The sequence below is a fragment of the Citrobacter sp. R4 genome, from assembly GCF_026719175.1.
Classification (GTDB): Bacteria; Pseudomonadota; Gammaproteobacteria; order Enterobacterales; family Enterobacteriaceae; genus Citrobacter_A; species Citrobacter_A sedlakii.
The window spans coordinates 115,344-173,014 of sequence record NZ_JAPPSU010000009.1; the positions used below are offsets into that span (position 1 = coordinate 115,344).

50 protein-coding genes and 1 pseudogene (2 of these 51 cut by a window edge) are annotated in these 57,671 nt (G+C 54.4%); 28 read left to right on the forward strand and 23 right to left on the reverse strand.

Annotated elements, in window-relative coordinates; genetic code table 11:
- From basR to melR, 6 genes are all read right to left on the reverse strand, one after another.
- On the reverse strand, nucleotides 1-566 hold the 5' portion of the coding sequence (gene basR, locus OOJ60_RS17885) for a two-component system response regulator BasR (RefSeq protein WP_042291047.1). The gene continues 109 nt to the left of window position 1, outside the view; 566 of the gene's 675 nt are visible here — the first part of the coding sequence; it begins with the start codon at nucleotides 564-566; the stop codon falls past the left edge of the window.
- Nucleotides 563-2,206, reverse strand: a complete 1,644-nt coding sequence (gene eptA / locus OOJ60_RS17890; RefSeq protein ID WP_181822165.1) for a phosphoethanolamine transferase EptA — start codon at nucleotides 2,204-2,206, stop codon at nucleotides 563-565. The genes basR and eptA overlap by 4 nt, the downstream gene beginning before the upstream one ends.
- A gap of 120 nt (nucleotides 2,207-2,326) precedes the next feature.
- Nucleotides 2,327-3,664 (reverse strand): arginine/agmatine antiporter, encoded by a 1,338-nt coding sequence (gene adiC / locus OOJ60_RS17895; protein WP_042291043.1) that lies wholly within the window; start codon nucleotides 3,662-3,664, stop codon nucleotides 2,327-2,329.
- A gap of 129 nt (nucleotides 3,665-3,793) precedes the next feature.
- Complete coding sequence (locus OOJ60_RS17900; RefSeq protein WP_042291041.1) at nucleotides 3,794-4,555, reverse strand: AraC family transcriptional regulator; 762 nt, start codon at nucleotides 4,553-4,555, stop codon at nucleotides 3,794-3,796.
- 332 nt (nucleotides 4,556-4,887) lie between these two features.
- Nucleotides 4,888-7,155 (reverse strand): arginine decarboxylase, encoded by a 2,268-nt coding sequence (gene adiA, locus OOJ60_RS17905; protein WP_205612987.1) that lies wholly within the window; start codon nucleotides 7,153-7,155, stop codon nucleotides 4,888-4,890.
- A 217-nt stretch (nucleotides 7,156-7,372) separates the two neighbouring features.
- Complete coding sequence (melR, locus tag OOJ60_RS17910) at nucleotides 7,373-8,305, reverse strand: transcriptional regulator MelR (protein WP_042291035.1); 933 nt, start codon at nucleotides 8,303-8,305, stop codon at nucleotides 7,373-7,375.
- A 269-nt stretch (nucleotides 8,306-8,574) separates the two neighbouring features.
- On the opposite strand from melR, the gene melA reads away from it, so the two are divergent.
- The 3 genes from melA (at nucleotide 8,575) to OOJ60_RS17925 (ending at nucleotide 11,708) form a co-directional block, all read left to right on the forward strand.
- Nucleotides 8,575-9,930 carry an alpha-galactosidase gene (gene melA, locus OOJ60_RS17915; protein WP_205612956.1) on the forward strand — a complete coding sequence of 452 codons (1,356 nt, stop codon included), beginning with the start codon at nucleotides 8,575-8,577 and terminating at the stop codon, nucleotides 9,928-9,930.
- Nucleotides 9,931-10,020: 90 nt separating this feature from the next.
- On the forward strand, nucleotides 10,021-11,451 hold the full coding sequence (gene melB / locus OOJ60_RS17920) for a melibiose:sodium transporter MelB (RefSeq protein ID WP_060570374.1): 1,431 nt from the start codon (nucleotides 10,021-10,023) through the stop codon (nucleotides 11,449-11,451).
- A 2-nt stretch (nucleotides 11,452-11,453) separates the two neighbouring features.
- The gene (locus OOJ60_RS17925) at nucleotides 11,454-11,708 is read left to right on the forward strand and encodes a SemiSWEET transporter (RefSeq protein ID WP_205612957.1); all 255 of its coding nucleotides are present in this window, start codon (nucleotides 11,454-11,456) and stop codon (nucleotides 11,706-11,708) included.
- 145 nt (nucleotides 11,709-11,853) lie between these two features.
- Here the strand turns inward: OOJ60_RS17925 and fumA are convergent, their stop codons facing one another.
- The 5 genes from fumA to OOJ60_RS17950 form a co-directional block, all read right to left on the reverse strand.
- A complete protein-coding gene (gene fumA / locus OOJ60_RS17930; RefSeq protein ID WP_042291025.1) occupies nucleotides 11,854-13,500 on the reverse strand; it encodes a class I fumarate hydratase FumA in 1,647 nt (548 codons plus the stop codon).
- Nucleotides 13,501-13,575: 75 nt separating this feature from the next.
- Nucleotides 13,576-14,916 carry an anaerobic C4-dicarboxylate transporter gene (gene dcuB, locus OOJ60_RS17935; RefSeq protein ID WP_205612958.1) on the reverse strand — a complete coding sequence of 447 codons (1,341 nt, stop codon included), beginning with the start codon at nucleotides 14,914-14,916 and terminating at the stop codon, nucleotides 13,576-13,578.
- 633 nt (nucleotides 14,917-15,549) lie between these two features.
- Nucleotides 15,550-16,269, reverse strand: coding sequence for a two-component system response regulator DcuR (dcuR, locus tag OOJ60_RS17940; RefSeq protein ID WP_042291022.1), 720 nt, complete (start codon nucleotides 16,267-16,269; stop codon nucleotides 15,550-15,552).
- Nucleotides 16,266-17,897, reverse strand: a complete 1,632-nt coding sequence (locus OOJ60_RS17945) for a sensor histidine kinase (RefSeq protein WP_042291020.1) — start codon at nucleotides 17,895-17,897, stop codon at nucleotides 16,266-16,268. The genes dcuR and OOJ60_RS17945 overlap by 4 nt, the downstream gene beginning before the upstream one ends.
- A gap of 120 nt (nucleotides 17,898-18,017) precedes the next feature.
- A complete protein-coding gene (locus OOJ60_RS17950) occupies nucleotides 18,018-18,977 on the reverse strand; it encodes a nickel/cobalt transporter (RefSeq protein ID WP_205612959.1) in 960 nt (319 codons plus the stop codon).
- Nucleotides 18,978-19,189: 212 nt separating this feature from the next.
- Between OOJ60_RS17950 and OOJ60_RS17955 the strand changes: the two genes are divergently transcribed.
- From OOJ60_RS17955 to OOJ60_RS18070, 24 genes are all read left to right on the forward strand, one after another.
- Complete coding sequence (locus tag OOJ60_RS17955; RefSeq protein WP_205612960.1) at nucleotides 19,190-21,622, forward strand: DMSO/selenate family reductase complex A subunit; 2,433 nt, start codon at nucleotides 19,190-19,192, stop codon at nucleotides 21,620-21,622.
- 13 nt (nucleotides 21,623-21,635) lie between these two features.
- A complete protein-coding gene (locus OOJ60_RS17960; protein ID WP_042291014.1) occupies nucleotides 21,636-22,262 on the forward strand; it encodes a DMSO/selenate family reductase complex B subunit in 627 nt (208 codons plus the stop codon).
- Entirely contained in the window at nucleotides 22,255-23,025 is a 771-nt protein-coding gene (locus OOJ60_RS17965) for a dimethyl sulfoxide reductase anchor subunit family protein (protein ID WP_205612961.1), read from the forward strand. The genes OOJ60_RS17960 and OOJ60_RS17965 overlap by 8 nt, the downstream gene beginning before the upstream one ends.
- A 90-nt stretch (nucleotides 23,026-23,115) precedes the next feature.
- Entirely contained in the window at nucleotides 23,116-23,712 is a 597-nt protein-coding gene (locus OOJ60_RS17970) for a TorD/DmsD family molecular chaperone (RefSeq protein WP_042291009.1), read from the forward strand.
- A gap of 29 nt (nucleotides 23,713-23,741) precedes the next feature.
- The gene (napF, locus tag OOJ60_RS17975; RefSeq protein WP_233470904.1) at nucleotides 23,742-24,245 is read left to right on the forward strand and encodes a ferredoxin-type protein NapF; all 504 of its coding nucleotides are present in this window, start codon (nucleotides 23,742-23,744) and stop codon (nucleotides 24,243-24,245) included.
- Between the two features lie 456 nt (nucleotides 24,246-24,701).
- Nucleotides 24,702-25,235, forward strand: a complete 534-nt coding sequence (locus tag OOJ60_RS17980) for a fimbrial protein (RefSeq protein ID WP_042291004.1) — start codon at nucleotides 24,702-24,704, stop codon at nucleotides 25,233-25,235.
- A gap of 72 nt (nucleotides 25,236-25,307) precedes the next feature.
- Nucleotides 25,308-25,856, forward strand: a complete 549-nt coding sequence (locus OOJ60_RS17985; protein WP_199957593.1) for a fimbrial protein — start codon at nucleotides 25,308-25,310, stop codon at nucleotides 25,854-25,856.
- Between the two features lie 63 nt (nucleotides 25,857-25,919).
- Nucleotides 25,920-28,394, forward strand: coding sequence for a fimbria/pilus outer membrane usher protein (locus OOJ60_RS17990; protein WP_181822156.1), 2,475 nt, complete (start codon nucleotides 25,920-25,922; stop codon nucleotides 28,392-28,394).
- A 43-nt stretch (nucleotides 28,395-28,437) separates the two neighbouring features.
- On the forward strand, nucleotides 28,438-29,181 hold the full coding sequence (locus tag OOJ60_RS17995; RefSeq protein ID WP_042291001.1) for a fimbrial biogenesis chaperone: 744 nt from the start codon (nucleotides 28,438-28,440) through the stop codon (nucleotides 29,179-29,181).
- 18 nt (nucleotides 29,182-29,199) lie between these two features.
- Nucleotides 29,200-29,823 carry a fimbrial protein gene (locus tag OOJ60_RS18000; RefSeq protein ID WP_052406306.1) on the forward strand — a complete coding sequence of 208 codons (624 nt, stop codon included), beginning with the start codon at nucleotides 29,200-29,202 and terminating at the stop codon, nucleotides 29,821-29,823.
- Nucleotides 29,823-30,884 (forward strand): fimbrial protein, encoded by a 1,062-nt coding sequence (locus OOJ60_RS18005; RefSeq protein ID WP_060570365.1) that lies wholly within the window; start codon nucleotides 29,823-29,825, stop codon nucleotides 30,882-30,884. Before OOJ60_RS18000 ends, OOJ60_RS18005 begins: the two co-directional genes overlap by 1 nt.
- Before the next feature lie 9 nt (nucleotides 30,885-30,893).
- Nucleotides 30,894-31,442 (forward strand): fimbrial protein, encoded by a 549-nt coding sequence (locus OOJ60_RS18010; protein WP_205612963.1) that lies wholly within the window; start codon nucleotides 30,894-30,896, stop codon nucleotides 31,440-31,442.
- A 22-nt stretch (nucleotides 31,443-31,464) separates the two neighbouring features.
- Nucleotides 31,465-32,124 carry a transcriptional regulator gene (locus tag OOJ60_RS18015; RefSeq protein WP_060570363.1) on the forward strand — a complete coding sequence of 220 codons (660 nt, stop codon included), beginning with the start codon at nucleotides 31,465-31,467 and terminating at the stop codon, nucleotides 32,122-32,124.
- Between the two features lie 88 nt (nucleotides 32,125-32,212).
- Nucleotides 32,213-32,413, forward strand: a complete 201-nt coding sequence (locus OOJ60_RS18020; protein WP_060570362.1) for a DUF4762 family protein — start codon at nucleotides 32,213-32,215, stop codon at nucleotides 32,411-32,413.
- A 60-nt stretch (nucleotides 32,414-32,473) separates the two neighbouring features.
- Nucleotides 32,474-33,145: a DsbA family protein gene (locus OOJ60_RS18025; RefSeq protein ID WP_205612964.1), complete on the forward strand. Its 672-nt coding sequence runs from the start codon at nucleotides 32,474-32,476 to the stop codon at nucleotides 33,143-33,145.
- Nucleotides 33,146-33,150: 5 nt separating this feature from the next.
- Nucleotides 33,151-34,101 (forward strand): hypothetical protein, encoded by a 951-nt coding sequence (locus OOJ60_RS18030; RefSeq protein WP_060570360.1) that lies wholly within the window; start codon nucleotides 33,151-33,153, stop codon nucleotides 34,099-34,101.
- A gap of 8 nt (nucleotides 34,102-34,109) precedes the next feature.
- Nucleotides 34,110-36,218 carry a peptidase domain-containing ABC transporter gene (locus OOJ60_RS18035; RefSeq protein WP_205612965.1) on the forward strand — a complete coding sequence of 703 codons (2,109 nt, stop codon included), beginning with the start codon at nucleotides 34,110-34,112 and terminating at the stop codon, nucleotides 36,216-36,218.
- Nucleotides 36,215-37,366 (forward strand): efflux RND transporter periplasmic adaptor subunit, encoded by a 1,152-nt coding sequence (locus OOJ60_RS18040; RefSeq protein WP_060570358.1) that lies wholly within the window; start codon nucleotides 36,215-36,217, stop codon nucleotides 37,364-37,366. Before OOJ60_RS18035 ends, OOJ60_RS18040 begins: the two co-directional genes overlap by 4 nt.
- A 3-nt stretch (nucleotides 37,367-37,369) precedes the next feature.
- Entirely contained in the window at nucleotides 37,370-39,301 is a 1,932-nt protein-coding gene (locus OOJ60_RS18045) for a MacB family efflux pump subunit (protein WP_042290981.1), read from the forward strand.
- 2 nt (nucleotides 39,302-39,303) lie between these two features.
- Complete coding sequence (locus OOJ60_RS18050) at nucleotides 39,304-40,728, forward strand: TolC family protein (protein WP_320338994.1); 1,425 nt, start codon at nucleotides 39,304-39,306, stop codon at nucleotides 40,726-40,728.
- Nucleotides 40,715-41,968 (forward strand): beta-ketoacyl-[acyl-carrier-protein] synthase family protein, encoded by a 1,254-nt coding sequence (locus tag OOJ60_RS18055; protein WP_042290979.1) that lies wholly within the window; start codon nucleotides 40,715-40,717, stop codon nucleotides 41,966-41,968. The genes OOJ60_RS18050 and OOJ60_RS18055 overlap by 14 nt, the downstream gene beginning before the upstream one ends.
- Entirely contained in the window at nucleotides 41,965-42,753 is a 789-nt protein-coding gene (locus OOJ60_RS18060; protein ID WP_205612967.1) for a protein dehydratase, read from the forward strand. The genes OOJ60_RS18055 and OOJ60_RS18060 overlap by 4 nt, the downstream gene beginning before the upstream one ends.
- A gap of 1 nt (nucleotide 42,754) precedes the next feature.
- Nucleotides 42,755-43,006: an acyl carrier protein gene (locus tag OOJ60_RS18065; RefSeq protein WP_042290976.1), complete on the forward strand. Its 252-nt coding sequence runs from the start codon at nucleotides 42,755-42,757 to the stop codon at nucleotides 43,004-43,006.
- A 1-nt stretch (nucleotide 43,007) separates the two neighbouring features.
- Entirely contained in the window at nucleotides 43,008-43,745 is a 738-nt protein-coding gene (locus OOJ60_RS18070) for an SDR family oxidoreductase (RefSeq protein ID WP_042290974.1), read from the forward strand.
- 36 nt (nucleotides 43,746-43,781) lie between these two features.
- Here OOJ60_RS18070 and OOJ60_RS18075 read toward each other — a convergent pair whose 3' ends face one another.
- Genes OOJ60_RS18075 through OOJ60_RS18085 form a run of 3 tightly spaced genes read right to left on the reverse strand, consistent with a single transcriptional unit; the run spans nucleotide 43,782 to nucleotide 46,194 of the window.
- A complete protein-coding gene (locus tag OOJ60_RS18075; RefSeq protein WP_205612968.1) occupies nucleotides 43,782-44,954 on the reverse strand; it encodes an HD domain-containing protein in 1,173 nt (390 codons plus the stop codon).
- 51 nt (nucleotides 44,955-45,005) lie between these two features.
- Nucleotides 45,006-45,473 (reverse strand): FidL-like protein, encoded by a 468-nt coding sequence (locus OOJ60_RS18080; RefSeq protein WP_042290972.1) that lies wholly within the window; start codon nucleotides 45,471-45,473, stop codon nucleotides 45,006-45,008.
- Complete coding sequence (locus OOJ60_RS18085) at nucleotides 45,466-46,194, reverse strand: winged helix-turn-helix domain-containing protein (protein WP_205612969.1); 729 nt, start codon at nucleotides 46,192-46,194, stop codon at nucleotides 45,466-45,468. Before OOJ60_RS18085 ends, OOJ60_RS18080 begins: the two co-directional genes overlap by 8 nt.
- Nucleotides 46,195-46,365: 171 nt before the next feature.
- Here OOJ60_RS18085 and OOJ60_RS18090 point away from each other — a divergent pair, with 171 nt between their 5' ends.
- Nucleotides 46,366-46,758, forward strand: coding sequence for a FaeA/PapI family transcriptional regulator (locus OOJ60_RS18090; RefSeq protein WP_042290968.1), 393 nt, complete (start codon nucleotides 46,366-46,368; stop codon nucleotides 46,756-46,758).
- Between the two features lie 811 nt (nucleotides 46,759-47,569).
- On the opposite strand, the gene OOJ60_RS18095 is transcribed toward OOJ60_RS18090, so the two are convergent.
- The 9 genes and pseudogenes from OOJ60_RS18095 to tssH form a co-directional block, all read right to left on the reverse strand.
- The gene (locus OOJ60_RS18095) at nucleotides 47,570-47,941 is read right to left on the reverse strand and encodes a hypothetical protein (protein WP_205612970.1); all 372 of its coding nucleotides are present in this window, start codon (nucleotides 47,939-47,941) and stop codon (nucleotides 47,570-47,572) included.
- Nucleotides 47,942-47,949: 8 nt separating this feature from the next.
- Nucleotides 47,950-48,390, reverse strand: a complete 441-nt coding sequence (locus tag OOJ60_RS18100; protein ID WP_199957584.1) for a hypothetical protein — start codon at nucleotides 48,388-48,390, stop codon at nucleotides 47,950-47,952.
- Between the two features lie 19 nt (nucleotides 48,391-48,409).
- Nucleotides 48,410-49,282, reverse strand: a complete 873-nt coding sequence (locus OOJ60_RS18105) for a LysM peptidoglycan-binding domain-containing protein (protein WP_199957583.1) — start codon at nucleotides 49,280-49,282, stop codon at nucleotides 48,410-48,412.
- 32 nt (nucleotides 49,283-49,314) lie between these two features.
- Nucleotides 49,315-49,794, reverse strand: coding sequence for an Hcp family type VI secretion system effector (locus OOJ60_RS18110; RefSeq protein WP_205612971.1), 480 nt, complete (start codon nucleotides 49,792-49,794; stop codon nucleotides 49,315-49,317).
- A 22-nt stretch (nucleotides 49,795-49,816) separates the two neighbouring features.
- The gene (locus OOJ60_RS18115) at nucleotides 49,817-51,175 is read right to left on the reverse strand and encodes a VasL domain-containing protein (protein WP_205612972.1); all 1,359 of its coding nucleotides are present in this window, start codon (nucleotides 51,173-51,175) and stop codon (nucleotides 49,817-49,819) included.
- A gap of 10 nt (nucleotides 51,176-51,185) precedes the next feature.
- Nucleotides 51,186-54,647: a type VI secretion system membrane subunit TssM gene (gene tssM / locus OOJ60_RS18120; protein WP_205612988.1), complete on the reverse strand. Its 3,462-nt coding sequence runs from the start codon at nucleotides 54,645-54,647 to the stop codon at nucleotides 51,186-51,188.
- Between the two features lie 80 nt (nucleotides 54,648-54,727).
- Nucleotides 54,728-56,143, reverse strand: a complete 1,416-nt coding sequence (gene tssA, locus OOJ60_RS18125; protein ID WP_205612973.1) for a type VI secretion system protein TssA — start codon at nucleotides 56,141-56,143, stop codon at nucleotides 54,728-54,730.
- Between the two features lie 2 nt (nucleotides 56,144-56,145).
- Complete coding sequence (gene vasI, locus OOJ60_RS18130) at nucleotides 56,146-56,874, reverse strand: type VI secretion system-associated protein VasI (protein ID WP_205612974.1); 729 nt, start codon at nucleotides 56,872-56,874, stop codon at nucleotides 56,146-56,148.
- Nucleotides 56,871-57,671 (reverse strand): annotated as a pseudogene (tssH, locus tag OOJ60_RS18135) (type VI secretion system ATPase TssH) (it continues 1,956 nt past the right edge of the window). Before tssH ends, vasI begins: the two are co-directional and overlap by 4 nt.

The window sequence follows — 57,671 nt, forward strand, 5'->3', positions numbered from 1 at the left end:
GTGTTGGTCGAAGGCTCGTTGTCCCAGTTATAAATGTCGTTATAAAGAATTTCCCGGTGCACCGGGCTGCCGGCTTTCAGCATTAGCCTGGAAAGCAGGGCGTACTCTTTTGGCGTCAGCACCAGCTCCTCGCCGGCTTTCCAGACCTGGCGACGCCCCATATTGAGAGTCAGACCGCCGACCACCAGTTCGCTTTCGCCCTGGTTATTGTGGCGGCGTAGCAGCGCGCGGATGCGGGCATGAAGTTCTTCCAGCGCAAAGGGTTTCACCAGATAGTCGTCGGCGCCCACGTCCAGCCCGGCGATCTTGTCGCTGAGCGTATCGCGGGCGGTCAGGATCAACACGGGCAGGGTGTATTTTTTCTGCCGGATACGCGCCAGAAAATGCAGGCCGTCCTCGTCCGGCAGGCCGAGATCCAGCACCAACAGGCTGTAATGACCACTTTCCAGACACTGCTCCGCCGCGCGTGCGGTGGAGACGCCGTCGCAGGCGTATCCCTCGGTTTGCGCCGCCAGGATCAACCCCTGTAAGAGCAGCGTATCGTCTTCCACAATCAGTATTTTCATTCAGCGGTTCTCCTGCAGGTCCGCAGAATGTCATCCGCGGGCCGGTATTGCGTTGTCTGCACGCCGGTCAGTCCCAGCATGGTCGAAAAAAGGTTGTCCTGCGAGTAATCCTGTTCCCGCGCCTGTTTTTGCAGGCAATCATTGTCTACGCCGTAGCGTTGCTGATAATCCGGCGACAGCCACAGCAGCATCGGCACATGCTTTTGCGTTTCTGGCGCAATGGCGTAAGGCAGACCGTGCAAATACACGCCATCTTCCCCCAGCGATTCGCCGTGGTCGGAAAGATACACCAGGCTGGTGGTAAATTTATCCTGATGCGACTTCAGGATATTAATCGTTTTATCAACAATATAGTCGACATACAGAACGGTATTATCGTAGGTATTGATGAGCTGCTGCTGTGAGCAGGTTTGAATTTCATTGGTGTCGCAGGTTGGGGTAAATTTCCTGAACTGCGGCGGGTAGCGGTGGTAATACGTCGGGCCGTGACTGCCAATGGTATGCAACACAATGACCCCATCGCCTTGTAACTGGTTGATGTACGACTCCAGGCCGTTAAACAGCACGTCGTCATAACATTCGCCGTCAATGCACTGGCCTTTCAGGTTGAGGGTAGTGACATTCTGATGCGGTACGCGGTCGCAGGCGCCTTTGCAGCCGCCGTCATTATCGTTCCACAGCACGCTGATACCCGCGCGTTGAATGATATCCAGCAACCCTTCCTGATGGTGCGCCAGCTCTGCGTCATAGTGCTTGCGCGGCATCCCGGAGAACATACACGGCACGGAGACCGCGGTAGAAGTCCCGCATGAAGTGGTGCGCGGGAAGTAGACCACGTTATCTTTTGTCAGCAGCGGATTGGTTTCACGCGGATAGCCGCCCAGCGAAAAGTTTGCCGCCCGCGAGGTTTCCCCGACGATCAAAATGGTCAGGTTTTTACGTTCGCCGTCCACGCTCTGCGGAGTGCGATGGGCATCTTCGCCAATGCGCACCAGCGGCAGGTTAGCCAGCCGTTCGTGCGCGTACCAGGACCAGGAGGCCACCAGACTGTTCGAGGGACTGAGCGCTTTCACCAACTGCTTATTGTTGCGAAACAGCGAGGCGTAATCTTTATAAAAAAAGCTGGCGACCAGGACGATCAGCAGGACGGAGATCATAATGCTGATCCCACGCGCCAGTACGCTGCGCAAACGCGGCGTAGAGGGGCTGATTCTGATCCCGCAGGCGATCAGGGCCGCTACAATGCCGCTCAGACCGAGGGTAAGCACCATCTGCGGCGTCATCAGGGCGAATGTTTCGGCGGGCGTGGTATCCATCATGTTGGCGATCATCGAACGGTCGATGATGATGCCGTAGGTGAGGATGAAATATTGCGCCGCCGCGCCCATCAAAATAAACAGGCAGGCCAGCGGGCGGTTCAGCCAGAGAAACGAGGCCAGCGTCAGGACGATGTTGATCACGCTGAACGCCACCACCGGCATCGACAGAAAGACCAGCACGTTACGCGCGGAGTCCAGCGGTAGAGCCTGTATGACCTGCTTATAAAAGGCGAGATTCAGGCAAACGGAAAGATAAAACGAAACCAGCAGCAGCCAGGTGAGCAGGCTGATAGACGGTCTTTTGAATATGCGCTTTAACATGGGGTGAGGTCCATCAACGAAGTGGCGCCAATCTTCGCAGAGTAAAATTAAGCCAACCTTAAGAAATTAAGGTTGGCTGTTTTGAAAAGCCGCGCCCTTGGGCGTTTCCCGGCAGGCGAACTAATTTTTGCTCACTGGCGCATCCAGCGGATACGGGTTTTTATGGATGCGGTTGTAGTTCAGGGCATACAGTGCAGTAATGATCATTAAGGTGACAAACGACCACATCACCTCTTTCGCGCCGGAGCCAACCACCGCCCAGATGCAGTAAACAAATGCCACGAAGGTGACGAGCAGGTAGATTGGCCGCGCTTTGCCGAAGTGTCCGTGACCGAGCAGCAGCAGTGCGGCGCAGGTATACAGATACGGCACCAGGGTAAAGATCACCGAGACAGAGGACACCAGACCAAACTCTTTGGCGGCGTTTGGCGACATGCTACTGAACTGAAACAGGGTCATTAAGATCCCGACGATGATCAGCCCGGCGACCGGGGTACCGGCTTTGTTGACGCGGGCGAAAATGGGCGGGAACAGGCCGTCGTCGGCGGCGGCTTTCGCCGTCTGACCGGCCAGCAGCGTCCAGCCGCCGAGCGAACCTAAACAGCCCGCCGCGGCGCAGAAGGAAACGATCGCGCCTGCGGTATTCCCCAGCGCCATGCGGGCGGCATCGCCAAACGGCGAGGCGGAAACGCGCAGCGCGGCGTTCGGGATCATCCCCATGATCGCGGTGGTTGAGAGCACGTAGCAGACGGCGGCTATCAGCACTCCGCCAATGGTGGCGATCGGCACGTTGCGTTGCGGGTTTTTAACTACCCCCGCCGCTACCGAGGCGCTTTCTACCCCAATAAACGACCACAGCGTGACGTTCAGGGTACTTTGAATCGCGCCAAAGGTGTTCATGCCGCTAACGTTCCACGCCGCCATATAGGTTTCACCGCGAAACCAGAACCAGCCGAACACGGCGATGCCAACAATCGGCACCAGCGCCAGCACGGTGGCGACGGCCTGTACGCGGGTGATCATTTTCGGCCCGACGATATTCAGCAGAACGAAAATCCACAGCACCGCCACGCAGGTCAGGGTGAGCACCAACGGATCTTTCAGGATCGGGAAGAAGTAGCTGAGATAACCAACGCCAATGACTACCATGGCGATATTGCCGATCCAGCAGGCCAGCCAGTACAGCACGTTGGTCTGATACCCGAGGAAAGGGCCGAAGCAGCGTCGTGCGTAAGCGTAAGAGCCGCCAGGACTGGGGTCTAATGCCGACATTTTGGCGTAAACCATCGACAGCGCCAGCGCGCCGATAATGGTCACTAACCATCCGTAGATGGCAATCCCGCCGGTGGCGGCGAGGTTAGCTGGCAGCAGGAAAACCCCTGATCCCATAATATTCCCCGACACCATAAGGGTGACGGGGATTAAGCCCACTTTGTGGGCATCAGCATCTGAAGACATTATTCAACTCCTGAAAAGGACTGTGAAATCAGGTCGTATAATACGCCCGGAGTGCGCCGCTGAATGATGTCGGAACAGGCTTATCGCTAATGCTGATATTATCGTGGCTTATTACAAAACAGGAATGCATCAGGGCGCAGGGCGATTCTTAAACTGGCTGACATAATGCAACGGCGTCATGCCGTAATACTCTTTAAATACCGAGATAAAATAGGATGTGCTGTTATATCCGCACAGTTCAGAAACCTGAGAGATATTTTTACCGTCCATTAATAATTGATTAACGGCATAGCGCATACGGCAGGTAGTGATGATTTGGCTGTAGCTGGTATTTTCGTTTTTTAATTTTTTCTTTAGCAGGCTGGGGCTCAGGCATAAACAGCTGGCAACCTGGCTGAGGTTCCACGCTTTATGTATATCACTTTCAATAATATGGTAAACGCTGTCGCTGATTCGGTCACGCAGCATAAACATTAACAGCGACATAAACTTTTTGCTGTCGAGAAAGCGCGACAGTACGGTGAACAGCAGGGAGCGGGTGCGCTCGTTTTCGCCGGGACTGTTGGTATGCTGGACGCTGTGTTCCGCCGCGACCCGAAAAACGTCTGGCGTTACGCATAATGCGGTTAACACTGGCGATGAGCTTCGTTGCCAGAGGGGGACGTGAGATAAATCTTTATTCAAAAAACGCAGGTATTCTTTAATGATATCGCGACTTATATGCGCGACAAGTGCATTATTAAGCGATGAGATATCAATGATGTTATTTTCGCAGGCGATAAGCGCCATATGATGTGCTTTTAAATTTATCGCCTCTTTGCCATTTACCCTCAGCCAAACATCTTTTTCTGTTAACACCACGATGCAGGGTTCTGTGCTGCAAAGTCTCATACCCCAACTCCTGAAATATGAACATAAAATACCCGATCCCGCCAATGGAGAGAGATAACGGAAGCCGTAAAATTTGTATGATGAATCCAATCCTGCATTAAAATAATCTTTTTATTTTCTATTTCAAGCGTCAGCAGATGATTCTTATGTACAGAATTTTTTACGAGGGTGGAAACCGGAATGAGAGATAAAAAAAGCGCGGGGGGACCCGCGCAAAAAGGTATGACAATGCTCATGTTGCAACAATACTCAGGAAAAGGCTGTCACATCCTCTGGCCAAAATCTGGCTGCGTCACGCTGGCCGGGCCATGACGCAGTCGTCGGAACTGACGTCAGGCTTTCACGCACATGACGTGATACACGCCGTCAATAATTTCCGTCCCCTCCGTTTCATGTTCAAAGCCCGGGAAGTGACGATCCCACGACTGTAGCGCGCGCAGATACCCCACCTGCGGACTGTTGTCATCGCCAAAGTTTTCCCCGGAAAGCAGCATGGGAATGCCTGGCGGGTAAGGGATAACCGAGTTAGCGGCAATACGCCCCGGTAAATTCTCAATTGCCACCCTTTCGACTGCATCATTAACAATGGCGTTATAGGCGTCACGCGGCGTCATTTCTGCAACAGGCAGGCTGGAATAGGCCGCGTTCAGGCGCGCACCAGGGTTATTCTCTTTCAGCCAGGCGAACATCCGATCGCCCAGATCGTGCAGCCCGATATTCGCATAAGCGTCAGGATGCGCTTCCACCTGTTCCGGCATTACCTGCGCCAGCGGTGTGTTGGCGTCATAATGCTGTTTAAACGAGCACAGCGTGTTGATTAGCGTGCCCCATTTCCCGCGGGTGATCCCCATCGAGAACAGAAACATAATCTGGAAGTCGGTGGTGCGGGTCGGCACGATGCCGTGACGTCCCAGCCATGCGGTAACCAGCGCGGCAGGCACCCCGGTCTCTTCCAGTTCGCCATCGTCACCCATACCCGGTGCGAGAATACTGACTTTGATCGGGTCGAGCATGCTCCAGTTATCCGGTAAATCCGTAAATCCATGCCAGCTTTCACCCGGACGCATTATCCAGCAGTTCTGGTCGGTGGCCAGTAAAGACGCCGGCGCGTCAGCAAAATCATACGTTTCCCCGCTTTGCGGATCGGTAACCTGCTCTTTATTCCACGGTTTGAAGAACCAGTCGCCGTCGGCACGGTACTCTTTGTACAGGCGTGCCATCGCCTGACGGAAATCTATCGCTTCATCGATCACTTCCTGCGTCAGCGACAGGCCGCTGTTGCCATCCATCATTGAAACCGCCACGTCGTTGGATGCGCAAATAGCGTATAGCGGCGAGGTGGTGGCATGCATCATGTACGCCTGGTTAAAGCGGGAGAAATTTACCGCGCCGCGCCCTTCACGCACATGTATATACGACGCCTGCGAAAGCGCGTTCAGCAGTTTGTGAGTGGAGTGGGTGGCGAAAACGGTAGGACCGCGGTGATCGCCCGGCTCGCCGCGCATGGCGAAATGATCGGCGTAAATTGGGTTAAAGCGGGCATAGCCGTACCAGGCTTCGTCGAAATGGATGCGGTCGGTGGTTTGCGCCAGCAGATCCTGCGCCGCTTTCGCGTTATAGCAAACGCCGTCATAGGTACAGTTGGTCACTACGCTGTAGGTGGGCTGTCGCCCGGTTTTTTCGCGGGTCAGCGGACTGGCGTCGATTTTTTTCCGCAACGTTTCCGGCTGCATCTCCTGCGGATAAATTGGCCCGATAATGCCATAGCGGTTGCGGCTTGGCACCATATAAACCGGTTTCGCCCCGGTCAGGATCAGCCCCTGTTCGATGGATTTATGGCAGTTACGGTCAATCACCACCACATCATTGTCGGTCATACAGGCCTGCATGATTGTGCGATTGGAGCCGGACGTCCCGACCACCACTGACCATGACCGGTCTGCGCCAAAGACGCGGGCGGCATATTTTTCGCTTTCGCCAAATGCGCCAGTGTGGTCGAGCAGCGAACCGAGCGTGGTACGCTCAATGCCCATATCGCTGCGGAACAGGTTTTCGCCGTAGAAGTCATGATAGAAACGACCGGCAGGCGTTTTGGTAAAGCCCACGCCGCCCTGGTGGCCCGGGGCGGCCCACGAGTATTCATGAATGTCGCTGTACTTCATCAGCGCGCTGAACAGCGGCGGCAACAGTTGCTGACGATAGCGGGTCATCGCCGCCACGGCGCGCCCGGCAATAAAGTCGGCGGTATCTTCAAGGATCCAGGCGAACTCATCGACAAGCTCCAGCAGGTCGCGGTCCAGCGATGCGGTGGCTTTCTCTCTGTCGCCCAACAGAAAGACGGGCACATTTTGCTGGCGCTCATGAAGCTTACCGATCAGTTGCCTGACGTTGAGATGTTCATCCGCGTGTTCCATCTGATAGCTGAACATCAGGCAATCAATGGCTTCGTTGGCAGAAAGGATGGCGTAGCCGTCGTCGAAAGACGTGGACTTAATGACGGTAACATTTTGCCGACTTAAGGCGTCAGCCAGACGTTCCACGGCGCTGCCCACCCAGGTGTCCTGATGCAGAAATTCACTTTCAACAATTAATACTTTCATCATCTTTACCCGGTAGTGAAGGAATGTGTGACGCGGGCAAGTATTGTCCCGGCAAAACAGAGAGTAAAGAGGGCGTCAAGGGCAGGGGTGTTACGATAAATAAATTATTAATCAATGGGTTATGTGGGAAATATCCTGTTTATTGGCGCGTTTTTATCGACAGGTCGATTATTTTTGGGGCTGATAGTGATATTACCGGGCGGTCTTTTGCGCCCCCTCACCCGGTTGCTGTCTGGCGGCGCTGTTGGCTCAGTTTGCGATACTGCTGCGGCGACATGCCGACGTATTTATTGAAGGTGCTGTAAAAACGGCTGCTTGAGCGGAACCCGGCGGTCAGCGCGACGTCAAGGATCGTTTTGTCGGTGTCACTTAATAACGCGCGCACGTGATTGATGCGCATCGCCGTAATATATTGCTTCAGGGTGAGTTGCATGACGCGCTGGAATATCCCCATCGCGTAATTAGCGTTGAGCTTCACGTGATCCGCCACGTCGTTGATGGTCAACGCCTGATCGTAGTTATCGGCAATAAAGCTGAGCATCTGGCTGACGTAAAACTGCGCATGGCGCGAGACGCTATTTTCATGCGTGCGCGAGGTTTTATTAAGCAGGACGGGCTGCCAGCCGGAAAGGCAGAAGCGCTTTAGCATCAGACCGATTTCATCGATCGCCAACTGGCGAATCTGTTCATTAGGGCTGTTGGCCTCCTGTTGCCAACGCACCACTTCAAATGTGCTGAGCTGCTGGCTGACCAGCGATTTCACCACCATTCCGTGGGTGACGTGGTTGATCAGTTCGCGGTCCAGCGGCCAGGAAAGAAACAGGTGCATGGGTAAACTAAAAATCGCCATCTGTTTGCATTCACCGGGACGGGTAAGCTGATGGGGCGTACAGGCCCAGAACAGGGTAATGTGGCCTTGTTCAATTCGCACCACTTCGTTGTTAATTAAATACTCCACGTCGCCGTCGAACGGCACGTTGACTTCCACCTGACCGTGCCAGTGACTGGCTGCCATAGCGTGAGGCCGCCGTAGCTCAATGTCCATTCGCTGGTATTCAGAATAGAGCGACAGCGGGCTACGGGTTTGCTTTTCATCGCCATTGCACATATGCGGATCGGGCGGAAGAAACGCTATCGGTTGGGTACTCATACTTTCTCCCTTTCCTGAATCATCAGAATCATGCCTGCGGCTGCGCAAAGATACCGCGAACAGGCGCACAAGTCGGTCCGCTAACAACAATAATAGTCGGCGAAACAGGCCGGATACTCTGCTTTACTGGCTATTTACTCCCAAAAGCTCAGATCTGATGCCCGGCGGCGGGCGATCTGAGTTTTCGGGAATGCTCATTGGAGAAGACGGAGGTTTTCCCGCGGATCGCATGCCACGATGAGTGCAGTACAACACCGATCTGGAGAGTCATGATGTCTGCACCAAAAATTACCTTTATCGGCGCCGGTTCGACGATTTTCGTGAAAAATATCCTCGGCGACGTCTTTCATCGCCAGGCACTGAAGTCGGCCCATATCGCGCTGATGGATATCGATCCGACACGGCTTGATGAGTCCCACATTGTGGTGCGCAAGCTGATGAATTCCGCGGGCGCAACCGGAAAAATCACCTGCCATACCGATCAGAAAACGGCGCTTCAGGATGCCGACTTTGTGGTGGTGGCGTTCCAGATTGGCGGTTATGAACCCTGTACCGTCACCGATTTTGAAGTCTGTAAACGCCACGGGCTGGAGCAGACGATCGCGGATACACTCGGCCCCGGCGGCATCATGCGGGCGCTGCGTACCATTCCGCATCTCTGGCGGATTTGTGAGGATATGACCGAGGTATGCCCGGACGCTACCATGCTGAACTACGTTAACCCGATGGCGATGAATACCTGGGCGATGTACGCTCGCTATCCGCACATTAAGCAGGTGGGGCTGTGTCATTCGGTGCAGGGTACGGCGGAAGAGCTGGCGCGCGATCTGGATATCGACCCGGCCTCGCTGCGCTATCGCTGCGCGGGTATTAACCATATGGCGTTTTACCTGGAACTGGAGCGAAAGACCGCCGAGGGGCGCTACGTCAATCTTTATCCGGAATTGCTGGCGGCGTATGACGCCGGACAGGCGCCGAAGCCAAACATTCACGGTAATACGCGCTGTCAGAACATCGTGCGCTACGAAATGTTCAAAAAGTTGGGCTACTTCGTAACGGAATCCTCGGAGCATTTTGCCGAGTATACCCCGTGGTTTATCAAGCCAGGCCGTGAAGATCTGATCGCGCGGTACAGCGTGCCGCTGGATGAATACCCGAAACGCTGCGTCGAGCAGTTGGCGAACTGGCATAAAGAGCTGGAGGAGTACAAAACGGCGGATCGCATTGAGATTAAGCCGTCGCGTGAATATGCCAGCACAATCATGAACGCCCTGTGGACCGGCGAACCGAGCGTGATTTACGGCAACGTACGCAATGACGGGCTTATCGACAATCTGCCGCAGGGGTGTTGTGTTGAAGTGGCCTGTCTGGTCGATGCCAACGGTATCCAGCCGACGAAGGCCGGAATGCTCCCGTCGCATCTGGCGGCGATGATGCAGACCAATATCAACGTTCAGACACTGCTTACTGAAGCGATACTGACGGAAAACCGCGATCGCGTTTACCACGCGGCGATGATGGATCCGCATACCGCCGCCGTGTTGGGCATTGAGGAAATCTATGCGCTGGTGGATGACCTGATCGCCGCACACGGCGACTGGTTACCGGCCTGGCTACATCGTTAATGTTCATGACGCCGGGGAAGCCCCCGGCATTTAATCTCTGACGTTTCCCATTACAGAAGGCGGGCGCTGGCAACAGCGACCCGGTACCCTATGAGCATATCAATGACAACAAAACTCAGTTATGGATTCGGGGCGTTTGGTAAGGATTTCGCGATTGGCATAGTCTACATGTACCTCATGTATTACTACACCGATGTGGTCGGACTGTCGGTAGGGCTTATCGGTACGCTGTTTTTGGTCGCCCGAATCTGGGATGCGGTCAACGACCCGATTATGGGGTGGATCGTCAACGCCACCCGTACGCGCTGGGGGAAGTTTAAGCCGTGGATCCTCATTGGCACGCTGGCGAACTCGCTGGTGCTGTTTCTGGTTTTTAGCGCTCACCTGTTCGAAGGCACAACGCAGATAGTGTTTGTTTGCGTGACCTACATCCTGTGGGGCATGACCTATACCATTATGGATATTCCCTTCTGGTCGCTGGTGCCAACCATCACTCTGGACAAGCGCGAACGCGAACAACTGGTGCCATTCCCTCGTTTTTTCGCCAGCCTCGCCGGATTTGTCACCGCCGGGGTGACGCTGCCGTTTGTCAATTATGTGGGGGGCGCCGATCGTGGATTTGGCTTTCAAATGTTCACGCTGGTGCTGATTGTGTTTTTTATTGCTTCAACGATCGTTACGTTGCGCAACGTACACGAGGTTTATTCTTCCGACAGCTCGGCGAACGCCGACGGCAGCCGTCTGACCTTAAAAGCCATCGTCGCGCTGATTTATAAAAACGATCAGCTCTCCTGCCTGCTGGGGATGGCGCTGGCTTATAACGTGGCCTCCAACATCATCAACGGTTTTGCGATTTACTACTTCACTTATGTGATTGGCGATGCCGATCTGTTTCCGTATTACATGTCCTATGCCGGAGCCGCCAACCTGTTGACGTTGGTCTTTTTCCCGCGACTGGTGAAACTGCTGTCACGGCGAATTTTGTGGGCAAGCGCTTCCGTTTTACCGGTGCTGAGCTGCGCGGCGCTGCTGGTAATGGCGCTGGCGGGATACCATAATGCCGCGCTGATTGTATTCGCTGGGGTATTGATGAATATCGGCACCGCGCTTTTTTGGGTGCTCCAGGTCATCATGGTGGCGGATACCGTGGACTACGGCGAGTACAAGCTGCACGTTCGCTGCGAAAGCATTGCCTATTCGGTACAGACCATGGTGGTAAAAGGCGGCTCCGCGTTCGCGGCGTTCTTTATCGCTATTGTGTTAGGGCTGATTGGCTACGCGCCAAACGTCGCGCAGTCTGCCGAAACGCTACAAGGAATGCAGTTTATTATGATCGCGCTGCCAACCCTGTTTTTCGTCCTGACGCTGATTCTCTACTTCCGTTTTTATCATCTGAACGGCGATATGCTGCGCAAGATCCAGATCCATCTGCTGGATAAATATCGGCGGACGCCGACCACCGTTGAGCAGCCCGAGCTACCGGCAATTCCGGTTAGCGTGACAGGCGAAGCGAAGGCGTAATCATGGAATGGATTTCGTGGGTGGGTTATCTGGCGGCAAGCCTGACGACGCTCTCTTTTTTACCCCAGTCGATAAAAGTGATCGCTACCCGCAACACGCAGGGCATTTCTGGCGTAATGTACGTGATGTTTGTCTGTGGGTTAGTGATGTGGCTGATTTACGGATTGTTAATAGACGACATGGCCGTCAGCATGGCGAATCTCCTGACGCTGGTATTCGCGCTGCCGATTCTGGTAATGACGTTTCGCCGGGAATAATGGGGAGTTCTGCACGTAACGTTGTCGGATGCGTTGTCGCAGCCGGCATGGGAAAGTGAAAGCCGGATGACGCTGCGCTTATCCAGCCTGGGGAGGGGAGTCCAGGAGGGATAAGACGCAGCCGCCATCCGGCGTGGTGCTGTGATTACTTCGCGCAGTTAGCGCACTGTTTGCTGACGATCTGCTGGAAGAAATCGTTGCCTTTGTCATCTACCAGGATAAACGCCGGGAAGTCTTCCACGTCGATCTTCCAGATTGCTTCCATACCCAGTTCCGGATATTCAACGCACTCCAGATGTTTGATGCTCTGCTGCGCCAGCACTGCCGCCGGGCCGCCGATGCTGCCCAGATAGAAGCCGCCGTGTTTATGGCACGCGTCCGTCACCTGCTGGCTGCGGTTGCCTTTCGCCAGCATGATCATGCTACCGCCGTGTGACTGCAGCAGATCGACATAGGAGTCCATACGGCCTGCGGTGGTTGGGCCTAATGAACCGGACGGGTAGCCCGTTGGGGTTTTCGCCGGACCCGCGTAGTAGATCGGATGATCTTTAATGTATTGCGGCAGCCCTTCGCCAGACTCAATGCGCTCTTTCAGCTTCGCGTGGGCAATGTCGCGTCCCACGATAATCGTGCCGGTCAGCGACAGGCGTGTGGAGACCGGGTACTGCGAAAGCTGGGCGAGGATCTCTTTCATTGGGCGGTTAAGGTCAACTTTCACCACGTCGCCTTCACCCGCCTGGCGCAGGGCATCGGGAATGTACTGGCCCGGATTGTGCTCCAGTTTTTCAATCCAGATCCCTTCGCGGTTGATTTTCGCTTTGATGTTACGGTCAGCGGAACAGGAGACGCCCATTCCCACCGGGCAGGAAGCGCCGTGACGCGGCAGGCGGATCACGCGAATGTCATGCGCGAAATACTTCCCGCCAAACTGCGCGCCGAGGCCGAGTTTTTGCGCTTCTTCCAGCAATTCCTGCTCCAGCTGCGTGTCGCGGAACGCCTGGCCGTGCTCATTGCCTTCGGTCGGCAGACCGTCGTAATAATGCGTGCTGGCGAGCTTCACGGTTTTCAGCGTGCTCTCAGCGGAGGTACCGCCAATGACGAAAGCGATATGGTACGGCGGGCAGGCCGCAGTGCCGAGCGTGCGCATTTTCTCAACAAGGAAGTTTTTCAGCTTGCCCGGAGTGAGTAGCGCTTTGGTTTCCTGGTAAAGATAGGTCTTGTTGGCCGAACCGCCGCCTTTAGCCACGCAAAGGAATTTGTACTCGTCGCCGTCGACGGTATACAGGTCGATCTGCGCAGGCAGGTTGGTGCCGGTGTTCACCTCTTTGTACATATCCAGCGCCGCGTTCTGGGAATAGCGCAGGTTGTCTTCGATGTAGGTGTTGTAAACGCCTTTGGAAAGCGCTGCTTCATCACCGCCGCCGGTCCAGACGCGCTGGCCTTTTTTACCGACGATAATCGCGGTGCCGGTGTCCTGGCAGGTCGGCAGAACGCCTTTAGCGGCGATTTCGGAGTTTCTCAGGAATTGCAGCGCCACGTATTTATCGTTTTCGCTGGCGTCGGGGTCGTGAAGAATGGAGGCGACTTGTTGCTGGTGTTCAGGGCGGAGCAGGAAAGAGGCGTCGTGGAAGGCTTGTTGCGCCAGCAGCGTCAGGGCTTGCGGTTCCACCTTCAGGATAGATTCTCCTTCAAATTCGCTCACGCTGACGTAGTCGGAAGTGAGCAGATAGTACTCTGTTTTGTCTTCCCCCATCGGGAAAGGCGCCTGATAAAAGAATTCTTTGTTTGACATGTGCTTCCAGCCTGTTGATTTTTCTGAATATTATTAATCCCGTGCCGCCCGAAAAGGAGCGGCACGGGGGAACCTTTACAGGAATCCGTACATGGCGGCGAAGATCCAGCCAAACACGCAGGAAACGCTGACGCCAATCAAACCTGGCAAAATAAAGCTGTGGTTAATGACGAAGCGACCAATGCGCGTCGTACCGGAACGGTCGAACTGAATCGCCGCCAGATCGCTTGGATAGGTCGGCAGAATGTAGTAACCGTAGCACGCCGGCGCAGACGCTACGATATACGCCGGGTCAACGCCGATAGCCAGCGCCAGAGGAACGATAGCCGCCAGCGCCGCCGCCTGCGAGTTAACAAACTTGGAAACCAGCAGCAGGACAATGGCGTAGGCCCACGGATACTCTTTCACCATTTCACCGAGCACGCTTTCGATTTCGGTCATGTGCGCGCCGAACATGGTTTCCGCCATCCACGCGATCCCGTACACCGCCACAATGGCGATCATACCCGAGCGGAAGACTTCGTTTTTAGAGATTGAAGCGGGATTGGTTTTCGTCAGGATAATAATCAGCGCGCCGGTCAGCAGCATGAACATCTGAATGACCAGCACCATTGACAGCGGTTTTCCGTTAAACACCGGACGCAGCTCAGAGAAGGCGCCCAACAGCGCGACGACAGCAATAGCCGCCAGGAAAATCCACATCGCCAGCCAGTTGCTTTTCGGCAGTTTTTTGTCCAGCAGCGTGGCAGTGTCGCCATACACGTAATGATGGTTTTCGGGTACGGAGATGAACTTCTGGAAATCTTCGTCTTTGTCCAGATCTTTACCGCGGAACCAACTGAAAATCCCGATCGCCAGAATGCCCAGCAGGGTGGACGGAATGGTGATGGAGAGCAGGTCGAGGAACTCCAGGTGCTTACCGTTAAAGGTGAAGTTACCCAACATAGCGACCAGCGAAACCACCGCTACGGATACCGGGCTGGCGATGATACCCATCTGCGCGCCGATGGAGCTGGCGGCCATAGGGCGTTCCGGGCGGATGTTATTCTTGATCGCCACGTCGTAGATGATCGGCAAAATGGTGTACACCACGTGACCGGTACCGCAAAGAATGGTCAGCGTACAGGTCACAAACGGCGCGACAATAGAGACATATTTTGGGTTGCGGCGCAGCAGCTTTTCAGCAATCTGCAACATGACGTCCAGGCCGCCGGAAGCCTGTAGCGTTGCCGAGGCGGCGACCACGGCGATGATAACCAGCATGACATCGACAGGCGGTTTACCCGGCTGGAGATGGAAAACGAACACCAGAATGACCAGGCCAATACCGCCTAACAAACCCAGCGCGATACCGCCCTTTCTGGCACCATAAAACAAACATATTAATATTATTAGAAGTTGTATACTAAATAGCATTTATTTACCCTCGCGATAAAACTCATCAATTTTGATAAATCGATCACAGCCATGTTCTGTTTTTTGTGAATTGGGCGCAGAGCCTGGCGAATATGCGTTGCGTCTGAAACGTGATTAATTTCTAAACATTCGATAAGCATTCGTCATGTTTATGCGGACGATGCGAATCGGCTTTTATGATACTCAGGAAGCAGCGCTTCCCGGCGATGGGCAGGTTTGAAAAGGAGAGCAGAGGCAAGGCGTGTGCTTCTTGTTGTATCGTTATGAAATTTATGAACATCTACTCTGCTCACGAAATGCGCTTATCCTTAAGCTGCAGCATCGATTCCATTGCCACTGTTTATCTTTTTTTATTCGTCCGGTTATATTTCCAGACTACTCCTTTGTGGTTAAAAATACACACTCCACTGGTGAGTTAATACTTTATTAACTTTTGTTAGCGTTTTTGAAATTAAAAACAATGTGACCTCTGGCAATAATTTCGGCTCGAAAGAAATACGGCCAGTAAATTCATTTTGATCTGGCACAATGTATTCCCTTTCTTCTTTTTTACTTTTACGTTCCCGATTTTTCATTATTGCAATAATTGTTACCAATAGATAACGTAATAATGGCCGACGGTGAATTTATCTTCTACTGGCAATATTGCTTAAGTAAAGAATAATGTTCTGCCTGAATACGGTAACGGTATACCGGACGGCCGGTCACGCCGTAATGGATGCTGGTGAACAGAATATGACAATTAACCAGCCAGATAAGGTATTTACGGCAGGAGACACGCGAAATATTCACCGCGTTGGCCAGTTCGTCGGTGGAAAACTCATAATCCTGATGGGCGTCTATCCACTGGCAGAGCGTGCGCAGGGTTTGCGGCGTCAGCCCTTTCGGCAGGCGGCGGGTGTCCTGCTCGTTTGACGCGCTGCCGTGGATCAACTGGTCCAGTTCCGACTGCTCGAAGTACTGGTGCTTATCCATGTCCCGTTTCTTTTGCAGCCAGCCGGTCAGCGCTTCTTCAAAGCGCGATGCCTGGAAGGGTTTGATCAGATAATCCACCACCCCATAGTGCAGCGAATCCTTAATAGTGGCGGCATCGGCGGCGGAGGAGATGACGATGACGTCGCTTTTACAACCGGCGGCATGCAGGAGAGGGAGCAGATCCAGCCCGTTCTCTTTTTGCAGGTAGATATCCAGCAAAATCAGATCGATGTGGGTGTCACTGTCAAAAATAACCTCTTTGGCTTTCGCCAGCGTCGGGGCGGTGCCACAGCACTGAAAGCCGGGGATCTGCGCGACATAACGGCGGTTTAACTCCGCAACCATCGCATCGTCATCGATAATAAAGACATTGATCATGTGCTGGCCCTCTCCCCATCCCAGGGTATTTGTACGAAAAATTGTGTGAAAACGCCGGGTTCGGATTCCACGAAAATATTGCCGCCAAGACTTTCAACCTGTTGTTTAACAAGCGCTAAACCTACGCCGCGTCCAGTTCCTTTAGACGAGACGCCTTTTTCGAAAATCGAGTCAATACGCTCCGGCGTAATGCCCGGACCGTCGTCGTTGACCTCACAATGTAGCCAGCCATTGCGATAGTATAAGGAGACGCTGATCTCGCCTCCTGGCTGTTCCGCTAACGCGTCGAGCGCGTTTTCAATTAAATTTCCGAGCACGGTGATCAATACCGCAACCTGATTTTCATTACCACTGTCCGGCAATTGGCTGTCGTGGCTAATCAGCAGTTTGTGCCCCGCATCGGAGGTGCGATTAATCTTACTGAGTAAAAATCCGGCGATCACCGGTGATTTTATTTTACCCAGTAGCGAGCCGATTTCTTCCTGATAGTTATTCGCAGTCTTTATAATATAGTCTTCAAGTTGCTTATAACGCTTCAGATGTAACAAACCCAGAATCACATGCAATTTATTCATAAATTCGTGGGAGCGTTCACGGAGTGAGTCGGCATAGTTAACCATACCGTCGAGCCGCTGCATAAGCTGGCGGACCTCGGTTTTGTCCCTGAAGGTGGAGATCGCGCCGATAATTTTCCCGTTGCTGCGCACCGGTACGGTGTTGATCAGCAGCAGCCGATCTTTAATGTTGATTTCCTCGTCGCGATGGGGCGTGCCGTCGCGCAGCACTTCCGTTAAATCCACCACCTGCGACCAGGCATGGCTGAGCGTGGACAACTGCGCGTCATCTTGTGATTTGCGGTAGCTGAGCAGTTCCTGCGCGGCCGCGTTGATCAGTGTGACTTCGCCGCTGGCGTCTACGGCAATTACCCCTTCTTTTATGGATTGCAACATCGCCTGGCGCTGCTCGAAGAGGGTAGAGATTTCATACGGCTCAAGGCCAAAAAGGATGCGCTTAAGCACCTTCACCAGCACCCACGTCCCCAGCAGGCCAACCAGCACGCCAAAGAGTATCGACCAGATAATGCTGCCGCGACTGTCATTGATTTGCTCAGTCACCCGGCTCAGCTCAAGGCCTATCGCCACCACGCCAATCTGCCGGTGTTGCTCGTCATAAATGGGGGTAAAAACGCGCAGCGCTTTGGCGAGAAAGCCACGATTGATGGCGACATTCTCTTTGCCATCCAGCGCCAGCAAAATATCGTCGCCCTTAAACGGCTGCCCTATACGCTGGGCTTCGGGATGGGAATAGCGCAGGCTTTGCATGTCGGTCACGACGATAAACAGCATGTCGTTTCGCTTGCGCACCGCTTCGGCGATGGCCTGAATTCCGCTCTCCTCGGGTTTTTTCATCAACCCCTGACGAATTTCCGGAGAATCGGCCAGCGTTCGCGCCACCGCCAGCGCTTTATCAGCCAATGCTTCCCGCGTCATGTGGCTGATTTGCGAGAAGTAAATCAGGTGTACCACCAGCAGCACGGAAAACAGGACGGCGCTGACCATCAAAATCACCGTCGTACCGAGTTTCATCGGCCGTTTACGCAGCTTGCGGTAGGGCAGGGGGTATCTCATGGTGGTCCCGGATTCACAATTCGTGGGGTTATTATCCCTATTGAGACGCGTAATTCAAAGGTGGTGGGGAAAAAGCGCAGGGTCTGGAGTCACTATCAGATATTTTCTGCTCCCTGCAGGTTAACAACCGGCGGCGATATAGTCACCGTTCGCGCTAATCGGGATCACCGTTAAAAACAACACGGCGGCAAAGAGGATCAGCAGCACGCCGCCGATGATTTTTACCGCGGGCGCGAGCCATTTCGCCACGGGATGGCCTGTACCAAACCAGGCCAATGTCTGACTACGCGCATAGCGTACCGCCAGCGACAATCCCATGATCGACAGCGCGGTGCCAAAGGACATGGTCATGACCGCGGCGATCCCCCAACTGATAATGCCAAGGGCATTGGAAAAAAGCAGGATCATGATGGCGCCGCTGCAGGGGCGGGCGCCGATGGCGAGAATTACGCCCAGACGGGTTTTCCAGTTGCTGTCCGTCAGGTCGCGTCCCACTCCGTGATGACCACATCCGCACTTCTCATTATGGAGATGCTGGGGCGTTACGCGCGTAAAACCTGTAAAGGTGACGGGACGCAGGGACAGAAATGCCTGATAAATCAGAAATCCGCCAAAACCGGCGATTAACACGGCGCTGATTTTTTCGACATACCAGCGGCTGGTACTGAGATCGCCTGAGGCGAAGTTAAAGCCTATCGCCAGAATAAACACGAACAGAATCGCGCTCACCCCCTGCATCAAGCTGCCTATAAACGGCACAACCCGCGCGGCCAGCAAACTCTCTTTATTGGCGCTCAGATACGTGGTGACGATGAATTTCCCATGCCCCGGGCCCACCGCATGCAGCACGCCATAGATAAACGCGCCGATCAGCAGCCAGAACCCGCCGCTGTACTGATGATTATTTAACTGGAGCAGGTACATCACCAGATAACGGTGCAGCGTGATTTGCGCGGCCAGACACCACTGAATAAACGCCCCCCAGTGTAGATGCAGGGTATAGCCCATGATCAACAGCGTCAGGGTCAGGAGCCAAGCCAGCGTCAGACGTCGCGAGGGGGTGCGTTGTAACAGGGACATAATTAAACCCGGTGATGAATACGTAAAAAGTATAACTGCTGCTATTCGCTAAAGGGAAATTTCTCGCTAAGCCGCGCGGAATCTGAGGGGAAGATTATTTCGTCTGGGATTTTTCGCTTGATCATAGTCAATCGTCTGACAAGCATACTCCTTTATGATGAGAATTGATTACTTATTAATAATAACTATGGATGCAATGTGGGAAATAAAACATGGAAATAAAAGAGTGGCTCAACGCCAAATTGTCCCGACGAGATGCCGTCACCGGCACGGCGAAAGTGGGTGCCGCTGTTGCCCTGAGTAACGCGATAACCCTTCCCTTTTCGACCTCTGCCCACGCCGATACCCCTTCCGATGCGACACCCGCCGCAAATGGCGAAACCGTCCGCCATAGCGCTTGCCTCGTTAACTGCGGCAGCCGCTGCCCGCTAAAGGTGATCGTTAAAGACGATCGTATCGTACGTATCGAACCGGAAGATGCGAAAGACGACGCGATCTTTGGCGAGCACCAGATACGTCCCTGCCTGCGCGGCCGTTCCAGCCGCTGGCGCGTCTACAGCCCGGATCGCATTAAGTATCCGATGAAGCGCGTGGGTAAACGTGGCGAAGGAAAATTCAAACGTATTTCCTGGGACGAAGCGACCGCCTTTATCGCTGCGGAAATGAAGCGCGTGACGGAGAAATATGGCCGCGAAGCGATTTACTATAACTATCAGTCCGGCGCGTACTATCACACCCAGGGATCGCCAGCGTGGAAGCGTCTGCTTAACCTTACCGGCGGCTATCTGAACTATCACAACACCTACTCCACCGCGCAAATCGCCACTGCGACGCCTTACACCCACGGCACCTACGTGGGCAGCCACTTCACCCAAATAGCCCATTCCGATCTGGTGGTGCTGTTTGGCCTTAACCTGTCTGAAACGCGTATGTCCGGCGGCGGGCAGGTGGAAGAACTGCGTCGCGCGCTGGAGACCTCTAAAGCGCGAGTAGTCATTATCGATCCTCGCTATACCGACTCAGTGGTGACGGAACATGCGGAATGGCTGCCGATTCGCCCGACCACCGATGCCGCGCTGGTGGCCGGTATCGCCCATACACTGATTAGCGAGCAGCTTATTGACGAAGCACAGGTCAATAAATACTGCGTCGGCTATGACAGCAGTACGCTACCGGAAGGCGCGGCGCCGAATGCCAGCTATAAAGATTACGTGCTGGGCACTGGCGATGACGGGATAGCGAAAACGCCAGAGTGGGCGGCGGATATCACCGGTATTCCGGCGGCGCGCATCCGCCAACTGGCGCGGGATATCGCCTCGGCGCGCGCCTGCTACATTTGTCAGGGTTGGGGACCGCAGCGTCACGCCAATGGCGAACAGACCGTGCGCGCGATCCAGACGCTGCCCGCGTTAACCGGCCATTTCGGCCTGCCAGGCACCAATAATGGTAACTGGCCATACGGTACACCGTACGGCGTACCGCTGTTGCCGATTCTGACCAACCCGGTAAAAACCTCCATTCCCTGTTATCTGTGGACCGACGCCATTCAAAGTCCGGAGAAAATGACTGCCACCACGATGGGGGTGAAAAACGCCGAGCGGCTAAAAACCGGTATCAAATTATTCTTTAATCAGGCCGGTAATACCCTGCTGAATCAGCACGGTGAAACCAACCGTACGCGTAAAATCCTCGCTGACGAAACGCTGTGCGAAACCATTATCGTCATTGAAAACCATATGACGCCGAGCGCGAAGTACGCCGATATCCTGCTCCCGGAAACCAGCTATCTGGAAGCGGAAGATCTGGTTGACAGTTCTTACGCGGCAGGATCGCACAACTATATGATCGCCCTCCAAAAAACGGTGACCCCGATGTGGGAAGTGCGCAGCACCTATGACATCTGCGCCGATATTGCCGGACACCTGGGGCTGCGCGAGGAATATACCGAAGGGCGAACCCAGGCGCAGTGGGCGGAAATGCATTATCAGCAGATCCGCGAAAAGCGTCCGTATCTGCCGGAGTGGTCGGTGGCGAAAGAGATGGGCGTGATCGATCAGCGCGTCGCGACAGAAAAACAAAGCCTGGCGTTTGCCGACTTCCGCGCCGATGCCGAGGCGAACCCGCTGACCACGCCATCCGGGAAGATCGAGATTTATTCTCAGGCGCTGGCGGATCTGGAGAAAGCCTGGACACTACCGGAAGGCGATCGTATTCCGGCGATTCCGGAGTTCTGCGTGGTAAAAGAGTCGCACCTGAACAAGGCGTTGACGGCAAAATACCCGCTCCAGTTGAGCGGCTTCCATACCAAAGGCCATACCCACTCTACCTATACCAACGTGCTGATGCTGCATGAAGCGGTTCCGGACGAAGTGTGGATCAACCCGATCGACGCTAACGCGCGTCAGCTTAAGTCCGGCGACCTGGTGCATGTGTTTAACGATCGCGGGACCGTGGCGATCCCTTGCAAGGTAACGCAGCGCATTCTGCCGGGCGTAGTGGCGATGCCGCAGGGCGCGTGGACCCGGCTGGACAGCAATGGCGTGGACGTTGGCGGGTGCATCAATACCCTGACCAGCCATTTGCCGTCGCCGCTGGCGAAAGGGAATCCACAGCATACCAACCTGGTCGACATCAAACGCGCTTAAGGAGTGAACCACAATGAAACAGTATGGCTTTTACGTTGACTCCTCGCGCTGCTCCGGCTGTAAAACCTGCCAGGTCAGCTGCAAGGATAACAAAGATCTGGACGTCGGCCCGAAATTCCGTCGCGTGTATGAATACGGCGGCGGCAGTTGGGTGAAAGAGGGCGAAAGCTGGCACAACGACACCTTTACCTATTATCTCTCTATTGCCTGCAACCATTGCGACGAGCCGGTGTGCGTCTCTGGTTGTCCGACCGGGGCGATGCACAAGCGTGAAGAGGACGGTCTGGTGCTGGTGGATGATAGCGTCTGCGTGGGTTGCCGATATTGCGAAATGCGTTGCCCGTACGGCGCGCCGCAGTTCGATGCGCAGGCGAAAGTCATGCGCAAGTGCGACGGCTGTCTCGACCGCCTGGAGCGTAATCTGCGCCCGATCTGCGTGGAGTCCTGCCCACAGCGCGCGCTGGATTTCGGCCCGATCGACGAGCTGCGCGCGAAATATGGCAGTGAAAACGAAATCGCGCCGCTGCCGTCCGCGTCGTTTACCCATCCGAACCTGATTATTAAGCCGCACCCGAAGGCGCGCGCGTCGGGGGACAAGGAAGGGGCAATTGTGAACATGGGGGAGGTGCGCCATGCATGAGTTACCGCTGGTCTTTTTTACCGTCTTTACCCAAAGCGCGGTTGGGGCGTTTATTCTGCTGCTGATCGGCGGCACGCTCGGGCAGATTGACGCCCGACGAATGGCGGTGGGGCTGTTTTCCGTCATGTGTCTGTTTGGTGTTGGCGTCCTGCTGGGGATCTTCCATGTCGGCCAGCCGCTGCGCGCGCTGAATATGCTGTTGCGCGTCGGGCATTCGCCTATGAGCAATGAAATCGTGCTGTCGGCGGTGTTTGCTACGCTGGGCGGGTTGGGGTCCCTCGGGCTGCTGCTCAACCGTGGCGCCACGCTGTGTAAGGGGCTGGTGTGGCTGGCGGCGATCGTCGGCGTGGTCTTTATTCTGGCGATTCCGCAGATCTACCAGTTGCCAACGGTAGTGACGTGGCGTTCCTCTTATACCACCGTGATGATGGTGCTGACGCCGCTCATTGGCGGCGGTATTCTCGCCGGGCTGTTTGGTTTGCGCCTGGGACTGTTGATCAGCGTGCTGGCGATCCTCGTCAGCTTCTGTCTGCGTCCTGGCTATATGTCGACGCTTATGAGCGCTGACGGCGCCCTGACCGCGGCGCAAGCCAGTTGGTTCACCGCGCAGGCGGTGCTGCTGGCGGCGGGTATCGTGGGCGTGGTTGTCTGGTCGCGACTGAAAACGAACGTAGCGGTTCTCGCGGCGACGGCGCTGGTGGTGATCGCCGCGGAATTAGTTGGCCGTATCGCGTTCTACAATCTCTGGACGCTGCCGATGTAACCCTACCTGTCAGGCCTGCGGCGCTAACCTGTGGGCCTGACAAGCGTAGCGGCAACAGGCAATACTCAGGCATTTTTCAGGAGCTTTACTATGCCAACCCGTGCCGTATTACCGCGTATCCTCGGCGCACTGTTTTACTGGTCGCCGGAAAAGCCAGACGTCAAGGCGCTTATCGACTGTCTGCCGACGCTGCCGGAGCTGTATCCGTGGCGCGATCTGACGCCGATCTCACGTTTATGCGCCGACTGGCCGCAGCCCGACGCGGACGCGCTGGCCTGGCAGTTTTCGGTCCTGTTTGAAGGGCAGGGCGACATGCCTGTACCGCCCTGGGGATCGGTCTGGCTGGAGCGGGATAACCTGCTGATGGGCGACACAACCGCAGAATACCGTGCGTTTTTACAGTCTCACGGTATGGCCTTTGACGCCCGCCATACCGAACCGGAAGATCAGTTCGGACTGATGCTGCTGGCCTACAGCGCGCTGCTTGAGCAAGGGAATGACGCCGCCGCGAATACGCTGCTGGAAACACATTTACTGCCGTGGGGGTATCGCTATCTCGCGCTGCTGCATGCCAACGCGATCAGTCCGTTCTATTCCCGTCTTGCTGCGGTGGCGGAATGTTATCTGCGGGACGTTGAACAGCAGCAGGCGTTGCAACCGCCAGCGAAACGGCTTTATTTCGGATGAATAAATCGGAGAAATATTATCAGGAACTGATGACTCACCGGCACGTGAGCCGCCGGGGGCTGTTTCGCGCCTTCGTCAGCGCGGCAAAACATACCGCGCCCGAAGATGCCTCTTTTCACCTTTCCCACCCTCTGCCGCCAGGCGCGTTGCCAGACGCGCTTTTTAGCGTGCAATGTACCCGCTGTCATCACTGTATTGATGCCTGCCCGATGGGCATTCTGTCGCCGCACGACGATGGCTTCCCACAGCTGGCAATTGACTACGCCAGCTGCGACGGCTGCGGGTTGTGCATCGCCGCCTGCGCCTCCGGCGCGCTGCGTCCACAAATGCGTCCGGACACTGGTTTGCGTCCCGTGTTTCACGACGCCTGCGTAAACCCGGCGCGCGCCTGTAATCAGTGTGTGGAGGCGTGCCCGGAACAGGCCTGCGCTATCAGCGCCAACGGTGTCCCCACGGTGGATGCCGAACGCTGTAACGGCTGCGGAGAATGCCGTGTGCAGTGCGGTTACGATGCCGTTAGGCTGGAGCGGTAGGGGTTGAAATAAGCGAGGATGTTCCTGAATTAAACGTTATTCATCGCGTTTCCGCTTATTCACGAGTGTTGTTAGAAAAATTATTTCTGCCGTTTATATGAATTATCCTAAGTCTTTTTTTTATGTCTTAGGAATATTCCCGCCTCAATTCCTCATGTGTTTAGGATTAATCACACAGCTTCGCGAGATATAACATCCTGTTTTTTGTTTTTGCGAGTTATCAATGCGTATCTTTTCCATAGCAAATGTAGTGCTTTGTGGTGAAATTTTGATTTGATAGCATTTTGCACAGTTCGAAGGAATGGCGGTAATTAAGATTGAATAATTTCAACTTTAATTATTACCAGAACATTTCCGGAACAAAACCAAGAGTTGTTTACAAAAGTAGCGAAATACCGATCGCGACGTGAAGACTCTTTATTATTTCTCAGGATTTGGTACAAACAGGATATTGTTATGAAAATGAATAAAGTTGCTATGGCTGTTGCTTTCACTGCTGCTCTGAGCTCTATGTCTGTATTAGCTGCTGATACAACAACTGGCAAAATCGAATTCCAGGGTGAACTGGTGAATACCGCTTGCGGCCTGGCGCCGAATTCAAGCCCGGTTATTGTTGATTTCGGCCAGGTTCCGGTTTCAGCACTGGCGGGCGGTAATCATGCAGGAAACGTACATAAGAACATCGAACTGCAGCATTGCGACACCACCGTGGCGACCACTGCCGTAGTCACTTATAACCCGACCAGCGTTAACCCGACTGACGCCACTCTGGCTGCCTTCACCTCCGGCACCGCTTCCGGCGCGGGTATCGGCCTGCGCGACAGCGCCAGCCAGGACGTAGTATGGGGCCAGGCAACGACTGCAGTACAGCTGGTTAACGGCACCAACACCATCCCGTTTGTTGCTTATCTGAAAGAAGAAAGCGCAGGCGCGACTGTGACTGCCGGTTCTTTCCAGTCAACGGTTAACTTCGAGATTGCTTACCAGTAATCGGACTGAAGTGCTGAGTGCGGGGCTTCCCGCACTCATTTAAATTATTCATTCGTACCAGGGAGGGACAGCATGAAATCAGGCAACGCAGGCTTATTGTCGCTTTATTTGTGTGCCCTGGTGGCGACGGGTTCTGCTTCAGGCTCTACCATAACGCCAGGCAAATTAGCCATGAGCGGCGAATTAATTGAAGCCGCATGCAGCCTTGACCCGTCAAGTCGTGATGTTGAAGTGGAATTTGGCGAAGTTTCTGCCAGTCAGATTAATCGCAACGATGAAGGGAATATTACGCGACCTTTTCTGGTTCGCCTCACAGGTTGCTCAATCGTAAAAAGAGGCAATGACGGTTCACTTTATCCTTATGCCTCAGTCACCTTTATTGGCAGCGCGGCAGCTTCCGATCCCACCACGTTATTAGTTAACGGCAAGGCCGATGGCTTTGGCATTCGCTTACGCGACAGTCAGGGCGCGATATTAACGCTCGGCGAACCCTCTCCCGGTTATGAACTGAGCGAGAGCGATAATGTTTTGAAATTTACCGCATCACTGGTGCCGGTAGAGAAATATATAAAGGCGGGTGAATTTACAGCCGTTGCGCAATTTTTTATGGATTACAACTAACAAAATAACAATAACGTAGCGGGAAGCAGGACGTTTTTTACGGATTTATTCGGGATGAAAATCATGTCGGTAAAATTAAAAACAAAGATAACGATAATAGCCCTTCATGTAATGAGCTGCTGTTATGCTGCTCCGGTCTGGGCTGAGGAAAGCGTTGAATTTAATACCGATGTCCTGGATGCTGCAGATCGTACGCGTATCGATCTGTCGCGCTTTGCGACGGACAACTACGTTACCCCTGGCGACTACCTGTTAGATATTCGTATCAATGGCCAGCCAGTGGGGCAGGAGAAGATTCGTTACATCGAAGCGCCTGAAGGCAAACGCACCATCCCCTGCATCACTGGCGACCTGCTCGACAAGCTGGCGCTGAAAGAAGACGCGCGGCAGCAGGTCACTCAGCTGTATCAGAACTGCTATGTATTGCAGAGCCTTCCGGGAAGCAAATTAACCAACTACGCCGGCGTGCTGGACATCAGCGTACCGCAGGCGTGGATGAAATATAACGACCCCGACTGGACGCCGCCTGAGCGCTGGGACGACGGGGTGGCCGGGCTGATTTTTGACTACAGCCTCAACGGGCAGATTACCCGTCAGTTCACCGATGATAAAAACTACAGTTCGCTGTCAGGTTATGGGCAGGCGGGCGCCAACATTGGCGGCTGGCGTGTGCGTGGCGAGTATCAGACCAGCTACTACAGCCAGAACCATCAGTTTGATTTCGACTGGAACCAAATCTACGCCTACCGTCCGCTGCCGATGATGGCGGCGAAGCTGACGCTCGGTGAGATCTACCTGAATTCGCAGGTATTTGACACGGTGCGCTTCACCGGGATCAACCTCGCCAGCGATGAGCGCATGCTGCCGCCAGCGTTGCAGGGCTATGCTCCTGAAGTCCACGGTATCGCCCGTACCAACGCCAAAGTGACCGTCAGCCAGAACGGGCGCGTTATCTATGAAACTACCGTACCCGCCGGTCCTTTCAACCTTCAGGATTTACGCAGTTCGGTGCGCGGTACGCTTGATGTGCGGGTCGAAGAGCAGGACGGGTCGGTGTCGACCTTCCAGGTGAACACCGCCAACATTCCGTATCTGACGCGTCCGGGCTATGTACGCTACAACATTTCCGGCGGTACGCCCTCTCGCTACAACCATAAAATGCAGGGACCGACGTTCCTCTCCGGCGATTTCTCCTGGGGGGTCAGCAACGCGTGGTCGCTGTACGGCGGCCTGCAGTCAGCTGGTGAAGAGTACACCGCCGCCTCGCTGGGTATTGGCCGCGATCTTAACCTGCTGGGCGCCATATCGGTTGACGCCACCGAGTCGTGGAGCCGCACGCGGGAAGGCGATCGCAAGAAAGGCACCTCTTACAAATTGAGCTACGCGAAAACGTTTGATGAGTACCACAGCTCCATCACCTTCGCGGGCTACCGCTTCTCGCAGGAAGATTTCCGCTCAATGGCGCAATACCTCGATGAGCGCTACGAAGGCTATGACCACCTGGGCCGCGAAAAAGAGCTTTATACCATTACCGGGAATAAAACGTTCTGGGCCGACGAACCGGGCAAAGCGACCACGGTCTTCCTGACCTGGACGCATCAGAACTACTGGGATAAGCGCAGCCAGGACCGCTACGGCATGTCGGTAGGACGCTCTTTCCGTATCGGAGACATTAACGGTATTACCGCCAACCTCTCTGCTTATCGTACTGACTATAAAGGAAGTAAAGACGACTCGATTTCCTTCTCCCTGTCAGTGCCGGTGGGCGACAACAGATGGGCGGGGCTGGATGTCCAGACCAACAACGGCAAAACCAGCCCGATGGCGTCCTATACCGACAACAGCGATTACAACAACCTGTGGCGCGTTCGCGCAGGCGCCAGCCAGCAAGGCAACGTCAGCGTTGACGGTTATTACAACCATCGCTCGCAGGTGGCGGAAATTAATACCAACGCCAGCTATCGCCAGAATGAATACATGGCGCTGAGCACCACGTTACGTGGCGGCTTTACGGCGACCCGACACGGCGCAGCCATTCACAACAGCGGCGCGACGCTGAACACCGCTCGCGTCATGGTGGATACCAACGGTATTGGCGGCGTACCGCTCAACGGCGAGAAGTCGCGGACCAACCGCTTCGGCATTGCCGTGGTGCCGGATGTCGTGAGCTACAACAGCTTTGACACCCGCGTGGATGTAGACGCGATGGACGGCGACATCGAACCGTCTAAAGCCATCAGCACCACAACGCTTACCGAAGGGGCGATTGGTTATCAGGCCTTCGGCATGGCGAAAGGGATGAAGATGATGGGCACGCTGCGCCTCGCTGATAACAGCGTTCCGCCGTTCGGCGCGGAAGTCTACAACGCCGACGGTATCAGCGTCGCGATGGTGCTGGAAGACGGTAAAGCCTGGCTTGCGGGCGTCAACCCTGACGAAACGCTGAACGTGATGTGGGGCGGAAAACAGCAGTGCAAGATCACCATCCCACCAGGCGCGACAAATGGACGCGCGGATACGCTGCTGCCGTGTCGTTAATCCCGGGTAGAACGAGTTATCTCATTGTAATAAAAGGCCAAAAATGAGCAAAAAAAGACATAACGGATACCTGCTGGCGGCGTTAGCGCTGAGCGCGGTGGGTGGCTATGCGCAGGCAGGCGTCTCGCTGGATCGGACCCGCGTGATTATTACGGAGAAAGATGTGTCGTCGAGCGCCAATCTGAGCAACACCAGCCCGGATGTTCCGTTCCTCGCCCAGTCATGGGTGGAAGATGAGAAGGGGAACAAGATCACGTCGCCGCTGCTGGTGTTACCTCCGCTACAGCGGATCAACGGCGGGCAGAAAGGGATCGCGCGCGTGACCAAAACCGACGGTATCGAAAAGCTGCCGAAGGACAGAGAGAGCCTGTTCTATCTCAACGTCCGGGAGATCCCGCCGAAGCCGGACAAACCGAACACGCTACAGCTGGCGATGCAGTCGCGCATCAAGCTGTTTTACCGCCCGGCGGCGGTGATCCCGAAGTCAAAAAGCGAAGTCTGGCAGGATCAGGTGGTGTTCCATAAGAACGGCAGCAAGATGACGGCAGAGAACCCGACGCCTTACTACATCACCATTCTTGGCTTGTCGAAAGGCGCCGGACAGAAGATCACCAAATTTCCGGGGATCATGGTCGCGCCGAAATCAAGCAAGCAGTTTGATGTGACAGATGCAAGCGTCAATCAGTTCTCAATGATGTTTGTGAATGACTATGGCGGTCACCCGGAACTGAAATTCCGTTGCGATGGCAACACCTGTAAAGCGTTGCCGCCTGCTCAACAGGGTTAATCAAGAAGGAACCTGACAATGCAAAATCCTTTTCCATGTATTGCCCTCCTGGCGATGGGCGTGACGTTTTCCAGTTCGGCGGACGTACCGGTACAGCCGCAGCACAATGCGCTGGAGCAGGTCGGCGAAGATAGCGGCATTGTCCGGTTTCACGGCTCGGTGTATGCCTCTCCCTGCGTGTTTATGACACAGGGACGTATCCAGGACGTCGAACTGGGTGACATTAGCGCCCAGCGTTTTCATCAGGCGGGCGATCGCAGCCAGCCGGTGCGCTTCAAGCTGTATCTGAAAGATTGCCTGAAAGGGGCGTCGCAGGCGCGGGGAAGCCTGGCTTCCCGTACCACCGGCGAAGACTGGCGCGCGTATAGCACTGGCGAGCAGGCCGTGCAAATGACGTTTGTCGGCGAGGCGGATGTGAATAATACGCAACTGCTGCGCACGACCGGTACCACCCGCGGCGCGGGTGTTCGCCTGCTGGATAAAAGCGGCAATGCGCTGGACGTCGGGCAGACCCATGCCCCCTGGCTGATTAAAAACGGCGACAGCGAGCTGAGCTTTATGGCGGCGCTGGAGTCTACCGGCACCCACGTCAGCGCCGGTGAGTTTAGTAGCCTGGTGCGCCTGAAGATGGAGTATCTGTAATGAATGTATCAGGCCTGTTGCGCCGCAAAGCGTCGGCTGTACTGGTGGCTTGCGCACTCGGGATGCCGGGAGCCGCATGGTCGGCGGTGGATGGCGAAATTGAACCGGTCGGCGGCACTTATGACTATATGGTCAACATTAACAATACGAACATTACCAATAATCAGCCAGGGTCAACCTATACGGATACGTTTGACCTGGCCGGGATGTTCCAGGGCCGCGCTTACTGTTCTGTGCCGATGACGAATCAGGCGGTGTACTACACGGCGCAGGCGACGTTAACCCAGCAGGGGAGCAACCCGGATTATCTGAAGCTCAATGACTATATGGACGTCAAAATTGAGATCTATATCGGCGGAACGGTGCGGGACTATAAAGTGGTTCCGTTTACAGGTCTGTCCAACGGGATTGAGCAAAACTATTGCAACGTGCCGAGTACGATTCTGGATAACGAGTTTGCTTCCGGGGCTAAGGGAAGGGTGACCTTTATGATCACCAAACCCATTATCAACGGCGTGAACTTACAGGGGTCCGAAATCGCTAAGCTGTTTGGGCGTCTCGGGCCAGGGGCCATCGGCGGCACGCCGTTATCGCGCATTACCATCGCCTCCGGGGTGATCACCGTACCGGATAAGTGTGTGGTGAACCAGGGGACGCCGATTGTCGTTGATTTCGGCACTATTCCGGGCACCGGCAGCGCGCTGGACGGCAATAATTTCAGCCAGCACGTGCCGATTCACGTGAAGTGCGAAGGCGGCAGCTTTTCCCAGGGGGCGCTGAATATCAAGCTTGGTATCCAGCAGCCTAACCCGGCCTTCACGGACGGCTCGTACCTGAGCACGCAGGGCACCGGCGGCGTCGATCGTTCGATGCTGGGTATTGCGCTGCGCGACGCTCAGCGCAATCTCATTAAGCCGAACACCTTTTATAACGTGCCCGGATTTGCGAATAACGAGGGCGACTGGAATCTGGTTGCCGCACCGATCGCCCAAAGCGCGACGTCGACAGTTCCGGAAGGCGAATTTCACGCGTCGGCCACGGTCGTGGCTGAATTCCAGTAAGGAGGGAATATGCAGCGCATTATGATGATCCTCGCCTGTTTCGTGACGACGCTTATCACCCCCTCCGCATGGGCGCTGGGGCAGCTGATCGGCGGCGATTTGAGCTTTAAGGGTGTGGTGATGGCCTATCCGTGCAGCATCGCGCCTGAGTCAGAGCGGGTGCCGGTCGACTTTGGCAACATATCAACCAAGTCTTTGTACATTAACGGCAAAACGGTCCCCGTGCCCTTCACCATCAAGCTTCAGGGCTGTACCCCGAGCGTTTTTAACAGCGTAACGGTGACGTTCAGCGGGACGGCTAACCCTAATCTCGCGGATCGGTTGGCGATCAGCGCCACCGCGCCAGGTAACGCAAGCGGTGTGGGTATTGGTCTGCTGGAGGCCGACGACACCCCGGTACAGCTGAACGCCGCCACGGCTCCGGTGGCCATTAACGACACGATTTTACGGCTGAACTTTCAGGCGTTCGTTGAAGCGGAGCCAGATGCCTTAGCAAACGGAACCCTTACCACCGGGCCATTTACCACGACGGCGAATTACACATTGAGCTATCAGTAGCGCGTCAACAGGGATTTGAGGCATGGTGTATCAGTGTTTTCTTTATGATAAGAATTTCTTTTATTCGCAAGGCTTAAAAACGGTAATTGCCCGTTTAGTCGGCGAGCAGGCTGAGACGCAATATTCCTTAACCGATGATTACGCCCAGCTGATTTCTGTGCTCCAGACAAAAGTCGATGATCATCATCGACTGCTGATTCTTTGCGATCTTGACAGTTTGCCGCAAGAGCGTTTTCGCGCGCTGCAACTGATGAAAGATTTTTATCAGCAGGAAGATAAAAGTCTGGTGATTTTATTGAGCGAGCATAATTTGCCGCTGTTTTTTGCGCTCTATACCATATTGCCGAGTGCGCACTGGTTATTGAAAAGTGAAAATATCGACAATATCGGTCCCTTTTTTCAGGATCTGTTTGATAAAGGCCATCGGGGATGCTGCTTTAGCCACTCGCTGGTGAACTACACACGGCAAAAACTGCACAACAGGGAAGAAGATTACACCATTTCCGGTAATGAGTGGTGGCTAATGGAAGAAATATTCAAAGGGAAATCGTTGTCGCAGATTTCCGATGAAGTGAACGTGGACGTGCGTCGCCTGAGTTATATCAAGCGCCATTTAATGAAGCGGTTAAATATCCGCAACAATATTGCCCTGTTCGCGGCGTTTAAGGGAATTATGCCCTGAGCGTGAGGAAAATTTTTGGCGAACGCTTTCGCCGAATTCCCGGTGCAAATGAATGCACCTTATTAAACCTTAATGAAGGAAAACAGAAATGAAAACATTAACTGCGATCGAAGCTGCAATGGTTGTGGGCGGAACCTGCAAAACCTGCGAAACAACCTATCAGAACGTGACTATCGGTGGCGTAACCTCCTGTAAGGAACTGACGACCTGCACCGACAAACACGGCAGCACCACGACCATGAAAGATGCTGACTCCAGCAAATGTGGCGGTATCCCGAATCGTTTCTAATCGGGCTCAGCCTGGGGGAGGACATGCCCCCAGGCTTTTCTTTTCCGTGGCGAGAATGTTATGGCGACGCATTTTAAACGTATTACCCTTATTGGTTATTCACTGTTTCTCATCGTGATCTCTTCGCTGATGACGGTGCTTTGTTATCATATTTTTGTTTTCAAAACATTTTCAGCGGATGATTCTCAAACGCAGGCGTTTCGTGAAGTCAGCGTTGAGCAGGTGGCGAACAGCCCGATAAAAGAAGAGCGCAGTATTATTGAAGTTATGTCCTACGGTTGCCATTACTGTGCGGCAAACGAAGATAACCTCGCTGAATTTAGCCGGTCGTTACCGCCCGGCAGCACATTTACCTCTATTCACATCGCCGGTGATAATAACGGTCTGGCGGCGTACGCGCCGTTATTTGCCACGCTGGAAGTTATGGGCATTGAAAAGCAGGTGCGCGACAGCGCTTATAATGCGGTGATAACGCGTGGTGTCGATCTGGCGGATAACAATGCGCTGCAAGGCTGGCTGGTTAAAAATAATATCGATACGACGAAATTCAATACAGTCCGTCAGAGCGAGGCTGTAAAAAAACGCCTCAGCGAAATGGCGGCAATTACCGAACATTATGCGATTAACGCCACGCCAATATTTATTATCAATAAACGTTATGTGGTGGCGCAGGATCGGGAGTTTCCGCAATTTGCCCAGCGGATGCAGCAGTTGCTTAAAGAGGATAAATAGTCTCCGTGGTCAGGTTTTTTATTATCTGGAGCGTCTTTAGCATCCGCAACCGTCTGGGACAAGTGCGTCGCCTGCGCCGGGAACTGTCCCGGGCGGCGATGTTTGCGCTGCGGAAAATTCTGCGCTACGGATACCTCCCCGCGGTGCTGGCAGTGGCGAGAGGGCTTTGCGCCCTGCGTCTGGCGGGACGCTCGTTTCGCTGTCAACACGCGGTGGCCAATGAAAACGCACGCTGTCTGACAGGGTATTCGGGGCGCGTGGACGCCGTATGGATAGCTGTCCGCCGTCGTTTGCTGGAAGAAGCCGCTACCTGGGGGCAGAGTCCGGCGCTGCTGCGACAGATTCGCGCCTGCGCGGCGCAGCTCGACGCCGTGGTCGCGCCGCTGCATCAACAAAACACGCCTTATATTCTGGCGCCGCTGCATACGGTCTCGGACGTGCTGGCGGCGATGGTTGGCGCCTGCGTCACGCCGGGAAGCGCCAGTGTGGTGGTCTCTGCAAGCGCGGAACTCTATAACGCCCAGACCCGCGCGCTGGGGGGCGTCGCGCTTTCGTACTGCTCAATTCACCAGGAAAACAAAGCGCTGGCAGGCGATCTGATGACGCTCATTACGGATGTCGCCTGCGGTCGGCAAAACATGATCATATTTCCCGATATCTCGCCCGACTATACCTTGCAGGCCGAAGGTGCGCTGGCGGCGAAATTGCCGTGCCGTTTATTTGACCGCAGCGCGAAGCTGCACAACGGCGTGGTTCGTCTTTCCGCGGTGATCAAGGCCCAGGTGGTGTTTTACCACCTGAGTTACGACAACGGCCTGCGTATCCACATTCATCCTCCGGTCGCCAGCCGCGACGTCGCGCAGACGCTGCCGGGAATTATTGAGTCCACCCTGCGCGACTATCCGCAGGAGTGGCTGCTCTGGCACAGCCATTCTCTCTATTTTATTAATCACTAATTATAAAAATGAAAACCACCATCCCGAATCAGATCTTTCAGGAAGAAACCAACGAATGCGGCCTGGCGTGCGTGGCGATGCTGGCGCAGACGCAGGGGAAAACCGTTTCGCTGGAGACGTTGCGCGACATTTTTCCGGCCTCCGATCACGGCACGTCGCTGGATACGCTGATGACAATTCTGGCGCGGCTGGGCATTGCCACCACGCCGGTCCTGTTTGAGCATCACGAACTGAATGACCTGCCGCTGCCGGCCATTCTGCACTACGGCGCCAGCCATTACGTTCTGCTGGCCTGGCGTAAGGGGAATCAAGTGTGCGTGATGAACCCGGCGATTGGCGAGCAGTGGTTGCCGTTTTCCGCGCTGAAGCAGGAGATCAGCGGCTATGCGTTGATTGTCGAACCGGATCGACCGCTGGAGGCCGATCCTGGCCTGTCGTTACCGGATGAGACGCAGACTGCGCCACGCGCCATGAGTATGCAGGAAACCGCGGCGGTGCCGGGGATTTACCGGCTGATGTTATTGACCTTCCTGGTCTCCCTCACGCTGTTCCTGATGCCGACAATGGTCAGCAACGCCATTAATCAGGCGTTTTCCAGCGTCGGGAACAGCGGTTTTCCCTACGGCTGGTTTATCCTGGCGTTTATGGTTTCCTCGCTGATGGCGCTGGGCGTACGGGTGATTAGCGAGCGTTTCATTAAACGCTTTGTGTTGATCCACAGCGGGGTCGGATTTTCCCGTCTGCTCAGCAATCCGCTGCGCTTCTTTGAAAAACGCGCGCCGGGGGAGATCTTCAGCCGCTTCACCGCCTGGCAGGTGGGTCTGCTGCAAAAGATTGAACTGGATAACGGTCTGCGTTCCGACTGGGTGATCTGCGTTATTGCGCTGGCGGTGATGTTCTGGATCGCCCCGGTACTGGCGGCGATCTCGGCGGTGGGGGTGACGGTGATGGGGATCATCAGCGTCTGGGCGGTGATCCGCGACCGCTGGTTCACGCAGCAGTTGCAGCTTAAAAGCGCCACCCTGAACGACTTCTTTATGGAGACTATCCAGGGCATTTTGACCGTCAAAACCGCCGGGCTGGAAGGCCAGCGGCAAGGGCAGTTTGCAGCGTTCAGCCGCGATCTTTTTTCCTGCCTGCAGCGCCAGAAAGTCTATCAGCAGGTTAAAGAGGGGTTGTATCAACTGACCGGCAGTCTGGAAATGGTGGTGTTTATGCTGGTGGTGCTGCCGATGGTACACAGCAAACTCATCTCGCTGGGCGACTTTTTTGCCTACAGCTTTCTGCGCCAGATCTTCACCTCTTACGTGACGCGGATTTTCTACGGCATTATTCAAAAAACACAGCTCAATGTTATTGATACCCGCGCCCATAGCCTGTTTGCCCGCAGAGACGAAGCCGAGCCCGTGCCGTTGACCCCGGCGCTGCCGTCAGGCGCGGTGCCCACGCTTCACTTTGATGCCCTGCGCTACGATTACGATCCGGCGAGGCCGATTCTGAACGGAGTATCGTTCACCCTGAACGCCGGAGAGCAGATGGCGATCGTCGGCGAGTCCGGGGCCGGAAAGAGTACCCTGTTGCGGCTGATCGCCGGACTGCTGGCACCTCAGACGGGCGGCTGTTATGCCGGCGAAACGCGCCTGTCTCCGGAATTGCTCACGCGGCTTGTCTGTCTGCAAAGCCAGGAGGACATCCTGTTTAACGCCTCGGTGCGGGAAAACATCACTTTGTTTGACGCACAGTATCGTGAACGCGACCGCGGACGCATTGAGGCGCTGCTTGATTCCCTCGCGCTGGGTGACGTGGTGCGCGGGCTGCCAGGCGGTGTTGACGCCCTGATTCGGGAAAGCCACGCGGCGCTTTCTCTTGGGCAACGTCAGCGCTTGTTGCTGGCGCGGGCGCTGTACAGTACGCGTCCGGTGTTGCTGCTCGACGAACCGACCGCGAATCTTGACGACGACACGGCGGCGACCGTGATGGAGACGCTCCGCCGTCACTGTCACGAAACCGGTAAATCATTGATTGTTGTAACCCACAGCGAACAGGTACTGTCGCATTTTCCGCGCGTTTATCAGCTTATTGCAGGCCAGTTGCGCCCTCTGGAGGCCGATGTATGACGCGTAAAACCCGCTGGATGTTGGCTGCTTTCGGACTGGCGTTTGTCGTCGCCAGCAGCGTGGCGTGGACGACGCTGGCCTCTGACTCTCCCGATGAACACCTGGCGCTGGAAACCATTGGTACAGGGGATATCGAAAAAGTCGTGCTGGTCACCGGCGTCCTGAAACCGGCGGTGCAGGTCAACGTTGGGGCGCAGGTCAACGGACAGCTTCGCAAGCTGTACGTGCGTCAGGGCGACAAGGTAAAAAAAGGGCAACTGCTGGCGGAGATCGACCCGACCATTCAGGAATCTGACCTTAACAACGCCCACGCGCAGCTTGCCAGCGCCAAAGCGCAAAAGCTGTCGGCGCAGGCGACCCTGTTACGTTATCGCCAGGAGCTTAACCGTCAGCGGATGATGATGCGCGACGGCTCTGGCGTGCGCAGTGAATTTGAGCAGGCGCAGGCGCAGTACGACGCGCAGGTGCAGCAGATCGCTGTGAGCGATGCGCAGATTGTACAGGCGGAGATGGCGGTGAAATCCGCGCAGGCTAACCTGAGCTATACCCGCATCGTCGCCCCGATCGACGGCGAAGTACTGGGGATTGTGACCCGGGAAGGGCAGACCATCGTCTCCTCGCAAACCGCGCCGACCATCCTGGTGCTGGCGAATCTCGACACCATGCAGGTGCAAACGCGGATTTCAGAGGCGGACGTGCAGAAGATCCGCCCCGGTCAGCCGCTGCGTTTCTACGTCATTGCCAACCCGGAAAAACGCTATAGCAGCACGATGGGCTTTGTTCAGCCCGCGCCGCAGGAGGCGCTGGAGGCGTCCGGGGAAAACAGAATGGGCGGCAATCAGCAGGCGATGGCGGTCTACTACACCGGAACGTTTGAAGTGCCTAACGCAGAGCGCGAGCTCAAAACGTCAATGACGGCGCAGGTGTTTATCCAGATTGCGAAAGCCAAAAACGTTCTGCGCGTACCGGTCGCCGCGCTGGGGCAGGCACAGGACACCGAGCGTTACGCCATTACCACTTATGAGAATGGCAAAACGCGCACCCGCATCATCCGTATCGGCATTAATGACAGGCAGTATGCTGAAGTGCTGGAGGGGTTAACGGCGGGTGAACAGGTGGTGCTGGCGCAGGATGCAGGGCGGGGATAGCGGATGGAGCCGATTATCGTTTTACGTCAGGTTTGCCGCGCGTTTAACGCCGGAACGCAGGTGCTTCCGGTTCTTAGCGATATTTCACTGACCCTTCACGCCGGCGAGATGGTGGCAATTGTCGGGGCGTCCGGGTCGGGGAAATCCACGCTAATGAACATTATTGGCTGCCTCGACAAACCCACGTCCGGTGAAGTGCTGATTAACGGCACGCCGGTGCATGAGGCCGACGAACTGCGCCTGGCAGACCTTCGCAGCCGCTATCTGGGTTTTATTTTTCAACGCTACCACCTGATGCCGTATCTGACCGCAGAAGAGAACATCGCGATTCCTGCGCTTTATACCGCCATGCCGGAGCCAGAGCGTAAAGCCCGTATACAGCGACTGGCGCGCCAGCTCGGTCTGGAGAACCGCCTGCAACATCGGCCTGCTCAGCTTTCCGGCGGTCAGCAGCAGCGTGTGAGCGTCTGCAGGGCGCTGATTAACGGCGCCCATATCATTCTGGCCGATGAGCCGACTGGCGCCCTCGACAGCGTGAGCGGTAAGGCGTTGATGGATGTACTACATCAGCTGCATACCGCCGGGCACACGGTGATTATCGTGACCCATGACCGCGACGTGGCCCGTCAGGCGCAGCGCATTATTGAAATCAGCGACGGGCGGATCATCAGCGATGAACAGCATGTCGCTGTCAGGCAGGCTTCGGCGTTACCGGATCAGGACAACGGACGCGCGTCGTTAGGGCGCAGCCTGCATGAGTCGGTACGCATGGCGTGGCGATCGTTGCTTGGGCACCGGATGCGGGCCTTTCTCTCAATGCTCGGGATTATCATCGGTATTGCGTCAGTCGTGTCGTCGATGGCCGTTGGCGAAGGGGCGCGTCAGGCGATCATGAGCGAAATCGGCAAACTGGGAAGCACCACGCTGGAGATCCGTCCTGGAACGGGATGGGGCAGCAAACGCCCGGATATGGAACGCGCGCTGTCGCTGGACGATGTGCGGAGTTTACAAGCGCTGCCGTGGATTATGGGCGTCTCGCCAGTGGTGAGCAGCACCACGCTCGCGGTCCGCAAGGGGCTGGATTCTTCGCTGATGCTTTCCGGCGTGTCGCAGGACTTCTTCTCGCTGCAGGGATTGCGCTTCGTCGAGGGAAATGGCTTTACCGCGCGTGACGTCGCCGAAGGCGAACCGGTGCTCATCCTTGATGAAACCGGACGCGATACGCTGTTTCCCGGCGGTGAAAACGCCCTCGGCGAGATCGTGCAAATTGCCGGTGCGCCGTGGCGGGTCATTGGTGTTGCCACGCGCCCTGGTCCGAAAGTGGTTGGCGGCTTTATGGCGGCCTGGGCGCCGCATACGGCCTTACAACAGCGACTAACCGGCGAGAAACCGCTGGAGTCGTTGATCGCGCGTTTTCAGCCGACGCTGGAACCGCATGACGCGGCGCAGCGCGCGGAACGGCATCTGCTGCGTGAGCATGGCAGAAAAGACTTCTTTATCCAGACCGACGATCAGCTGGCAAACGCCCTGCAAAAAACCTCCGACTCTATGTCGCTGTTGATCACCGCAATCGCCGCTATTTCGCTGTTGGTGGGCGGCGTGGGGGTGATGAACATCATGTTGGTTTCGGTGACCGAGCGTACCCATGAGATCGGTATTCGCCTGTCCGTGGGCGCAAGGCCGTCAGACATTATGAATCAGTTTCTGATCGAGGCGGTGATGATCTGCGCTCTCGGCGGCCTGCTCGGGGTTATGGGCTCGTGGGTGGCAGGGCATATCTTCGCTGTCGCCACCGACGCCTTCACGATGGTCTTTACCGCCTTTCCGGTGCTGATGGCGTGTGGGTTTTCCGCGCTTATAGGCCTGACGTTTGGCTATTTCCCGGCGCGCAGAGCGGCTCGCCTTAACCCGACAGAGGCGCTGGCACGCGAATGACGATGAAGATATTACCGCCACGTAGTACGTCGCCATCCGGCAAAAAATTGCGCTGGGGCGCGGTTTTTCTGACAGCGCTACTGCTTTCCGGCTGTGGGCAACTGACCCGCAGCGACTACCAGCGTCCGCTGCTCTCAATGCCCCGGCAATGGCAAGTGGCGCCGGATACAGTAGCGGTTTTTGGCTGGCAGCGTTTTGGCGACCCACGCCTGACGCGGGTTATCGGGCAGGTACTCATCAGCAATAACGATCTTGCGGCTGCCGCGATCGCCCTCCAGCAGGCGCGCGTGGCTGCAGGGTTGACTAATACCAACCTCACCCCTGACGTCACGGTGAGCGGTTCAGCCAACAACAGCAAAAATGTGCGGCGCGGTAGCGCGTCGCAGGAGAGTTACAGCAGCGGGATCACTATTGGCTATGAGGTGGATTTATGGGGAAAGCTGGCCCGTATCCGTGAACAGAGCGAATGGGAGGCGGTGGCAAGCGAACAGGATTATCACGCGACGATGCTTTCCACCCAAGGGACGGCCGCCCAGCTTTACTGGCGTATCGCGCTGTATAACCAGCAGATCCGCAACCAGCGCGCAGCATTGACCATTTCTCAGCAGACCTTACAGCAGGTGACGTCGTGGTTTCAGGCCGGGAAAGTGGGACAGCTTGACGTCCTGCAAGCGCAGCAGGCGCTGCTGGAGCGGCAAAACCAACTGCGTACGCTGGAGCAACAGCGCAGCAGCGCGCGTAATGCGCTGGCGCTGCTGCTTAACAGACCGGCGGAACAGCACGCTGACGAGTCGCCTGCGTTGGATGTCAATCAACAGGTGCCGGTTGCGCAAAAAACGCCGCTGTATGTTATCGCTCAACGTCCGGATATTCAGGCGGCGGAGTCCCGTCTGCGTGCGGCGCTTGCCGGATACGACGCCTCGCGGCTGCGTTTTTACCCTTCGCTCTCCCTTGACGCCTCGTTGAATGCCGGCAGTCAGGTCTTTAACCAGTGGTTCAGCGATCCGATTCGCACCGTGGGCGGCGCGTTGGCCCTGCCGTTTATCCAGTGGAACACCCAGCGCCTTACCGTGCGGCAGGCGGATTTAGCGGTTAAACAGGCGGCGATTACCTTTCGCTCCACCGCCTATGCCGCGCTCGCCGAGGTGGATGAGGCAATGGAAAACCGGCTGAGCGCGAGCGAGCAGCGCGCAAGGCTGCATCAGTCGCTGGCGCTGAGCCAGCAGCGCTTAACGCTGACGGAAAGCCGTTATCGCGCAGGGGCCGTGGACTTTCAGACGCTGCTCAATGCGCAGGACGACATCTTGACGTTAGAGAACGCCCTTGCACAAACCCAATACGACTACCTCTACGCCACGCTGCAGCTCTGGCTGGCGCAAGGGGGTGGCGAAACGCAATACAGGATGATGGAACATGAAGCTGAATAATGACTTTAAGCGGGTTGTCGTTACCGGGTATGGCGCCGTGACCCCGCTTGGCGCAACGGCAGAGGAAAGCTGGCAGGCAATCATGGACAAACGACATGGCTATCGCTACGTCGACAAAACCGCCTTGAATATCAACACCCATTTTCTCGGGCTGGTGGATAACGAGCCGAGTCTGATGGGGGTGCCAGCCGCCATCCGGCGTCGGCTGCCGCGGTTTGCCCGCCTGACCGTTGGCGCGGCGCGTCAGGCGATGGGCATGGCCTTCGGCGATAAGCCGCCCCAGGAATTCTATAACCCGCTGGACTGCGGCGTGATTATGGGCACCGGCTGGGCAGGACTGGATGAAAGTTACGAGGCGCAGAGCGAATTCGCCGCGACGGGCGTCGCCTCGCCGTTCAACTGTTTTTACGCTATGCCAAGCGTGACGACTGCCGCATGCAGTCAGTTCTGGGGGCTGAACGGCTATCAGAATACAGTGATTGCCGCCTGCGCGACGGGCACGATTGCTATTGGCGACGCGTATGAGGTGATTCGCAGCGGCAGGGCGCAGATGATGCTGGCTGGCGCGGGCGAGTCGCTCACCAGTCACTGTGCGGTGTGGAACATTGACGTGCTGGGGGCGCTCAGCAAGGAGCCGTCGGACCCGCAGCGGGCAAGCTGTCCTTTCAGCGCCCATCGCAGCGGGTTTGTGCTTTCTGAAGGGGCGGCGGTGCTGTGTCTGGAGGAACGCGAAGGGGCGCTGGCGCGTGGGGCGACGATCCTCGGCGAAATCACCGGCTACGCCAACTTCTCGGACGCTTGGGATTTCACCTCGCCGGCGGAAGACTGTCTGGCCCGCGTGCAAACCATCACCCATGCCCTGCAGCAGGCCGGGCTGGAGCCTGAACAACTGGACTACATTAATGCGCATGGGACCTCAACGCCGCTGAACGACATTAACGAAACCCAGTCGCTCAAAATGGCGTTGGGCGACGCGGCTTACGCTATCCCGGTCTCCAGCACCAAATCCTATTCCGGACACTTAATCTCCGCGGCAGGGACATTCGAAAGTATCGTCTGCTTACAGGCTATCGCCCACGGCGTGATGCCCGCGACGGCCAACTTCCAACAGGCTGATGAACGCTGCGATCTGGATTATGTGATCGAGGGTCACCGCGCGGGCGACATTCGCCGCACGCTGAATCTGAGCTTTGGCTTTGGCGGAGCGAATGCGGCGCTGATCCTGGAGAAACACGCATGATGCCCCTGCATTATGGTCATCAGGACGCCAGCCGCTGGGCGGCGTTTTCCGGTGATTACAACCCGGTGCATTTTGACGAAGCGTGGGTGAAAGCACGCGGGGGACACGCGCTTAGTGTTCACGGGATGCGCGCGTTACTCGATGTGAAGCGTTTTATCAGCCCGCCCGCCGACAGCGCGCCGTTTCTGAAATGCACCGTACGCCTGCGCAGACCACTGTGGCGGGATACGGCGTACTCTCTGATGCGTGAAGCGAGCGAGCGCGTCGTGGTGTCGGTGAAAGAGCGCGCGGGGGGAGAAACCTGTCTGTCCTGTCAGCTTACGCCGGAACAGGGCTTTCCGCGCGACGACGGCCTGAGCCAGCGAGTGCTGGAATCCGCCACGCTTGCCGGGCTGCATCAGTCATTTCAGCCGCTACTGCCCGACGCCCAGCAGTGGCATTTCCTGGACGCGCTGCTGTTCCGCCATCTGCAACAGGACGATGCGCTGCTACATCAACCCTCTGTCGCCGCGATGTTGCCGGACTGCCCTTCTCTGGAGGCGCTTTTTAACCGTTTCCCGGTCATGCAGACCCATCAGGAGGTCATTTTCGACAGTCTGCTTCTTGAGCCGTGGCGGGCGAATACGTTACCGCCGCGGCTGGTGATCGACACGCTCCCTGCGCTGGTCGTCGGCGACCTCGCTACGGGCGCGGTGGTGCGGATCGCGGCGCGAACCTGTTATCAACAACGTTTCATTTGCAGCGCCGTTACCCTGAAGGTCGGCGCGCTGACAAAAGGAAAATAAAATGAGCCAACAAGAAACGATCTATAAAAAAATCAGCGAAATGATCTGCGACGCAAAAGATATGACGCCAGACGCGTTGACCCCGGAGACGACGCTGCCGGAACTGGAGCTGGACAGCCTGGACTACGTTGAGCTGATGGTGCTGGCGAAACGTGAATTTAATGTGACGGTGAATCCGGAAATGTTCATGAAGAATCCCTTTATGACGCTGCGCGAGCTGAGCCAGCGTATTGAAAAGGCGATGGCGGACTGACATGGCGGAAAAATGGATGCTGATCACCGGCGGTAGCCGGGGGATTGGTCAGGCGCTGGTGAGCCACCTGCTGCCGGACTGGAATATTGTCTTTACCGGACGCAACGAGGCCAGGATCGCGCAGACGCTGGAGGCCGCGCAGCGTCTGCGCACCGCAACCTGGGTGCAGGGGCACTGCTGCGACGGCAGCGATGAAGAACGTGTTTCGCAACTGGCAACGTCGCTGCTGGAAAAATGCGGCGCGCCAGCCGCTATCATCCATAACGCCGGAATGACCCGTGATGGTCTGCACATTCACCAGAACGCGCAGGACTGGCAGGAGGTGCTGAATAACAATCTTGTTTCCGTCGTGAACTGGAACCGGATCCTGTTGCCCGCCATGATGACCCAGGGCAGCGGTGCGATTGTGTTTATGTCGTCGGTATCGGCGGTAAAGGGCAATAGCGGGCAGACGGCTTACGCGGCCAGTAAAGCGGCGATGATCGGGTTGACGCATTCGCTGGCGCGGGAAGTGGGGCGCTTTGGTATTCGGGTTAACTGTCTGGCGCCGGGCCTGATTGAAGGTGAGATGGTACAGGCTATTCCTGCGGCGCATCTGAAAACGATGCAGCAGAATATTCCGCTGCGCCGTCTCGGGCGTACGCAGGACGTTGCGCGTGCAGTGGCGTTTCTGGCGGGGGAGGGAAGCAGTTATCTCACCGGGCAGACGCTGATACTGGACGGCGGTTTGTCTGCCTGATGATCGAAAACCGCGAGAAGTGAGGCTTCTCGCGGTTTACGTTAGACTTAACTGGTTGATTCTTTGCACTAATGCGCGCCTTTCTTTGACCGACTCCTGAAAGATTTGCAACAACACCGTACTGTGCTGTTGCACGACCCCTGCCAGTTCCGGGGCGATTTCCGCCGTTTCTCCTACGCGTGCTTTGAATTCACTCGACAGGGTTACGCCCTGAAGCAATGACGCCAGCCAGATGCTGGCCCGCAGAATCATGGCTTCTGGCGGCGCGGCGGATCTTGCCGTTACCGTCTTATGCGTGTGGCACCAGCCCGCGATATCCCTGATCGCTTCAATGGGGTAAAGCTCATCCCAGACCACATTTTCATCACCGGTATGCGCTGGCGCTGAGCCGCACGTCAGGGACGTCAGATTGTGCAGCAAACCGCCAATTTCAATCTTCAGGCATTGTACTGGCGTAATCCCCATCTCTTTAGCGAGATAACCCGATATGCGTCCCACGACCAGCGAATGCTGAACGCCATGCTGGCTAAACCCATCAATAATAAAAGCCAGCATGCCAGCGATGTCACGAAAATTATGCAAGGAGACGGAGTCGTTATGAATCCGGGGAATATCTTTAATATAATCGTCAAAGTCTGTCGATTTGATTTTTAACCAAAAATGCTCACAATTTGCTATTTTTCTGAAGGCGCAGATATATTCAGGTTTATATAAAAGATTGTCGCCGCCCGCAATAATATTAATAATTTCGTCTTTGACCGATATTATATCGTTAGCGCGGTAGCGCGCGATTAAAACGTCTATCCGATCCGCCAGGTAGATCACATGGCTTTCCTTTGGGACTTTAGACCCGTTGACCATTGCTCCCTGGCCATTATCCCAGCGGGTGTGATGGTAGCGCACAATAGGGCTTAACGGGTTCAATAACGGCACGCTGGCCAGCAGTTCGGCGCCCACCGCGGCATGGTTATTGAGCTCATTGTCATAGTAGCTAAGCGGTTGAAGGCGCGACTCTTCATTCAGACCGCCAATATCGTGCAGTAGCGCCGCCAGCAGGGTCTTGCGACACTGCGCGGGGGTAAACTGCGACTCCCTGGCTAAATGCCAGGCGATGTAGGCCGTTCTGACATGATGCAGGTTGAGTCTGGGATTGATCATGTCTATTATTTTTGAAATACAAGCCAGAGATTCGATTAAGTTTATATTCATGATATGAGAAAGTTAACATATGCTGTGCTTCGTGAAAGAAAACCACACAAATTAATCTCGTTTGCAACCATACTGCGGAAATGCGTGGTTACCAAATAATATTACATTGTTATTGAGCTTTTTAAGAAAAATAATTTTTTCGTCCGGCCCTTTGCCAAACAGTAAACTATTAGCTATCTCATCATCAACATTGTCAGTGTTGTCGCGAACTATTTGCACACGGGTTATTTTGTACAAATGCGCACTGGCGTTGTACGGCTGGTATTTCATTTTGAGCGTGCGCGAGATTAAATACTTTTGTTTATTATGGACCAACAAACCGTCAATGCTGACCAGAAACGTGTCATCTGTGAGATTGGCAAAAATCAATCCTTCACTACGGATGGTATCATTGTTGATGTTTTGTACAATCGAAAATTGTGACTTACATGAAAAGGCCGGGGGGCGGGTGAAACCGTAAACTGCGCCGATAAACAACACAACGATACTGATAAAAAGTAAAATAATTCGCTTAGGCATTATTTTTTTCTCTGTAATAAAAACTTACGCAACCACGGCTGTCACACTTAATGAGGAGTAGTTGCATAATATTACCCAGGGTGCCTGTTACCTGCTGTTTGTAAACGTACAATTCTTTAGCCTTCGAACAATCGAGGACTTGCGGCGTTAAGTCAAAGCTGTTTTTAACATCCATCAACGACAAGGACGTAGACGTAAAAATAACACACTGACCTTTAACCATTTTATGTAAGTCGGGTTCAGATTTGTATGCGCCAGGTTTTATGATCAGCAGCAAAAGGGCCATCGCCAGCGCGATAACGCGGGTAATCATCTGATGGAACGAGTGGTGTACTTCAGTCAGTTCTGGTTCAGGTTCTTTTTCTTCAAGAAAGGGCGTTCGATACTCGCGATCGTTATTGATGATTGCATCTTCCGCTATTTTAAAACCTATACGCGGCACCGTGACGATGATTTCCTTTTCAACGCCTAAATCGTTCAGGTTTCTGCGCAGTGTTGAAATATACTGATTCAGATTGCTGTTGGACGCCCGGGCGCCATATTTATCGAAAACAGACTGGAAAATTTCATTGCGCGAGAGGATATCGCCGCGATGATTAAGCAACTCCGCCAGAAGCCGTGTCGATGTTTGAGATAATTCAATACAATCACCGGTCAACAGGTTAACGAGAGACGCATCCTCGGTATCAAAAGTGATAAATCCCTCTATGTCGAACCTCATGTTCCTCTCCGCGCTAAGCCCTGCTTTTCTCTAACATGCAGGTTTTTTAAAATAAAACAACGTGAATGTTAGATAAAAAACCTTTTTTCATGATCATTTGCAGCTAATGTTGCTAGTTAAACGGGTGTGAATGCATACTGGGCACTCCTTTGTAACCCAGGAGGCTGTGCCATGAAACTCTCGCTGAGTTCTTACCCTTCAGGTGCGTTACCCGTACGGTATAGCGCACCGTGTAACACTCTGCAGATGATAGCGGCGGAAATGGGAATAAGCAGCTTTGCTACGGTCAGGGTTCCCGAGCAAGTTTTTATTCTTGAACTATTAAAAGATCATAGTGCTGAAGGTCTGTCTACACGGGAAATTGCCGATCTTTGCGGCATTTCAATTTATAAAGTTAGACACTTACTTCTTCCGCTGGAAAAATATGGTCAAGTTATACGAGATAAAATGCAAAAGCACCATCAATGGTTTTTATCAAAAGAATCTACAGAAGTTATCGAAGATTCTAGCAAGGGGGGATATCGTTTGCAACAAAGAAGGTTAAATCAACAAGTTAGCCTTTAATTGCCCGTCAGGCATTAATAACATCTCGCGAGGCATTCGGAATATTCCCAATAAAAAATGATTGTTCTCGCGTGATTGTCTAATTGCCCTGGTTTTAGCCATAACGTCCAGCATTCAGTGATTATCACATCTAAATTTATTTCGTCATGTTACTATGGGTGTTTAACAAATTTAACATTAAATAACAAGTCTGTTGATATTTAATTTTGTTACTGCGCTCAGAGCCTGCTTTGTTGATTAACATCACACTTTTCACGTTTGAGAATTCTTTTTTATTACGCATAAAAATAAACCTCACGTAATTTTGAGGTGGCGATCGTGTGAGTAAAGATATTATCGACTACAGTTTACGCAGAGATTTTTTAAGGAATGTTGGGGTGTATAAATTTGGAACGGAACGATAGTCAGAAGGGGCAGGAGAGATTATTAAAATTCCGTTGAGTTGAGTACCTGTTGCTGCTTTGCTTATCAGAGATACGACGTGACGGTAGACTGATGCCAGCGTCTGTGACGCGATCTGGTGATCGTAGATTATTGCCAAAAAGCAAAAACCCGCCTTTTAGGCGGGTTCTTTGAATAGTGGTGCCCGGACTCGGGGCAGTCCTTTGGGCTAATGGGCTGTTTTCTATACTAAGCTGTTTTTGTCTTTTTGTTAAGACCACCCGACAGACCACCACAAAGCCAACCCTTACAGAATTGCAGGCAATCTATATCATTCGCCTGCTAGTTTGTACACAACCAGATAATGTGCGTTTGGTTCCTGCCACTGTTTCTGTATTCGTGTGTAAATGCTAAAATGATAGTTACAAAGTTACTCATTACTTTCATCTTGTATTCGCGTCTTTTTATACTCGTCATATATTATGATAGTATCATCATAAACAGTTAGTCTTGCAGAGTAATCTTTATTATTTTTGTATTTTGTTTTCATCGAGAGTAATTTATTTTCAATGTTTGAGCAGTCTCTTTTAATCGAATCTTCTACAAACTGATAAGTCAATTTTTCTTGACGAACATCAAAATCCCTTATCCATCCTTCACAGGAATCAGCGGTTTCAAAGAAATCCCGCAAGTCTTGCGGCATATCATAAATAACGATATGGTTAACATTTTTTGCAAATAAATAGTTGCAGTGAGAAAATGCCATAATGAAATTAATTATAACAAGGAACCTCTTGCGCATAATAACCTCTATATATAAGCGTTAAGCCATTTTATTTGTGAAATATTCATCTCGGTTTTACAATATAATGAAGATATTGGAACCCTATAACCGGAAAGCGCTCCAATACTAAGTGATGAATAGCCGCATTGTTTTTCCCTGTAAATGATAAAATAACGATGAAGTTCGGGGAAGGTTATTCTTGCAAGGTGAATGTTTGAATCGTATGCAAGGGTCCCATCTTCATTAAGGCCTCTTTTCTTTCCTTCATTATTATCGAATCCTTCCAGCCTTTTTTGTGCATTAATTTCTTCTTTTTTTAAAGCGATAACACTTTGCTGGTATTTGTCCATAAGGCACCAGTAGACGTCATCCTGTTGTATCTCATTATTGCATTTCGCAGGATCGATGTTATGCGCATTGGCTGCACCACATATAAGAAACAGATATAGACTTTTTTTTATGTTCATTGATTATTCCTTGTAAACGTTATTTTCTCTCATCTGCAACAATGAGATCGTATGTGAATCTGATTTTATCCGCATAGGTGTGATCCCCTCTATGACCAGGTTGTGCTTTTGTTGGGTCTATATTATATTGTTTTTGAATGTTTTCAGGGGTAAATAAAAACCATCCTGATATATACTGTTCCAGATGCGCTTTCTTATATTTAAGTTTATCTCCGGGATGAATGACTTTACCGCCATTCAGTGTAGTAAGCACACCCTGTGTTGTGCCTATTTTCTTGGCTATGGAGCTATAACCACGATCGCCATTAACGACTTCATAAGTATATTCATTTTCATCATCATATACAGTTTTATCTTTTTCTGTTTCTGACATTTTTATCATTAAAAGAGCAATGCCCGCCCGGATATTATATTCTGGATTACTCCTTATAAGATCTGTCTTATTGATTAAATAAGTGTCCCATGTTTTCGGAATTATGATGTTGTACTTTCTAGGGCGAGCAGGAATAGCTACTTCTTTGATCCCCTCATCTCCTGTGTTTCCTATCTGTATTGGTCTTGTTTTCCACGCCGCTACCGTCGCACCTGTTTCAGTCCATATCATCGCCTTAATCAGTTTCCAGTCCAGCGGTTTGTACTGTTCGATGTTTTTCGACATGGATAAATGCTGATTAATCTCAGATACAAGTTTCCTGATTGTATTATCATAAATATACCAGTCAGGATTGCCAATCGCTTTTTCCCGACCAGCCTTCCATTCATCAAGAGGACTGAGTTTTTTGGGCAGTTGTCCAGAGTCTTTCCCTGTTGTCCGGGTATTTACCTGGGGTCTTTTCCTCGGATTTTCTGTTGTCGGGATGCCTTTGTGTGCCGCTGCTGTGCGCTTTACCATGTGAAGTCCTCCATTAATTTAAATAATTTTTACTAGAAAACCCTCTCATTCCATAAACTGTATGCACTTGTCCCGGCAATACAGTGCTCCCAGTTGATTGATTCATATATAAAAGAAATACTTTCCTGGGGTTGTGCTTCGCTGTCAATGACTACATGCGCAATCGAGAAATTAATATCACTAATTCGAGCGTTTTTTAATTCCAGCTTGTAATACTTCTCGTTCATACCAAATCGATTTGTCCGATAAAAATCAAAAGTGCAGGTTAATATTTCATTATCGTTAATTGCTTTTCCCAGCAAAGGAGATGATTTATCGACAGGTTTTTTTATCGTAACTGAATGATGATTGACATTTTGATCCCGACTTAGCCCATGCGTCAGTTCATATACCATAATATGATCAAGATGCAGTAACTGAGCTTTATTACCGATAGAGTCAAGGGAACAGCAACCTGCTGAAATCAATCCTTGCTTTTCACCATTCAGTGTTAAATAAATTAAATTGGCCATGTTAATCTCCTTGATTTAACTATTATTTTTCGGGTTTTGCATGAGTTGCCGACTCCGGCACTACATTGTTTTTCAGCAGCAGCCAGCGGCTTAATACGCCATTCAACTGCTCATTAATTTGTTTTTCCAACGCTTCCGTATTCCGTCCCTGTGCCCTGGCGTCCTGGTACTGTGTCAGCAGGGATTCAAGCGGCGTTTCCTGATTCAGCAGTCGTTCCGCCTGCCAGGTGACGGTTTTGATATAGGAGAGGGTAAAGCCCTGTTTCTCTGTCTCCCGTTGCATCATCAGATCGGCAAAGTTGCGCAAATTCTGGCGAGCCTGCTGCCAGCCACGCATTTGTGGGCTGCTTTGCGCGCGGGTTTTCAGGATTTCATTCCACTGCGCTGTTGCCTGCTGCTGTTGCAGACTCTCCGGCCAGCGGCTGTCTGCGGTTCGCATCATCTGCATACCTGTTTCCAGCAGTTGCAGCGGTGAGGCGTCAGGAAGCTGTTGCAGCCGTTGTCCGTAACTGTCCAGTTCAGGCGAAGCCAGCCAGAGTGTTGCCGCGCCCTGCGCCGTATCCGTGACCTGTGCTAGTTGTTGTTGCATCGGGTACACCTGCCACCACCAGAGTGCGGCTGCGACAGCCGTCGTACAGGCAACACCTGTAATAAAACTTTTACAATTCCGGCCTGGCGTGGCGCTGGCAACTGATGCTGTAGCCTTCGTGGGGCCGTGGTTGACTTCCACCTTCATTTCCGGCAGGTCGGGCAGGGATGGGAAGTTTTCCTCCGTGACGGGCTGTGAGCTCTCCGGCGCATAGATTAACGTTCTGACAGTGGTCTGTGGTGGCGTGCCCACACTGCTTTTCGGCTGTGGCTCAAGTCGTTTACGCGTGTTCTGCACAAAATAAAGCAGGTTCTCCACATGCGGCTGGCGTTTCAGTTCCACCTGCTGGAGTTTGTCGCAGATAAGCTGTAACGCGCGCTCGGTCCGGTACAATAATGGCAGGTCAGCGCCTGTAAAGGACAGTTGCTGGCGCAGGATATTACCGGTCCGGGTATTGAGCCACTCAAGCATCCCGGTACGGGCTGGTTCATCTTGCGGCCAGAATTTATCCCAGTCGTGACTTATCATTGCCGCCAGCAGCTCCACCCCTTCGCAAAATCCTGTCAGCCCGTGTGTGCGGGTGCGCGCCAGGGTGTAATAGGTGGCCGTGTGCAGATCCACGCCATTGGCTTTAAAGATCGCCAGCGCCAGTGATTCCACCAGTTTCCAGTTCAGCTCAGGCTGCGACGGGTGAGAGGATTTATTGATTTCTTCCCGAAGGGCGCTGAATTCCGGCAGGCCGCGAGGATCGCTGCCGGTAACAATAATTTGTGTGAGTATGTCTTGGCTCATTTCAGTCTCCTCAGTACAGGGTATCCGGCAGCCGGAACTGGCTGAATAACCCGCCGGTGAACGGGTTATCTTCCGTATCTGTATGCACCCGGTACACCATTGCGCCGCCATCCACGTTAAAGCGCACGCTGAATGTGCCATCCTGTACGCCGGTGAGTTGCCCAGCGCCAAACAGCCTGAACTGCGCCCACGGTCCGCTGAAACCGATGCTGCGCGGCGTTTTGCCGCCAGTGCCAATCAGCGTCAGCTTGCTTTCATTGCCCTCACGCATGTTATTCGGCCAGACCAGATGCGCGGTATAATTGCGGCCCTGGCTGTAGTCCACTAACTGACCGTCAAGGTTGAGTACGCTGCGCCGTTTATTGCCGGAAAGCGATACGGTTTCCACGGCAAACTGGGTGCCCAGCCCATTCTGGCGGCTGAAGAACGCTTCGCGGATCTCCTGCGCGGTCTCCAGTTGTCTGCGGACATCTTCGCGAATGACGACGCTGTTGTCCCCGTCCCCCAGACTCAGGTCGTTCTCCATAAATAGCCGCAGATTCTGCTGATAAAAGGTATCCAGTACGCCATCCGGTTTAAAGAAGCGTTCAAACGCATCCAGCGACGCATCTGACTGTGAGCGCGGGTTAAACGGATAATTGTCGGCGAGTTGTTCATTAAAGGATTTGACCACGTTGTCGCGCCAGTCCACTTCCATATAGTGAACCGCCTCAACCATCACCACATGCCAGGCCTGATCGGCCAGCTTGCCCACCCAGCGGTTAAGCGGTGCGGGCAGCGTTTTGGCCATCTGGCGGGTGGCGAAGATCGGATCGCTGCTGTTTTGATCCAGCCGTAGCTGCACCGCTTTCAGCGCTGATTTTCCCGGTACAGGTGCGTTCTGGATCGCCAGCAGGTAACGGTGCAGTTCCGTCAGTTGTTGATAGACTGCCTGCAGGGTGTTTTCTTTGTCTTTCTGTACCGCCAGCGTGCTGTTCTCCGGGGCAAACTCATGCCCCAGGCGGGTCAGTAACTGATAATCCGGCTCTGCCATGGCTTCCTGAAGCGCTCTGTCATCCAGTTTTTCAGAGAGTACGGCGGGCTGTGTATTGTCGCGCAGTGCCGTTAGCGCCCGCTGGAGCGGCTGATCGCCACTGATAATTTGCTCCAGCGCCCCGGTCAGCTCCGCAACAGATTCATAATCACGTACGTTGAGGTTATCCATCCCGGCGCGCCAGGTGGCGGTGTAGTCGCTGAGATACTGTTCGGTGAGCTGGCGCTGAATTTCTGCCCGGTCGGCTTCGCTGTATTTTACGCTGTGAGTCAGGTTCAGAACCCAGGAATCCATCGCTGTCAGTTGGATCAACGCATCGCGCTGTTTGACAAAATAACTTTGCAGGCCGTAACGGGTGAGGAATTGCGGAACAATAAGTTTATTATCATCCCCGGAGGTAAACACCTGATCAAACGTGGCGCCCACCTGGTCGCGCAGATTCAGATCGGCGGGCAGCACGCCGAGCGCACGCGTTTTCAGACTCTGGTAAACACGCTGGTAGACGGGTAGTTTGCTGAGTTCTTTCTGGGCCGCCGCCACCGGGCCGTCATACGGCGTCCAGCGGCTGATGGCGTCACCGTCGCCTGCCTGGCGTTCTGCGTGCCAGTCAGTGTGTTGCAGGGCGTAGTCCAGATGAGACATAAGCTGCGCCTGGAGATCGCGCTGGCCGTGGAACTTATCGCTCCAGCGTTTCGCCATATACTGCTTCACCACCTCATTACTGCGTCCGCTTTTATCCTCCAGCATTCTGATGACGCGCAATACCGCGAGCTTTTCCTCGCTCTCCGCTGGCGCGGCATTCATCTCTTTGACCAGACCATTAAACAGGGCGGGCAGGTAACGCTGCTCCAGCAGTTGCAGGTAGGTCTGCTCCACATACGGACCGACACGCCTGCCCTGATACAACCCCATATCGGCCAGACGGCTGCGATCACCCCAGTCGCCGTAGGCCAGCGTGGCATCACGCACCGGGTTAAGTAACGGCAGTTGCAGATTGCCATAATCATCCATACCCTGCGGCGGCGGAACAGACATAAAGGCTTTGGCCTGCTCCAGTACGGTGACACCGGAGCGCCAGTTATTATTGTAATAGTGATGCCAGCCCGTAATCAGCAGCAACGCGGTGATGCCCCCGGCGACGGAAAACACCGATAACTGGCGGCGGGACTGCATCAGCCAGACACGGCTTTCACCGGCGAGATTAGGCTCTGCCAGTAAGGTCTGTGGAAACAGGTTGCGGGTAAAATACGGTGCCGTGTCCACCAGCGGCCAGGTCGTCATCGGGCTGTGGCCCAGGCGGAACTGACGGGCGGCAGACTGCATAAAAATATCGTCTATCTGGCCGCGTTGCAGGGAGGAGGTGAAGTACACGCCGCGCAGCATGACGTCCATATTTTCCCCATCCAGTAATCCGCTCAACAGGGAGACCAGCGGCTCGCGGCTCCCCTGTATTTGGCGGACAAAGCTGAACAGGGAACTGCGAGAACCGGGGGTTAGCATCCGCTCCGGCAGGGCGTTATTGAGCTGTTCGCCCCAGGTCTGCCAGAACGCATTCAGCTCTGTGCGCCAGTCGTCATTTTCATGGGCATGGCGGGTAAAGGTGACGCCAAGAATGGCGTCGCGATCGTTCCTGTCCAGAGAATGAAACAGCGCGGCGAAACCGTGCAGTAAATCCAGCCGGGTCAGCACCACATACACAGGTAACTGGCAGTGAAGGTGCTGGCGTATATCCTGCAAACGTCCGCGCAGGATTTGCAGCAGGTGCTCCCGGCGTCGTTTGTCGGCAGTCAGCAGATCGGGTAGATCCAGCGTCAGTATCAGGCCGTTCAGCGGTTGTCTGGCCCGTTTTTGTACCAGCCAGTCCAGCAGAGTTGTCCACAGGCGGCGGTGCAGCACATCTGCCTCCTGTTGCTCAAACAGGAGGCCGTCTGCATCAAAAATGACCGCCTGTTTTCCCACGTGGGGGATAACATACCGACGCAATTCCACTCCCCGCACGGCCTCCGGGGCGTAAATAATGTCGGATGGAAAACCTTCGCGCAGCAGCGACGTTTTGCCACTTCCGGATGGACCAATAACCATATACCACGGCAGTTGCCACAGATAGCGACGGTTGTCGAGATGGCGTTGCAGACGCAGCAGCCAGTGGTCGAGATAACGTTGCTGGGCAGTCAGCTCTATGGTCAGCGGATCTTTTTCCTCTTCTCGCTGTTGTTTTTGCTGTTTCTCCAGCTGTTGTAGGCGCTTCATTACTCTGACGGTAAGCCATACCAGCGCCGCGAGCGCCCAGCCCGCCGTCGCCAGCCAGCGGTTTGTCAGCGGTTTAAGCCACTGCTCGTCGTATAACGACCATGACGGGCCTTTCCACCAGATCCATACCAGCAGCACAATCCACGCCAGTGCCAGCAGCCAGGCGGCGGAAACCTTAACGCGGGGCATCGCCGGTCGGAGGGCGGATCGCAGACTGTTGAACAGTCGTGGGGTTGGTAATCTGAACACGGTAACTCCTTGTTATTTTATTATTTTTCTGCCGTGAATTTGTTTTCCAGTTGCTCCAGCAGGGACGGCTCCCAGTCAGCCAGCGTCATACGCAGCCCTGCTTTAAACAACATCCGGTACTGCTGCTGTGCAAGCTGCACCATTCCGGCGTCTTCCATCAGTTGCGCGCCAAGATACTGCCGGAGAAACTGATCGCGCGGATCGCCTTCCGGCAGCTTTTCCAGGTATTGCAGCGCGGCTTCCAGTCCCTGCTCGCTGAAACACTGGCGGACAACCTCTGTGTCTTCGTCGGTCCGTACAAGCGGGGCTTTCTGACTGCCCGGTGACGTCGCCAGCCACTGTTTTGTCTGCTCATTCATAAAGGGTGTGCGATCATTAAACAGCAGGGTGGCAAGTTGCGGCAGGCGGGCGAGAAAACGGGTCACTTCATCCCGGATGGCTTCTGCTGCGCTGGTGTAACCCAGACGTTGCGCGGTTTGCGCCGAAAGATAATGGCCATCGAGCCAGTACGGGGCCAGAAGCAGGCTTTTTTCAATCTGCTGCCAGAGCGCCAGATCAGCATTGTTCAGTCGGGTCTGATAATCGGCGGTCATATCAGCAGGCACCGCCGCCAGTGGTGTCCGCCCGTCGCTTTCAGCCTGGGGTACGGATGTAATGGCCTGCCATAACGCATGGCGGCGCAGGCGGTAACCCTGCGGCGAATCCGGCTGGCGCTCACACAGAATGGCGGCGACTTTCAGCAGTGTGTCGCGCCAGGCCTTGTCATCATGACTGTCAATATCGACGGTCGGGACAGCAGCGATGGCAGACGCCGTCACCGATGCCGGAGCGGGCGGAGGGACAGTGAGCGCAGGTGAACCGGCGGAGGGCGGCGCAGACTGCACAGGGGCTGCCCTGTGAAATGCCCGGCGATACTGCGACGATAGGTCATCGACGGCCTGCGCCAGTGCCGGGATATTTTGCTCCTGCCAGCGCTGCGCCAGTTTTGCCAGCTCCGCCAGCAGGCTGTCGCGCTGCGTGATATCTGCCGATTCTGCGAAGCTCTCTGCTCCGGATTCAAATCGTTTCAGTACCTGAGCGGCGAAACGCTGTTTGTGGGCTGCATTTTGTGGGGCGGCCAGCGTCCAGTAATGTTCCACATACAACGTCAGTAAACGTAACGCTAGCAGTGGATCACCGGCGTGTTGCAGCGTGCGTAACAGGTGGGCCAGCAGACGAAAATCTTTGCTTTCCGAAGCCAGGAGCATCAGCCCCCGGCGCTGAATTTCCTGGATATCCAACTGACTGTGCGCTAATGAACCAAGTTTAAGCATTTCGCCGTCGATATATTCCCAGTCAGGATTATCGTCTTTCAGCGCGGAAGCCAGTTTGTCTTCCGGCAGATTTTCCAGCAGATGCGAAATCCAGGTATCCGGGCTACGTAAGTCCATTGCCATTTTTATTCCCCCGCCCAGTGACAGGCGTCGCGCAGCGGTGCGATGGTTTTCGCCAGCCCGTCAATATTAAATGTCAGTTTCCCGGCAGCGCCATCCGTACCGGTGTCGATGGTCAGGGTCTTTGCATCGAAAAGCTGTCTGATTTCGTCAATGCCGGCTAACCCCCGGCTGGCCTCCAGCAGATAACCGTTCTCGCGGATAAACCAATGTGACTGAAAACGTCCGTTGTCGGTGGTCAGCGTCACGGCGATGTCGTCAGGTGTCATGGCATGGGTCAGCGCCACCTGCATTCGGGTAATGTTATCCACACAACTGAACATCAGCACAGGGCGCGGCGGCACATTGCCGATGGCCGGGGTGGTGATAATCACGGTGGGCCGTTCGCCATCGCTCTGCGTCATCATCAGAGCGCTGGAGTTGTCCGGACGCTGTTTTTCCTGAGTGAAGGCCCGCTTCCAGGCTTCGCCTTCATAACTGGCCTTTACCAGCGCGCCGTCAAAGCCGTGTTGCTCCGGAGCCAGAATATGGTCATAGCAATCAAGCCGTTCCAGCGCAGCTGGCTCCCGGCGACAGGCCATCATGGCACTGAGCGTCGTCTGTGCGTTGGTTTCCGGCGCCACACTCCCCGGCAGTACGGCAACCGCCTGTTTCGCTGGTGTTTCCGACTGTACTGCGCCGGGGAATAATCCCGGCAGCAGCATCATGATCATGAGCGTCTGCATTCTGCTCATAGAACAGTTTCGTCCTCTGTTTCCGGCTCAGGCTGCACGTTATCTGCAAGGGTGTCATCCGGTGCATCTTCAACGTCAGCGGTAAACGCACCGTCCGTCACGCCCAGCACGATGCGGGCAACCGCCGTGTTCGCCGCCATTTTCTGCAACAGCAGCAGGGACAGCGGCGGCAGCATCTCGCCATCAATAACCGATTCCAGCATCCGCGCGCCGTTTTCAGCGCGGGTGACGCGCTGCATGATTTCGTCGGTCACTTCCGGCTCAATCACCACTTCCGCGCCGAAGCGGGTACACAGCACGTTGTCCAGTCGCGCCAGCTTCCCGGCAATAATGACGGAGAGTGTTTCACGCGATAGCGGCAGATACGGCACCACTTCCATGCGTGCCAATAGCGCAGGTTTGAAGAAATCCGCCAGCACCGGGTACAGCGCATCGTGCATGGTTTCAGGGTTATCAGCATGTTCGACAATCACCTGATAACCGAGGTTGGAGGTGAGGAAAAAGACGATATTTTTACAGTCAATCAGACGGCCTTCGCCGTCGGCCATCTCGCCCTTGTCGAATGCCTGGTAGAACAGGTTAAGCACGTCCGGGTGCGCTTTTTCCACTTCATCCAGCAGCACTACGGAATACTGTTTCTGACGGATGGCTTCGGTCAGCACGCCGCCTTCGCCATAGCCGACATAGCCCGGAGGGGAACCAATCAGGCGTGAGACGGTGTGTTTCTCCTGGAATTCGGACATGTTGATGGTGGTGAGGTACTGGCGACCGCCATAGAGCAGTTCCGCCAGTTGCAA

Bases quoted from the DNA above. Each gene is read 5' to 3' on its own strand.
- eptA (WP_181822165.1), bottom strand. From the start codon at position 2,206: ATGTTAAAGCGCATATTCAAAAGACCGTCTATCAGCCTGCTCACCTGG.
- adiC (WP_042291043.1), bottom strand. From the start codon at position 3,664: ATGTCTTCAGATGCTGATGCCCACAAAGTGGGCTTAATCCCCGTCACC.
- OOJ60_RS17900 (WP_042291041.1), bottom strand. From the start codon at position 4,555: ATGAGACTTTGCAGCACAGAACCCTGCATCGTGGTGTTAACAGAAAAA.
- adiA (WP_205612987.1), bottom strand. From the start codon at position 7,155: ATGAAAGTATTAATTGTTGAAAGTGAATTTCTGCATCAGGACACCTGG.
- melR (WP_042291035.1), bottom strand. From the start codon at position 8,305: ATGAGTACCCAACCGATAGCGTTTCTTCCGCCCGATCCGCATATGTGC.
- melA (WP_205612956.1), top strand. From the start codon at position 8,575: ATGATGTCTGCACCAAAAATTACCTTTATCGGCGCCGGTTCGACGATT.
- melB (WP_060570374.1), top strand. From the start codon at position 10,021: ATGAGCATATCAATGACAACAAAACTCAGTTATGGATTCGGGGCGTTT.
- OOJ60_RS17925 (WP_205612957.1), top strand. From the start codon at position 11,454: ATGGAATGGATTTCGTGGGTGGGTTATCTGGCGGCAAGCCTGACGACG.
- fumA (WP_042291025.1), bottom strand. From the start codon at position 13,500: ATGTCAAACAAAGAATTCTTTTATCAGGCGCCTTTCCCGATGGGGGAA.
- dcuB (WP_205612958.1), bottom strand. From the start codon at position 14,916: ATGCTATTTAGTATACAACTTCTAATAATATTAATATGTTTGTTTTAT.
- dcuR (WP_042291022.1), bottom strand. From the start codon at position 16,269: ATGATCAATGTCTTTATTATCGATGACGATGCGATGGTTGCGGAGTTA.
- OOJ60_RS17945 (WP_042291020.1), bottom strand. From the start codon at position 17,897: ATGAGATACCCCCTGCCCTACCGCAAGCTGCGTAAACGGCCGATGAAA.
- OOJ60_RS17950 (WP_205612959.1), bottom strand. From the start codon at position 18,977: ATGTCCCTGTTACAACGCACCCCCTCGCGACGTCTGACGCTGGCTTGG.
- OOJ60_RS17955 (WP_205612960.1), top strand. From the start codon at position 19,190: ATGGAAATAAAAGAGTGGCTCAACGCCAAATTGTCCCGACGAGATGCC.
- OOJ60_RS17960 (WP_042291014.1), top strand. From the start codon at position 21,636: ATGAAACAGTATGGCTTTTACGTTGACTCCTCGCGCTGCTCCGGCTGT.
- OOJ60_RS17965 (WP_205612961.1), top strand. From the start codon at position 22,255: ATGCATGAGTTACCGCTGGTCTTTTTTACCGTCTTTACCCAAAGCGCG.
- OOJ60_RS17970 (WP_042291009.1), top strand. From the start codon at position 23,116: ATGCCAACCCGTGCCGTATTACCGCGTATCCTCGGCGCACTGTTTTAC.
- napF (WP_233470904.1), top strand. From the start codon at position 23,742: ATGACTCACCGGCACGTGAGCCGCCGGGGGCTGTTTCGCGCCTTCGTC.
- OOJ60_RS17980 (WP_042291004.1), top strand. From the start codon at position 24,702: ATGAAAATGAATAAAGTTGCTATGGCTGTTGCTTTCACTGCTGCTCTG.
- OOJ60_RS17985 (WP_199957593.1), top strand. From the start codon at position 25,308: ATGAAATCAGGCAACGCAGGCTTATTGTCGCTTTATTTGTGTGCCCTG.
- OOJ60_RS17990 (WP_181822156.1), top strand. From the start codon at position 25,920: ATGTCGGTAAAATTAAAAACAAAGATAACGATAATAGCCCTTCATGTA.
- OOJ60_RS17995 (WP_042291001.1), top strand. From the start codon at position 28,438: ATGAGCAAAAAAAGACATAACGGATACCTGCTGGCGGCGTTAGCGCTG.
- OOJ60_RS18000 (WP_052406306.1), top strand. From the start codon at position 29,200: ATGCAAAATCCTTTTCCATGTATTGCCCTCCTGGCGATGGGCGTGACG.
- OOJ60_RS18005 (WP_060570365.1), top strand. From the start codon at position 29,823: ATGAATGTATCAGGCCTGTTGCGCCGCAAAGCGTCGGCTGTACTGGTG.
- OOJ60_RS18010 (WP_205612963.1), top strand. From the start codon at position 30,894: ATGCAGCGCATTATGATGATCCTCGCCTGTTTCGTGACGACGCTTATC.
- OOJ60_RS18015 (WP_060570363.1), top strand. From the start codon at position 31,465: ATGGTGTATCAGTGTTTTCTTTATGATAAGAATTTCTTTTATTCGCAA.
- OOJ60_RS18020 (WP_060570362.1), top strand. From the start codon at position 32,213: ATGAAAACATTAACTGCGATCGAAGCTGCAATGGTTGTGGGCGGAACC.
- OOJ60_RS18025 (WP_205612964.1), top strand. From the start codon at position 32,474: ATGGCGACGCATTTTAAACGTATTACCCTTATTGGTTATTCACTGTTT.
- OOJ60_RS18035 (WP_205612965.1), top strand. From the start codon at position 34,110: ATGAAAACCACCATCCCGAATCAGATCTTTCAGGAAGAAACCAACGAA.
- OOJ60_RS18040 (WP_060570358.1), top strand. From the start codon at position 36,215: ATGACGCGTAAAACCCGCTGGATGTTGGCTGCTTTCGGACTGGCGTTT.
- OOJ60_RS18045 (WP_042290981.1), top strand. From the start codon at position 37,370: ATGGAGCCGATTATCGTTTTACGTCAGGTTTGCCGCGCGTTTAACGCC.
- OOJ60_RS18050 (WP_320338994.1), top strand. From the start codon at position 39,304: ATGAAGATATTACCGCCACGTAGTACGTCGCCATCCGGCAAAAAATTG.
- OOJ60_RS18055 (WP_042290979.1), top strand. From the start codon at position 40,715: ATGAAGCTGAATAATGACTTTAAGCGGGTTGTCGTTACCGGGTATGGC.
- OOJ60_RS18060 (WP_205612967.1), top strand. From the start codon at position 41,965: ATGATGCCCCTGCATTATGGTCATCAGGACGCCAGCCGCTGGGCGGCG.
- OOJ60_RS18065 (WP_042290976.1), top strand. From the start codon at position 42,755: ATGAGCCAACAAGAAACGATCTATAAAAAAATCAGCGAAATGATCTGC.
- OOJ60_RS18070 (WP_042290974.1), top strand. From the start codon at position 43,008: ATGGCGGAAAAATGGATGCTGATCACCGGCGGTAGCCGGGGGATTGGT.
- OOJ60_RS18075 (WP_205612968.1), bottom strand. From the start codon at position 44,954: ATGAATATAAACTTAATCGAATCTCTGGCTTGTATTTCAAAAATAATA.
- OOJ60_RS18080 (WP_042290972.1), bottom strand. From the start codon at position 45,473: ATGCCTAAGCGAATTATTTTACTTTTTATCAGTATCGTTGTGTTGTTT.
- OOJ60_RS18085 (WP_205612969.1), bottom strand. From the start codon at position 46,194: ATGAGGTTCGACATAGAGGGATTTATCACTTTTGATACCGAGGATGCG.
- OOJ60_RS18090 (WP_042290968.1), top strand. From the start codon at position 46,366: ATGAAACTCTCGCTGAGTTCTTACCCTTCAGGTGCGTTACCCGTACGG.
- OOJ60_RS18095 (WP_205612970.1), bottom strand. From the start codon at position 47,941: ATGCGCAAGAGGTTCCTTGTTATAATTAATTTCATTATGGCATTTTCT.
- OOJ60_RS18100 (WP_199957584.1), bottom strand. From the start codon at position 48,390: ATGAACATAAAAAAAAGTCTATATCTGTTTCTTATATGTGGTGCAGCC.
- OOJ60_RS18105 (WP_199957583.1), bottom strand. From the start codon at position 49,282: ATGGTAAAGCGCACAGCAGCGGCACACAAAGGCATCCCGACAACAGAA.
- OOJ60_RS18110 (WP_205612971.1), bottom strand. From the start codon at position 49,794: ATGGCCAATTTAATTTATTTAACACTGAATGGTGAAAAGCAAGGATTG.
- OOJ60_RS18115 (WP_205612972.1), bottom strand. From the start codon at position 51,175: ATGAGCCAAGACATACTCACACAAATTATTGTTACCGGCAGCGATCCT.
- tssM (WP_205612988.1), bottom strand. From the start codon at position 54,647: ATGCCCCGCGTTAAGGTTTCCGCCGCCTGGCTGCTGGCACTGGCGTGG.
- tssA (WP_205612973.1), bottom strand. From the start codon at position 56,143: ATGGCAATGGACTTACGTAGCCCGGATACCTGGATTTCGCATCTGCTG.
- vasI (WP_205612974.1), bottom strand. From the start codon at position 56,874: ATGAGCAGAATGCAGACGCTCATGATCATGATGCTGCTGCCGGGATTA.